The 48,440-nt window shown below is 44.3% G+C and carries 54 protein-coding genes, 1 tRNA gene, 1 pseudogene and 2 riboswitches; of the genes and pseudogenes, 29 read left to right on the top strand and 27 right to left on the bottom strand.

Translation table 11 applies throughout. The features are described 5' to 3' along the window. Window positions 1-368, bottom strand: a 368-nt coding sequence (locus tag ACQCVE_RS18050) for a metallophosphoesterase (RefSeq protein WP_426863575.1), incomplete at its 3' end; no start/stop codon positions are given. A 184-nt stretch (window positions 369-552) separates the two neighbouring features. On the opposite strand from ACQCVE_RS18050, the gene mgtE reads away from it, so the two are divergent. The 3 genes from mgtE to fabI all read left to right on the top strand — a co-directional run bounded on the left by mgtE (window position 553) and on the right by fabI (window position 4,662). Then, the gene (mgtE, locus tag ACQCVE_RS18045; RefSeq protein ID WP_426863574.1) at window positions 553-1,923 is read left to right on the top strand and encodes a magnesium transporter; all 1,371 of its coding nucleotides are present in this window, start codon (window positions 553-555) and stop codon (window positions 1,921-1,923) included. Window positions 1,924-1,937: 14 nt separating this feature from the next. After that, entirely contained in the window at window positions 1,938-3,782 is a 1,845-nt protein-coding gene (locus tag ACQCVE_RS18040; RefSeq protein ID WP_426847017.1) for a monovalent cation:proton antiporter family protein, read from the top strand. 103 nt (window positions 3,783-3,885) lie between these two features. Then, a complete protein-coding gene (gene fabI, locus ACQCVE_RS18035; protein WP_426863573.1) occupies window positions 3,886-4,662 on the top strand; it encodes an enoyl-ACP reductase FabI in 777 nt (258 codons plus the stop codon). 208 nt (window positions 4,663-4,870) lie between these two features. Here the strand turns inward: fabI and ACQCVE_RS18030 are convergent, their stop codons facing one another. Continuing rightward, on the bottom strand, window positions 4,871-5,014 hold the full coding sequence (locus ACQCVE_RS18030; RefSeq protein ID WP_426847019.1) for a hypothetical protein: 144 nt from the start codon (window positions 5,012-5,014) through the stop codon (window positions 4,871-4,873). Beyond that, complete coding sequence (locus tag ACQCVE_RS18025) at window positions 5,007-5,216, bottom strand: helix-turn-helix transcriptional regulator (RefSeq protein ID WP_426847020.1); 210 nt, start codon at window positions 5,214-5,216, stop codon at window positions 5,007-5,009. Before ACQCVE_RS18025 ends, ACQCVE_RS18030 begins: the two co-directional genes overlap by 8 nt. A 160-nt stretch (window positions 5,217-5,376) precedes the next feature. Here ACQCVE_RS18025 and purU point away from each other — a divergent pair, with 160 nt between their 5' ends. Both purU and ACQCVE_RS18015 read left to right on the top strand, forming a co-directional pair. Continuing rightward, window positions 5,377-6,279: a formyltetrahydrofolate deformylase gene (gene purU / locus ACQCVE_RS18020; RefSeq protein WP_426847021.1), complete on the top strand. Its 903-nt coding sequence runs from the start codon at window positions 5,377-5,379 to the stop codon at window positions 6,277-6,279. A gap of 74 nt (window positions 6,280-6,353) precedes the next feature. Next, window positions 6,354-6,848 carry a CotO family spore coat protein gene (locus tag ACQCVE_RS18015; RefSeq protein ID WP_426847022.1) on the top strand — a complete coding sequence of 165 codons (495 nt, stop codon included), beginning with the start codon at window positions 6,354-6,356 and terminating at the stop codon, window positions 6,846-6,848. Window positions 6,849-6,895: 47 nt separating this feature from the next. Here the strand turns inward: ACQCVE_RS18015 and ACQCVE_RS18010 are convergent, their stop codons facing one another. Beyond that, entirely contained in the window at window positions 6,896-7,342 is a 447-nt protein-coding gene (locus ACQCVE_RS18010) for a CotY/CotZ family spore coat protein (RefSeq protein WP_426847023.1), read from the bottom strand. Window positions 7,343-7,558: 216 nt separating this feature from the next. Between ACQCVE_RS18010 and ACQCVE_RS18005 the strand changes: the two genes are divergently transcribed. Both ACQCVE_RS18005 and ACQCVE_RS18000 read left to right on the top strand, forming a co-directional pair. After that, window positions 7,559-7,708, top strand: coding sequence for a hypothetical protein (locus tag ACQCVE_RS18005; protein ID WP_426863572.1), 150 nt, complete (start codon window positions 7,559-7,561; stop codon window positions 7,706-7,708). A gap of 15 nt (window positions 7,709-7,723) precedes the next feature. Beyond that, window positions 7,724-8,002, top strand: coding sequence for a hypothetical protein (locus tag ACQCVE_RS18000; protein WP_426863571.1), 279 nt, complete (start codon window positions 7,724-7,726; stop codon window positions 8,000-8,002). Between the two features lie 677 nt (window positions 8,003-8,679). Here ACQCVE_RS18000 and ACQCVE_RS17995 read toward each other — a convergent pair. From ACQCVE_RS17995 to ACQCVE_RS17975, 5 genes are all read right to left on the bottom strand, one after another. Continuing rightward, window positions 8,680-8,958 (bottom strand): hypothetical protein, encoded by a 279-nt coding sequence (locus ACQCVE_RS17995; protein ID WP_426863570.1) that lies wholly within the window; start codon window positions 8,956-8,958, stop codon window positions 8,680-8,682. Between the two features lie 460 nt (window positions 8,959-9,418). Then, complete coding sequence (locus tag ACQCVE_RS17990; protein ID WP_426847025.1) at window positions 9,419-9,913, bottom strand: CotY/CotZ family spore coat protein; 495 nt, start codon at window positions 9,911-9,913, stop codon at window positions 9,419-9,421. A gap of 163 nt (window positions 9,914-10,076) precedes the next feature. Continuing rightward, entirely contained in the window at window positions 10,077-10,538 is a 462-nt protein-coding gene (locus tag ACQCVE_RS17985; protein WP_426847026.1) for a spore coat protein, read from the bottom strand. Window positions 10,539-10,631: 93 nt separating this feature from the next. Next, window positions 10,632-10,910 carry a spore coat protein gene (locus tag ACQCVE_RS17980; protein ID WP_426847027.1) on the bottom strand — a complete coding sequence of 93 codons (279 nt, stop codon included), beginning with the start codon at window positions 10,908-10,910 and terminating at the stop codon, window positions 10,632-10,634. A 35-nt stretch (window positions 10,911-10,945) separates the two neighbouring features. Next, a complete protein-coding gene (locus ACQCVE_RS17975) occupies window positions 10,946-11,344 on the bottom strand; it encodes a spore coat protein (protein ID WP_426863569.1) in 399 nt (132 codons plus the stop codon). Between the two features lie 142 nt (window positions 11,345-11,486). On the opposite strand from ACQCVE_RS17975, the gene ACQCVE_RS17970 reads away from it, so the two are divergent. The 4 genes from ACQCVE_RS17970 to ACQCVE_RS17955 all read left to right on the top strand — a co-directional run bounded on the left by ACQCVE_RS17970 (window position 11,487) and on the right by ACQCVE_RS17955 (window position 13,635). Continuing rightward, entirely contained in the window at window positions 11,487-11,825 is a 339-nt protein-coding gene (locus ACQCVE_RS17970) for a DUF1360 domain-containing protein (RefSeq protein WP_426863568.1), read from the top strand. A 990-nt stretch (window positions 11,826-12,815) separates the two neighbouring features. Beyond that, window positions 12,816-13,031: a hypothetical protein gene (locus ACQCVE_RS17965; protein ID WP_426847030.1), complete on the top strand. Its 216-nt coding sequence runs from the start codon at window positions 12,816-12,818 to the stop codon at window positions 13,029-13,031. 87 nt (window positions 13,032-13,118) lie between these two features. Further along, window positions 13,119-13,244 (top strand): YjcZ family sporulation protein, encoded by a 126-nt coding sequence (locus ACQCVE_RS17960; protein WP_426847031.1) that lies wholly within the window; start codon window positions 13,119-13,121, stop codon window positions 13,242-13,244. A gap of 136 nt (window positions 13,245-13,380) precedes the next feature. Then, on the top strand, window positions 13,381-13,635 hold the full coding sequence (locus tag ACQCVE_RS17955; RefSeq protein ID WP_426847032.1) for a stage VI sporulation protein F: 255 nt from the start codon (window positions 13,381-13,383) through the stop codon (window positions 13,633-13,635). 42 nt (window positions 13,636-13,677) lie between these two features. Here the strand turns inward: ACQCVE_RS17955 and ACQCVE_RS17950 are convergent, their stop codons facing one another. Then, window positions 13,678-15,066 (bottom strand): M28 family peptidase, encoded by a 1,389-nt coding sequence (locus ACQCVE_RS17950; protein ID WP_426863567.1) that lies wholly within the window; start codon window positions 15,064-15,066, stop codon window positions 13,678-13,680. 487 nt (window positions 15,067-15,553) lie between these two features. Between ACQCVE_RS17950 and ACQCVE_RS17945 the strand changes: the two genes are divergently transcribed. Then, window positions 15,554-16,105: a cysteine hydrolase family protein gene (locus ACQCVE_RS17945; protein WP_426863566.1), complete on the top strand. Its 552-nt coding sequence runs from the start codon at window positions 15,554-15,556 to the stop codon at window positions 16,103-16,105. A gap of 35 nt (window positions 16,106-16,140) precedes the next feature. Here ACQCVE_RS17945 and ACQCVE_RS17940 read toward each other — a convergent pair. Next, window positions 16,141-17,147, bottom strand: a pseudogene (locus ACQCVE_RS17940) (IS1595 family transposase). Window positions 17,148-17,392: 245 nt separating this feature from the next. Between ACQCVE_RS17940 and ACQCVE_RS17935 the strand changes: the two are divergent. Beyond that, entirely contained in the window at window positions 17,393-17,929 is a 537-nt protein-coding gene (locus ACQCVE_RS17935) for a GNAT family N-acetyltransferase (RefSeq protein ID WP_426847035.1), read from the top strand. A 246-nt stretch (window positions 17,930-18,175) separates the two neighbouring features. On the opposite strand, the gene ACQCVE_RS17930 is transcribed toward ACQCVE_RS17935, so the two are convergent. Continuing rightward, window positions 18,176-18,361 (bottom strand): hypothetical protein, encoded by a 186-nt coding sequence (locus tag ACQCVE_RS17930; protein WP_426847036.1) that lies wholly within the window; start codon window positions 18,359-18,361, stop codon window positions 18,176-18,178. A 153-nt stretch (window positions 18,362-18,514) separates the two neighbouring features. Here ACQCVE_RS17930 and ACQCVE_RS17925 point away from each other — a divergent pair, with 153 nt between their 5' ends. Continuing rightward, window positions 18,515-18,799, top strand: a complete 285-nt coding sequence (locus tag ACQCVE_RS17925; protein WP_426847037.1) for a hypothetical protein — start codon at window positions 18,515-18,517, stop codon at window positions 18,797-18,799. Window positions 18,800-18,994: 195 nt separating this feature from the next. Here ACQCVE_RS17925 and ACQCVE_RS17920 read toward each other — a convergent pair whose 3' ends face one another. After that, window positions 18,995-21,250: an ATP-dependent helicase gene (locus ACQCVE_RS17920; protein WP_426863565.1), complete on the bottom strand. Its 2,256-nt coding sequence runs from the start codon at window positions 21,248-21,250 to the stop codon at window positions 18,995-18,997. A gap of 152 nt (window positions 21,251-21,402) precedes the next feature. Between ACQCVE_RS17920 and ACQCVE_RS17915 the strand changes: the two genes are divergently transcribed. Further along, window positions 21,403-21,651: a hypothetical protein gene (locus ACQCVE_RS17915; RefSeq protein WP_426847039.1), complete on the top strand. Its 249-nt coding sequence runs from the start codon at window positions 21,403-21,405 to the stop codon at window positions 21,649-21,651. A gap of 134 nt (window positions 21,652-21,785) precedes the next feature. Here the strand turns inward: ACQCVE_RS17915 and ACQCVE_RS17910 are convergent, their stop codons facing one another. The 4 genes from ACQCVE_RS17910 to ACQCVE_RS17895 form a co-directional block, all read right to left on the bottom strand. Further along, window positions 21,786-22,460: a DUF421 domain-containing protein gene (locus tag ACQCVE_RS17910; protein ID WP_426863564.1), complete on the bottom strand. Its 675-nt coding sequence runs from the start codon at window positions 22,458-22,460 to the stop codon at window positions 21,786-21,788. A 78-nt stretch (window positions 22,461-22,538) separates the two neighbouring features. After that, on the bottom strand, window positions 22,539-22,961 hold the full coding sequence (locus ACQCVE_RS17905) for a GNAT family N-acetyltransferase (RefSeq protein WP_426863563.1): 423 nt from the start codon (window positions 22,959-22,961) through the stop codon (window positions 22,539-22,541). Continuing rightward, window positions 22,961-23,479 (bottom strand): YjcG family protein, encoded by a 519-nt coding sequence (locus ACQCVE_RS17900; protein ID WP_426847042.1) that lies wholly within the window; start codon window positions 23,477-23,479, stop codon window positions 22,961-22,963. The genes ACQCVE_RS17905 and ACQCVE_RS17900 overlap by 1 nt, the downstream gene beginning before the upstream one ends. A 30-nt stretch (window positions 23,480-23,509) precedes the next feature. Further along, entirely contained in the window at window positions 23,510-24,232 is a 723-nt protein-coding gene (locus ACQCVE_RS17895) for an esterase family protein (protein ID WP_426847043.1), read from the bottom strand. 186 nt (window positions 24,233-24,418) lie between these two features. Next, window positions 24,419-24,540: riboswitch (SAM riboswitch) on the top strand. A gap of 86 nt (window positions 24,541-24,626) precedes the next feature. Between ACQCVE_RS17895 and ACQCVE_RS17890 the strand changes: the two genes are divergently transcribed. Both ACQCVE_RS17890 and metC read left to right on the top strand, forming a co-directional pair. Further along, window positions 24,627-25,751, top strand: a complete 1,125-nt coding sequence (locus tag ACQCVE_RS17890) for a methionine biosynthesis PLP-dependent protein (RefSeq protein ID WP_426847044.1) — start codon at window positions 24,627-24,629, stop codon at window positions 25,749-25,751. Between the two features lie 7 nt (window positions 25,752-25,758). Beyond that, a complete protein-coding gene (metC, locus tag ACQCVE_RS17885) occupies window positions 25,759-26,925 on the top strand; it encodes a cystathionine beta-lyase (protein ID WP_426847066.1) in 1,167 nt (388 codons plus the stop codon). 99 nt (window positions 26,926-27,024) lie between these two features. On the opposite strand, the gene ACQCVE_RS17880 is transcribed toward metC, so the two are convergent. The 6 genes from ACQCVE_RS17880 to ACQCVE_RS17855 all read right to left on the bottom strand — a co-directional run bounded on the left by ACQCVE_RS17880 (window position 27,025) and on the right by ACQCVE_RS17855 (window position 30,615). Next, the gene (locus tag ACQCVE_RS17880; protein ID WP_426863576.1) at window positions 27,025-27,150 is read right to left on the bottom strand and encodes a DUF3953 domain-containing protein; all 126 of its coding nucleotides are present in this window, start codon (window positions 27,148-27,150) and stop codon (window positions 27,025-27,027) included. Between the two features lie 136 nt (window positions 27,151-27,286). After that, on the bottom strand, window positions 27,287-27,517 hold the full coding sequence (locus ACQCVE_RS17875; protein WP_426847046.1) for a hypothetical protein: 231 nt from the start codon (window positions 27,515-27,517) through the stop codon (window positions 27,287-27,289). Between the two features lie 140 nt (window positions 27,518-27,657). Beyond that, window positions 27,658-27,867 carry a hypothetical protein gene (locus tag ACQCVE_RS17870; protein ID WP_426847047.1) on the bottom strand — a complete coding sequence of 70 codons (210 nt, stop codon included), beginning with the start codon at window positions 27,865-27,867 and terminating at the stop codon, window positions 27,658-27,660. Window positions 27,868-27,987: 120 nt separating this feature from the next. Next, the gene (locus ACQCVE_RS17865; RefSeq protein ID WP_426863562.1) at window positions 27,988-29,208 is read right to left on the bottom strand and encodes an MFS transporter; all 1,221 of its coding nucleotides are present in this window, start codon (window positions 29,206-29,208) and stop codon (window positions 27,988-27,990) included. A 208-nt stretch (window positions 29,209-29,416) separates the two neighbouring features. Next, entirely contained in the window at window positions 29,417-29,956 is a 540-nt protein-coding gene (locus tag ACQCVE_RS17860) for a hypothetical protein (RefSeq protein ID WP_426847049.1), read from the bottom strand. Between the two features lie 23 nt (window positions 29,957-29,979). Next, window positions 29,980-30,615 (bottom strand): DsbA family oxidoreductase, encoded by a 636-nt coding sequence (locus ACQCVE_RS17855; RefSeq protein WP_426847050.1) that lies wholly within the window; start codon window positions 30,613-30,615, stop codon window positions 29,980-29,982. Window positions 30,616-30,759: 144 nt separating this feature from the next. On the opposite strand from ACQCVE_RS17855, the gene ACQCVE_RS17850 reads away from it, so the two are divergent. Further along, window positions 30,760-30,832, top strand: a tRNA-Val gene (locus tag ACQCVE_RS17850). Between the two features lie 237 nt (window positions 30,833-31,069). Then, complete coding sequence (locus ACQCVE_RS17845) at window positions 31,070-31,510, top strand: hypothetical protein (RefSeq protein WP_426847051.1); 441 nt, start codon at window positions 31,070-31,072, stop codon at window positions 31,508-31,510. Between the two features lie 467 nt (window positions 31,511-31,977). Here the strand turns inward: ACQCVE_RS17845 and ACQCVE_RS17840 are convergent, their stop codons facing one another. Continuing rightward, window positions 31,978-34,332, bottom strand: a complete 2,355-nt coding sequence (locus ACQCVE_RS17840) for a M14 family zinc carboxypeptidase (RefSeq protein WP_426847052.1) — start codon at window positions 34,330-34,332, stop codon at window positions 31,978-31,980. A gap of 80 nt (window positions 34,333-34,412) precedes the next feature. Continuing rightward, window positions 34,413-34,518, bottom strand: a riboswitch (SAM riboswitch). A 214-nt stretch (window positions 34,519-34,732) separates the two neighbouring features. Here ACQCVE_RS17840 and ACQCVE_RS17835 point away from each other — a divergent pair. Then, a complete protein-coding gene (locus tag ACQCVE_RS17835) occupies window positions 34,733-35,665 on the top strand; it encodes a GNAT family N-acetyltransferase (RefSeq protein WP_426863561.1) in 933 nt (310 codons plus the stop codon). A gap of 110 nt (window positions 35,666-35,775) precedes the next feature. Here ACQCVE_RS17835 and ACQCVE_RS17830 read toward each other — a convergent pair whose 3' ends face one another. Beyond that, window positions 35,776-36,702, bottom strand: coding sequence for a LysR family transcriptional regulator (locus tag ACQCVE_RS17830; protein ID WP_426863560.1), 927 nt, complete (start codon window positions 36,700-36,702; stop codon window positions 35,776-35,778). A 158-nt stretch (window positions 36,703-36,860) separates the two neighbouring features. Between ACQCVE_RS17830 and hpaI the strand changes: the two genes are divergently transcribed. From hpaI to ACQCVE_RS17795, 7 genes are read left to right on the top strand one after another with little or no spacing between them, the layout of a single operon-like run. Continuing rightward, window positions 36,861-37,787 (top strand): 2,4-dihydroxyhept-2-ene-1,7-dioic acid aldolase, encoded by a 927-nt coding sequence (gene hpaI / locus ACQCVE_RS17825; protein WP_426847055.1) that lies wholly within the window; start codon window positions 36,861-36,863, stop codon window positions 37,785-37,787. Between the two features lie 20 nt (window positions 37,788-37,807). After that, on the top strand, window positions 37,808-39,331 hold the full coding sequence (gene hpaE, locus ACQCVE_RS17820; protein WP_426863559.1) for a 5-carboxymethyl-2-hydroxymuconate semialdehyde dehydrogenase: 1,524 nt from the start codon (window positions 37,808-37,810) through the stop codon (window positions 39,329-39,331). A gap of 3 nt (window positions 39,332-39,334) precedes the next feature. Further along, window positions 39,335-40,807: a 4-hydroxyphenylacetate 3-monooxygenase, oxygenase component gene (gene hpaB, locus ACQCVE_RS17815; RefSeq protein WP_426847057.1), complete on the top strand. Its 1,473-nt coding sequence runs from the start codon at window positions 39,335-39,337 to the stop codon at window positions 40,805-40,807. Between the two features lie 16 nt (window positions 40,808-40,823). Further along, window positions 40,824-41,810 carry a 3,4-dihydroxyphenylacetate 2,3-dioxygenase gene (gene hpaD / locus ACQCVE_RS17810; protein WP_426847058.1) on the top strand — a complete coding sequence of 329 codons (987 nt, stop codon included), beginning with the start codon at window positions 40,824-40,826 and terminating at the stop codon, window positions 41,808-41,810. Between the two features lie 13 nt (window positions 41,811-41,823). Next, on the top strand, window positions 41,824-42,597 hold the full coding sequence (locus ACQCVE_RS17805) for a fumarylacetoacetate hydrolase family protein (RefSeq protein WP_426863558.1): 774 nt from the start codon (window positions 41,824-41,826) through the stop codon (window positions 42,595-42,597). Beyond that, window positions 42,594-43,349: a fumarylacetoacetate hydrolase family protein gene (locus ACQCVE_RS17800; protein ID WP_426863557.1), complete on the top strand. Its 756-nt coding sequence runs from the start codon at window positions 42,594-42,596 to the stop codon at window positions 43,347-43,349. Before ACQCVE_RS17805 ends, ACQCVE_RS17800 begins: the two co-directional genes overlap by 4 nt. Beyond that, window positions 43,349-43,732: a 5-carboxymethyl-2-hydroxymuconate Delta-isomerase gene (locus tag ACQCVE_RS17795; RefSeq protein ID WP_426863556.1), complete on the top strand. Its 384-nt coding sequence runs from the start codon at window positions 43,349-43,351 to the stop codon at window positions 43,730-43,732. The genes ACQCVE_RS17800 and ACQCVE_RS17795 overlap by 1 nt, the downstream gene beginning before the upstream one ends. Window positions 43,733-43,835: 103 nt before the next feature. Here ACQCVE_RS17795 and ACQCVE_RS17790 read toward each other — a convergent pair whose 3' ends face one another. After that, on the bottom strand, window positions 43,836-44,141 hold the full coding sequence (locus tag ACQCVE_RS17790; RefSeq protein ID WP_426847062.1) for a DUF3243 domain-containing protein: 306 nt from the start codon (window positions 44,139-44,141) through the stop codon (window positions 43,836-43,838). Between the two features lie 465 nt (window positions 44,142-44,606). Here ACQCVE_RS17790 and ACQCVE_RS17785 point away from each other — a divergent pair, with 465 nt between their 5' ends. Further along, window positions 44,607-45,806 carry an MFS transporter gene (locus tag ACQCVE_RS17785; RefSeq protein WP_426863555.1) on the top strand — a complete coding sequence of 400 codons (1,200 nt, stop codon included), beginning with the start codon at window positions 44,607-44,609 and terminating at the stop codon, window positions 45,804-45,806. A gap of 109 nt (window positions 45,807-45,915) precedes the next feature. On the opposite strand, the gene ACQCVE_RS17780 is transcribed toward ACQCVE_RS17785, so the two are convergent. Next, on the bottom strand, window positions 45,916-46,314 hold the full coding sequence (locus ACQCVE_RS17780) for a helix-turn-helix domain-containing protein (protein WP_426847064.1): 399 nt from the start codon (window positions 46,312-46,314) through the stop codon (window positions 45,916-45,918). Window positions 46,315-47,156: 842 nt separating this feature from the next. Here ACQCVE_RS17780 and ACQCVE_RS17775 point away from each other — a divergent pair. Then, window positions 47,157-48,104 carry a GGDEF domain-containing protein gene (locus ACQCVE_RS17775; protein WP_426863554.1) on the top strand — a complete coding sequence of 316 codons (948 nt, stop codon included), beginning with the start codon at window positions 47,157-47,159 and terminating at the stop codon, window positions 48,102-48,104. Window positions 48,105-48,440: the final 336 nt, after the last annotated feature.

Raw genomic sequence — 48,440 nt, 5'->3', positions numbered from 1 at the left:
AAAGAACAAAACATTTCGGATACTTGAAGCACCACAAACCTTACGGTTTTCAGTGGTACTCCGTATCCGACCTCACTTTCATCCCACACCTGAAGGAATGGGCTTTCCCGTTCGGAAAATCTGTAAAGCTTATCACAATGGTTGCAGGGAGAATAAAAGCCAGTTCCGGACTGTACGATGCGTGCCGCCTTTTCAATTACTTTAAGTGAATCGGGCCCCCTATCAATTAAATCACCTACAAAGGATAGTTTTCTTCCATTGGGGTGAACGGGAACACCCTCCTTCTCTATATATCCCAGCTTCTTTATAAGCTCATTTAACTCTCTAAAGCAGCCGTGCACATCTCCGATTACATCGATTTTTACCATCTTCTTCACTCCCGATTAATTTCCAGCGATTATCACAAACTATACCCAAAAGAAGTCCAACTATTCAATAGAGGAGAGTCAGAAAGGTTATGGGTGGAAGAAAAAAAGGGAATGCGGTATTCTAATCACTATGTTATTATGCTATTTTCAAAGTGATTGGAAATAAGAAGGGAGGGAGCTGCGGATGGCTGAACTGAAAAAAATGGACGAGCTTGAAGAAGAGCTTCTGCTGACAGCACTAAGAGAGGATCAGATGGATTCTTTCAGGGATTTGTTTTTTAACCGTCATTCCTATGATCAGGGAAAATGGTTTGTGAAACTTGAACCTGAAGACCGGGCTCTCCTGTACCGATATCTCTCGCCTGAAGAAATGGCTGCGATATTTGAGAACCTGGATGCAGATGAGGAAGAGGTTGAGACGTATCTTTCTGAAATGGATTCCACATATGCAGCCCACATGCTTGCTCAAATGTATGCCGATGATGCTGTTGATGTTTTAAATGAATTGGATCAGGGCCAGGTAGCGGGATATTTGACACTTATGGAGGAGGAAGCCGCAAAAGAAATACGCGAATTGCTTCACTATAAGGAATTTACCGCCGGAAGCATCATGACGACTGAATTCGTTGCGATCCATGCCCATCAAACCGTGAAATCCGCTATGCAAATATTGAAAACGGAAGCTCCTAATGCTGAAACAATCTATTATACCTTTGTAATAGATGAAGACCGGCGCTTAGCTGGTGTCGTCTCACTTCGGGATTTGATTATTGCTGATGATGACACGATGATTTCTGAAATTATGAATGAACGGGTTTATTCGGTTTTAGTTTCGGTGGATCAGGAGGAAGCGGCCAGAAAGATCAGAGATTATAATTTTCTGGCGCTGCCCGTTGTGGATATTCATGATCGGCTGCTTGGTATCATTACGATTGACGATATTGTTGATGTAATCGATGAAGAAGCTTCGGATGATTACTCGAAGCTTGCCGGGATTTCCGATGCAGATTCTTCTGATAAAGGTCCATTCTCAGCCGCCAAAAAGAGACTTCCATGGCTCATCATCTTGCTGTTTCTCGGCATGCTGACAGCAAGCCTTATTGGCAGGTTTGAAAAGACTCTGGATCAGGTTGCCATATTGTCCGTTTTCATTCCTCTCATTGCAGGGATGGCAGGAAATACGGGTACTCAGGCTCTGGCAGTCGCCATCAGACGGATTGCTATTGGGGAAGATGATAAGGAGACATCCTTGAAAATTTTAAGCAGGGAGGCAGGCACCGGGCTGATCGCAGGGACGATTTGCGGAATCTTAGTTACAGGCATTGTATTTGCATGGAAAGGAGACCTCCTGTTAGGGTTGCTTGTCGGGACCGCCATTCTTTGCTCGCTCATTGTAGCAGCAGTCGCCGGGGCTATGGTGCCTCTTATCATGCACCGTTTTAAAATTGATCCGGCCGTGGCGTCAGGCCCATTTATTACAACGATTAACGATATTATCAGTATTCTTATCTATCTTGGGCTGGCTTCCCTATTTATTCAAAATCTTCATTCTTAGACAGGAGGGCGAACATGGAACACGGAGCTTCCGTAACATCATTGGTTATTGTCGTAATTGTTGCCTTTATGACCCCAATTCTCATGCACCGCTTCAAATTGAATTTTTTGCCGGTAGTGGTAGCAGAAATTCTGATGGGTCTCGTCATTGGTAAAAGCGGCTTTGACATTGTAGAACAGGACACATGGCTTCAGACACTTTCTACCCTGGGGTTCATTTTCCTGATGTTCCTCAGCGGACTCGAAATAGACTTTAGCGCGTTTACAAGTGGAAAGAGGAAGGAAAAGCTTCCAAACGGAAAGCCGGTTCCAAATACGTTCCTGGCTTCAAGTATTGTTTTTGCCGGGATATTTATCTTGTCTATCGCGATGTCCCTAGTTTTTGCCTGGACAGGATTAATCAAAAACGCCTTTTTAATGACATTAATTATATCGACCATCTCCTTAGGGGTCGTGGTCCCTGTATTAAAGGAAGCCAATATCATGAAAAGCAACATCGGCCAGATTATCCTGCTCGTTGCCGTCATAGCGGATTTAGTCACCATGATTCTGCTTGCCGTATTTGCCTCTATTTACGGAGAAGGAGGGGGAAGCATCTGGCTGCTGCTCATTCTGTTTGCAGCAGGAGTCGTTCTTTACTTTGTCGGAAACCGGTTCAAAAACCGCACGTTTATTGAATCGATGTCAAAAGGAACCGTTCAAATCGGGACGAGAGCCATTTTTGCGCTGATCATCATATTGGTAGGGATTTCCGAAACGATCGGTGCAGAAAACATTTTAGGAGCGTTCCTTGCCGGAGTGCTCGTTTCCCTTCTTTCACCCAACAAAGAAATGGTACAGAAGCTTGATTCGTTTGGGTACGGCTTTTTAATTCCTATCTTTTTTGTCATGATCGGGGTTGAGCTGGACATTTGGAAACTTTTTGGGGATCCTAAAATCTTTGCGCTGATTCCTCTATTGCTCATTGCTTTGTTTGCATCAAAGCTGATTCCGATTTTATACTTGCGGAAATGGTATGATATGAGAACGGTCCTTTCAGGAGGATTCCTCTTAACAGCTACTCTGTCACTGGTTATTGCCGCAACTACCATTGGGCAAAAGGCTAATGTGATCGATGAACAGATGTCAGGGGCATTGATTCTGGTGGCGGTCATTTCAAGCATCATATCGCCTATCGGTTTCAAAAAGCTTTTTCCTAAGCAAAAACTAAAAGAGCAAAAGCTGAAAGTAGCTCTTATCGGGGCCAACCAAATGACCCTGCCGGTTACAAGGGAGCTTAATCCTGATTATTATCAGACGGTCGTTTATCATACGGTGCAGGATAAAATGGACGAACAGATGGCCAAATCCCTGTTTGAGATTAAAGATTTGAATGATTATTCTCTGGATACTCTGATGAAGTGTGATGTTTTTGATGCTGATATTCTGGTTGTTGCCACAGGAGACGAGGAAAGAAACGCCGATATCGCCATTGCTGCAAAAGGGCAGGAAGTTCCGCGGGTCATTGCAAGCATTGCTTCCGCAGAACTGGGAGAGAAGCTCAAAGAACATGGAGTGGATATTTTTTCTGTGCTGCTGTCTACAAAAGTACTGCTTCAGGCTTTGATTGAATCACCTGACATTGTACGAATTCTTGCTAACAAAGAAACAGGACTGTATCAGATTACTATGAACAATATCAAGTATTCTGGAGTTACCCTCAGAGCGTTTCCTTTTACAGGAGATATCATCTTTGTCCGGATTTTCAGGGGGAAAGACTCAATTGTCCCGCATGGAGACACCCAGCTTCAGGAAGGGGACCGGCTGCTCGTCACAGGGTCGTTTGAGTACGTAAGAGAATTAAGAAGAGAGCTGCAATAGCAGTTTTTAAGACAGGCATCAATGGTGCCTGTCTTTTTTTCTTGGCAGGTGCTATACTTGTAACCAGGTACTAATAACATGTATAAAACAGGAGGCACACTCAATGAACTTTTCTTTAAAAGGCCGGAATATTGTAGTGATGGGAGTTGCCAATAAACGAAGCATCGCCTGGGGAATCGCGCGCTCTCTTCATAATGCAGGCGCAAGGATTATTTTTACATATGCAGGAGAGCGCTTTGAAAAACCTGTAAAGGACCTTGCTGAGACACTGGAACGCGATGACTCTCTTTTTTATCCATGTGATATTACAAATGATGAGCAAATTAAACAATGCTTTACGGAGATTAAGCAGGAAGTCAGTGTCCTTCACGGAATTGCCCACTGTATTGCGTTTGCCAATAAAGAAGACCTTGCAGGCGATTATATGGCGACAACACGGGAAGGCTTCCTTCTTGCGCATAACATCAGCTCTTATTCCCTAACGGCGGTAGCCAAAGAAGCAAAAGGCTTAATGACTGAAGGCGGAAGTATCGTAACACTTACCTACCTTGGCGGAGAGCGCGTTGTTAAGAACTACAATGTGATGGGTGTAGCGAAAGCTTCCCTGGATGCAAGCGTTAAATATCTTGCTGAAGATCTCGGGAAAGAAAACATTCGTGTGAATTCCATTTCAGCTGGTCCAATACGGACTCTTTCTGCAAAAGGAATCAGCGACTTCAACTCCATTCTTAAGGAAATTGAAGAAAAAGCACCCCTTCGCCGTACTACAACTCCAGAAGAAGTCGGCGACACAGCTCTGTTCCTTTTCAGTGACCTGTCCCGGGGAATGACTGGAGAGAATCTGCACGTAGATTCAGGGTATCATATTATCGGCGGATAAAATGAAAAGCTTGAGGCTTCTGTCCTCAAGCTTTTTCTTTATACCCGGCTGGAATAATAGGCAGCAGATATCCCATAGCTTATCAAATGAAGCACGCAGAGGGCAGTAAAAATAAAGAAAGGGAGGGAAATGCCTTCAAATAAGATAATCAATGTCCAGCCAGCAATGATAACAGTAAGCGTTACATTCCAGGAAAAGGCTTTGGCGCTTATACAAGAAATGGATACCGTTCATCATTGCCGCGATGCTTATTTCTCATCTTTATCCCGAATACATAGCCAGCCCTTCCGCAAAGCAATCCAAAAAACAGTCCTGCCAATGCCACCCAATTTTCCGCAAATGCTTCAGCCAATATTCTCATCCCCTTCAAAAATAAATAAATCCTCTATCCTGCATGCAAAGACCTGAGCTAGCTTATGTGCAAGAACTAAGGATGGTTTATACTTGCCTTTTTCCAGCGAAATAACGGTTTGTCTTGAGACATTTACCAGGACGGAGAGCTCCTCCTGCGTCATGCTGATCTCATTTCTTTTCTCACGGATAAGTGTTTTCAACTGAAACCTCCATTTGTGATGTAAAGTTTTATGTAAAGTTTGCTGTACGTAAACTATACTTTACATCAGGGGTGTATTCAAGTGCGCTTTACTTTTTTCTTAAACAAAGATTCTTTATAATAGAGGACAGTTATTTGACATAAGAAAGGCAGAGTGCATCATGCAACCTTTTAACAAATCCAACCTGAAGAAATACCATGAAAAATATGCGAACAGAGGCCGTATTCTGCTTAAATGCGCTGATCGTCCGGGCATTGTTGCAGCCGTTTCAAAATTCCTCTTTGAGCATCATGCGAACATTATTGAATCAAGCCAGTATTCATCCAATCCGGAGGGCGGCACATTTTTTCTCCGAATCGAATTTGAATGCCCTGAGCTTGCAGCGAAACTCTCAGCAATGAATGAATCGTTTGAGCCGATTGCAGATGAATTTCACCTTGAGTGGAAAATTGTCCGCGTCACCGATCTGAAAAAAACCGCCATTTTTGTTTCAAAGGAACCTCATTGCCTCCTGGAAATCATCTGGGCATGGCAAAGCGGTGACATTACCGCGGATCTGTCACTCGTTATCAGCAACCATGACGATTGCCGGGAGATTGTGGAAGCACTTGGAATTCCGTTCTACCACATCCCGGCCACAAAGGAAATCAGGAAAGAAGCAGAAGCAAAGCAAATGCACCTGCTTGATGAATACAATGTGGAACTGATCATATTGGCCCGCTACATGCAAATCCTGACCGAGGACTTTGTAGCCGCTAATCCTAACCGGATCATCAATATTCATCACTCGTTTCTCCCGGCCTTTATTGGTGCCCGGCCTTATGAACGAGCCTACGAGCGCGGTGTAAAATTGATTGGGGCAACCTCTCATTATGTAACGAATGAGCTGGATGAAGGTCCGATTATTGAACAGGACATCGAACGCGTTTCCCATCATGACCATGTTGATGAATTAAAACGGATTGGCCGCTCTATTGAACGGAGCGTTCTCGCCCGTGCAGTTAAATGGCATCTGGAAGACCGCATTTTAGTCGAAGGAAACAAAACCGTCGTCTTTTCCTGATTTCTTCGGGTCATGAATTCCGTAAAAAGCGAATAAACTGTCTTGAACAGTCTATGACCCGGGGGTGGAAAGAATTGTCCGAAAAAAATCAAAAGCAGGCTAAACAGCCGCTCATGTATATTGTCCAGCCTGAAAACATTGCAGCCGAAGCAAATATGCAGCAAGTCGCCGTAAGGAAAAAGATATCAGTCAAGCAAAAGCAAATGAGTGAACCGAAAATTGAAGAAATCGATACACTGGAAGAAACACAAGCTGAAAACAATCAAATTCCAGATCAGCTTGTCCAGGAACAAAGCGAATCCCCAATAGAAACTGAAGCACCTGTCTATGAACGGAAAACAAGGAAGTCACTAAACCAGATGAGCGTGCCAGAAAAAATCAACTTTTTTGCCACATTGCCAAGCAACATCCCGAGAACGCTCTGCCAGGTAGAGCTCTCAGACCAGACATACAGAGGGATTATTCTTGGTGAAACAGACGGAATCGTTCATATAAGAACAAGCGCAAGTTCTCAGCCAGTCAATATTAAAGCAGAAGATATCCAGGCGATCCAGCCAATCGGATTTTAAAAAGAGCTGAATCGGGGACACCCGAATTCAGCTCTTTTTTTTAATAATCAGCTGTTATGTGTGCGGTTAATGAGTCTTGGATTTTGACACCAGATGGAGCAGAAGCAGTTCAAGTCCACTTCAATGCAGGAATCTGTTTTCTCCAATCGAAAAACATCACATGGACTGTCTTTATGAAAATCCAAAACATGTGCTTTTGCATCAAACGCAATCAGTAAACGAAGTGTAGCACAGCATTTTTCCACATGCTCTACACGAAAGAAGATGGTATTAAAGCAATCTCCCGCAGTGAGTCCCCCTACATTCCCAAAAGCTGTGAATGGAGTTCCCATTTTCGTATATAGAATGAATGGAATCGTATCTCCCAACGTATTAACAGGGGAAAGAAGGTTGCTGTAACAGCTGGTAGAACACTGCTCCTCCACTGCATTCTGCAGATCGCTGATGTTTTCAACCGCGTCGCAAACACACCCGAAGTCTTTAGAACGAGTCATTATTATCCCTCCCGAATAAGGATTATTGTCTATACTAGGATAGGCAGGTACAAGACTAAAGGTGCTAGGGCAAGTGCCTATTCAGTTAAATTTATTTATAGCCGGCAGCCAGGGAAGAGAGGCAATCATCCGGCAGGAATGAACGGGGTTTGGAAGAATGCACTCAAGGGCAGGAAATACAGCTCATAGAATGCGGTGAAATTGGGAAGAGGGTAAGTGAAATGGGGGCTTAAAACGGACAGATCATCGGTGCAGGGAGGCAGGCTGAAGTGGTGGCTGGAAATGGGCAGGTCAATGGGGGGAGGGAGGCAGGCTGAAGTGGTGGCTGGAAATGGGCAGGTCAATGGGGGGAGGGAGGCAGGCTGAAGTGGATGGCTGAAAATGGGCAGGTCAATGGGGGCAGGGAGGCAGGCTGGAGTGGTGGCTGGAAATGGGCAGATAAGCGGGGGCAGGGAGGCAGGCTGGAGTGGTGGCTGGAAATGGGCAGGTCAATGGGGGCAGGGAGGCAGGCTGAAGTGGATGGCTGAAAATGGGCAGGTCAATGGGGGGAGGGAGGCTGGAGTGGAGGGCTGGAAATGGGCAGGTCAATGGGGGGAGGGAGGCAGGCTGGAGTGGTGGCTGGAAATGGGCAGATCAGCAGGGCAGGCTGACGAAACTTAGGGGGAAGCGGAGAAGGTGAGGAACGGGAGTTGAGTTGATTTGCCGTTTAAAAGGGCAATGAAAGCCGGACTGTTCAGAAAGGCGCAGGGAGGAAAGGAGCGGGGGCAAAATTGAGGAAGTGGCACTTTTTTGAGGCTGCAAGGGGAAGGAATTGCAAGTCCGGACTGGACGGAAAAGCGTGAGAAGGGGCAATAATGGGGAGTTTGCTCAGGCTGCATGAGTTAGTCGATTTACGTTCCGTGGCTCGGATTACTTAAAACCCCAATTTACCTCACGACTCAATCTTTATAAATTAGATATTCCCAGCAAAAGGTGATGCTCAGAGCAGCTTGTTCGTTTCGTTCGTTTTTTAGAAAATATTTGCATGCTCGCTCTCCTACTCAAGGAGCCATGATTTTTTACTGAATACCTCCGTTTTAGCTGCCAAATCCGCCGTCAGAAGCTATAAATCTTTGGAATGGAATCAGAAGGCAATGGTGAATGGCGCCGATTGCCCGGAAAATAGCTCTGAAGACTTTTAGATTGCCTGCCAAAACGGCAATATCGGGAGAAAATCAAATATATCGGCTATTATTTTCATATATCGGCTATTTTTACAATATATCGACTGAAAAAACATTATATCGACCAAAATAAAAATATATCGGCGATAAAATCAATATATCGATTTTACGAGGTTATTCGACAAATTTTGCTTTAGCCATATTATCCTTTACAAGCAGACCTGTTAACAGCCGGTCATCCCCATCAAAGAGCCGCCCATGTAAAAGGAACCGCCCCCCAGTAAGAGCCGCCCCCATCAAAGAGCCGCCCATGTAAAGGGGAACCGCCTCCATCAAAGAGCCGCCCATGTAAAAGGAACCGCCTCCAGTAAGAGCCGCCCATGTAAAAGGAACCGCCTCCCAGTAAGAGCCGCCCATGTAAAGGGGAACCGCCCCCCAGTAAGAGCCCCTCATGTAATGGGAACCGCCTCCCAGTAAGAGCCCCTCATGTAAAAGGAACCCACCCCCAGTAAGAACCGCCCATGTAAAGGGGGAACCGCCCCCATCAAAGAGCCGCCCATGTAAAAGGAACCGCCTCCCAATAAGAGCCGCCCATGTAAAAGGAACCGCCCCCCAGTAAGAGCCGCCCATGTAAAAGGAACCGCCTCCCAGTAAGAGCCCCTCATGTAAAAGGAACCGCCTCCCAGTAAGAGCCCCTCATGTAAAAGGAAAACACCCCCAGTAAGAACCGCCCATGTAAAGGGGGAACCATCCCCATTAAAGAGCCGCCCATGTAAAAGTACCGTCCCCACCAGCAACCCACCCGCCGCAGCCGGAATCCAATTCAGCGTAACACTTTTCCAACAGCATCGCCCCTTTCCCCTTCATAACGCAAAAAAAAAATAGACTACCATTTAGGCAGTCTACTAAGGTGTTATCCATGGTGGTGCTTTTTCTTGTTCATCGGGGATACACGGTTTACAAGCTCTGGGGATAGACATTGGATTGCGCAGAAGCAATCCAGATCTACTTCGATGCAAAAGTCGGATTTTTCAAGTCCGAAGAAGTCTTCTGCGCACGGGTCGCAAACGCTGATTGTGTCGCCGTCTACATTCACTGGTTTAAGCAGGGAAAGGGTAGCGCAGCAATCTCTTAGGCTTTCGACGCGGAAGAAGATTGTTTCGAAGCAAGTAGCGTCATCCATAAATCCGCCTACATTTCCGAATGCTGAGAATAGTTTTCCTTTTTTATCAAATAACAAGAACGGAATTGTATCACGGCCAGGCATAGCTGATGGGCTAAGCAGGTTGCTGTAGCAGCTGGTAGGGCAGCTTTCCTCGACAGCCTCTTGTTCTGCCAGGATGTTTTCGACCGCTTTGCATACACAGCTATCGAAGTCGTATTTTCCATGGGATTTTCCGCAGCTCATGTTTTCATCTCCTTAATAATTGGTTGATTGACATTAGTCTTTAACAACATATGTGGGGACCTATCCGTTGGTGTGGGTGAACGTCACGAGTATTTGGATGGATGCGGAAAAAGAAGGAAAAAGAAAAAGCAGGCGGGGAGCCTGCTTTTTTTTAGGGGGAGAATTAGAAGATGTCGATGGATACGACAAGAGCAAGAAGGATCTGGATAAGCAATTGCAAGGATACAGCGATGTCTGTGTCTGTTGTTTTTACATTTACGTTGCGGGAGTTTTCGATAACCAATTTTTGTGCGCTTGCTTGAGTGATTGTCGCTTTTTGCAAGAGATCTTGTGTAACCATTTCAGCACGGGCGCTGTCAGCGATTGTTAGATTGATGACTAGGGCGATGGCCACTTGAAGTGCTGCTTGGAGGGATACACCGATTTGTGTTTCAGTTGTTGTAACCTCGATATCACAAGAGTCTTTGATGATGATGGTTTCAGAAGAAAGCTGGTTCGTGTTGCTTACTTGATCGAAGTTCTGATCTACCTCTCCGTTATTATCGCACATTGTGCCAAGTCTGTTGCTGCATTCTGTAGGGTGGGAGCAGCTTCTGTCGTTGGCAACCCAAGAGTAATTTGACATGTTCATTTTCCTCCTTTCATTGTAATACTATTAAATGTTTGGATATCAGCTTTTGTTTAGACAAACATCCTGAGGCAATAACCCATTTTTTGATTACTCGTTGTTTTTCTTGTTTTTAAGCATGTCTCGTAGTGTTGTGTTTTTTGGTGCTTCTGCTTTAGGAGCTTCTTCGTCTTCTTTTTTCTTGGCTTGAGCTTCGATGAATTCGTCTACTTTCGCTTGCAGGTCGAGTACAACGGCTTTTATTTTCTGTTTTTGGTCTTCTGTAAGCTGTTTTTTTGTATCGTCCGTAATGTTGTTTTTGTTAAATACATCGGAAACAAACAGCTGCATGAGGGTTGAAGAAATGTCGTTCAGGTTTTTGCTTGACATGGTAGTCACTCCTTTTGATTATAGTTAAGAAAGGGTTACAGAATGTCGATCTGCAGCAACAGAGCCAGCAGGATTTGAATGAGCAGCTGCAGGGATATCGAGACGTCTGTATCAGTAGCTTTAACCGTTACATTCTCAGAGCCGATAATGATGATGCGCTGTTTCTTTCGTTGCTGAAGGACGGCGCTGGTTAAAATATGCTGGGTCACTTGTTCTGCTCGTGAACTGTCTGCAATCGTCAAATTGATTACAAGGGCGATGGCCGCCTGGATTGCAGCTTGTATGGAAAGAGCGAGCTGAGTGTCGGTGGTTTCGACCGTAATTTCGTTTGAGTCTTTAATGTAGATGCCTTCGTCCGATTGCTGAAACAGCGAGATTGTCTGCTCTGTATCCTGACTCACTGGTTCATCCATGACTGACCGATCATTAGACAAATGATTCACTCCTTTCCCATATATACATAGTTAATGCAGCTCTGATATGTTTGGACTGATGAAAACATACAGTTTTCAGGTGATTTTTTTCATATCTGTTTACTCCGTTCATATTGTAATAGAGGAACGGAAGGTGAAGAAGATGTTTGAAAGCTGGTTAACATTTTGTTTATTTGCGTTAGCTGTTTTTCGTCTGACAAGGCTGATCGTTTTTGACAAAATCATGGAATGGCTGCGGAGACCATTTCATGAAGAATACACTGTGGATGGCGTAATTTATATTGAAATGAAAGGAAAAGGGCTAAGAAGGTGGATTGGGGAACTTTTAAGCTGCTATTGGTGTACCGGGGTGTGGTGTTCAGGGTTCCTTTATGGAAGCTGGCTCTTGTGGCCGGAAGGGACAGAGCCGCTGGTTTGTATATTGGCGCTTGCCGGATTTGCCGGAATGATTGAGTCTGCTATATCAAGATTGCTGGATTAGGTTGATGACTCAGTACAAATTCTTTTCATCAATCATAAAATACCTTATCACCGAACAAGGAAGGTGCTCTGGCAATGAAGCAACCATATTTGAATTCCAATCCTCAGCCTGCTGTACCTGTGCAGCAGGTTTCTAAGCCTGTAAAGAAAAAAGGCTGCGGCTGCGGGAAAAAAAGATAAGTGAAAAAGGGCAGGTGTAAACCTGCTCAGCCTGCAGAGAACCCGATGGTTTTTCTGCAGGCTTTTTTGTAGTTGGATTAACATACAAATATAAGGTAATTTTTTTCATAGGAAAAGTAATTATATTGGAAATACGGGCAATAAAACGAAAGTACGGACAATAAATCTGAAGTACGGACAATAAATCTGGAATACGGACAATAAATCTGGAATACGGACAATAAATCTGGAATACGGACAATAAAACAAATTACGTACCGGAACTGGACCAAAATCTGTGAGGTTTAACACCACAGTGCAGCCTTCAGTCTCAAAAACCGGCCGACCAGGAAACAATGCCTCTGTACGATCTAGCGGATTTTGTCGAAAAGTAATTATATTGGAAATACGGACAATAAAATGAAAGTACGGACAATAAATCTGGAATACGGACAATAAAACGAAAGTACGGACAATAAATCTGGAATACGGACAATAAAAAATTTCCTTACCGCAACGGATCCCAAAATCCGGACCGGTTTAACGTATAATTTCGGCTTTCAGCCTAAAAAAGGCAGACCAGTATACAATGTGACTGCCCAACTTAGCTAATTAGGGCCAATATTTCTTATTCTGAAACGGTTCGATAAGCACCCGCATTTTGTATGCCTCTCGCCGGCAGCAGACTGGCTTCAAACGCTCATTCGATGCTTCCGGTTTAGAATCCATCCGGTTCTCCCTACATGCACTCTCCACTCTGCGGTGGATTGGATCTTTTTTGTGCCCATGTAATTTGCTCTCCATATTCTATATAAAGAGGCGGTGAAGAATATTGGCGAAAAAAAAGCTCAGTAAAGAATTTGAAACGTTTATGGGCGATCGGATGAAGGGGCATGATTCGGTAATGAAAAAAAGCGACTCCTGGCTGAAGGGGAAAGATAAAGAGCTGAATAAGCTTGATGCAGCAGCTGATGGATTTGAGGCAGAAATGGAGAGAGCCGCTCAGGATATGGAGAAATGGATTGTTAAGAAATCCGGGCGAAAATAAAACAGGGGACAAATGTACGAATGTCCATACCCTTTTCAGACAATCTACATATGTTGTAGAGAAGAAGGAAAGGGAGGTGCTTGGCTAATGTCTTATGGATGTTATGGATATGGTGGCGGCTACGGCGGTGGCGGTTACTACGGTTCTACTTTCGTTCTAATCGTAGTATTGTTCATTCTTTTGATCATCGTTGGTGCTTCTTTCTACAACTAATAAACTTGCAGTCTCCTTCAAAGATGTGCAAACAGGAAAGTACGGGTTTAGAGCCCGTACTTTCTCCGTTTAGAAACACATGCACCATTTTTTGGGCACCTTCATAGGATAAATCAACAGTAAGGAGGCAGAAAAAATGGATAATAAATTCTTTAAAAATATTGAAAAGAAAACTGGCGTTAACATGAATGAAATTCTTAATCTTGCCAACTCCCTGCAAAACGCAAACTTCCGTGATGAAAATACAGTTCGCGGTGTTATCCGGAAAGTCGCTCAAATTGCAAACAAAAAAGTGCCAAAAGAAACCGAAGACAAAATCGTCAATTCCATTGTGAACGGAAAAGAAAAACTGGATTTTAATACGATCTCTAAAATGATTAATAAGAAATAAAGAGAAGCCTTTCGTCCCATTTGGATGAAAGGCTTTCCTGATTTAATTGAGCTCCTGCTCCTGAATCATGTCCGGGGACGCTTTCATCTTAGGTCCGCTGAAAACGTTTGGCCATTTAATATCAAGACGTGCCCGTTCGTAGACCGAGGTGCTGATGATTTCTGCTACATCCTGTAGCTTGTCCTTGCTGATTTTATCAATGGAATCCTGCGGAGTGTGATACCACGGCTCAGTTGGATTATGAATGAAGAGAGCTGCCGGAATTCCTGCTTCCGCAAACGGCACATGGTCACTTCGGCCGCCTTGGCCGAATGGAGTTGGCTCTCCATTCAGCTTTTTGCTCTTATCCTGGGCAAGCTCTGTCACTAGATTTGCTTTTCCGTCCAGGGTGAGCATGACAAGATCTCCTGCATCCTTGCTTCCAACCATGTCCAGGTTAAAGTTTGCGATGGTCCTGCTGATTTCCTCATCTGAGAGGCTTTCCACGTAGTGATAAGAACCGATAAGTCCGACTTCCTCGGCTCCAAAGGTAACGAACCGAAGCTCCGTGTCCGTTGGCACATGCTGATAAATACGTGCCATTTCAAGAGTCATCGCTGTACCGGAAGCGTCATCATTGGCACCGGGAGCTCCTTCAACTGAATCATGATGGGCACCGATGACGATTACATCACTTTTTTTATTTTTTGATACAACCGGCTTTTTTGTCGCGATGACGTTATGGGAGGTGCGGGTCTCTACTTTTCCGCCTTCCACATGTAAATGGGCCGTTCCGGCATCGCCGCTGCTGATTTTGGCTGCAAGCGCCTCGCCCTCTGCTTTAGTCAGCGTGACGGCGGGTACATATTTTTCGTTTGCTGCCCCTAGTGTGCCGCTTAATGCACCAGTGGTATTGTTGTAAATGATGACCCCGGATGCTCCTTTTTCTGCAGCATTTAACACTTTCTCGGCAAAACTGATTTCGCCGCGTTTAATCAAAGCGATTTTACCTGTTAAATCCAAGGTTTGAAGCTCATCTTTTTTCCCAAGGCCTGCAAGAACAAGCTCCCCTGATACTTTGCCGCCGACTGTGTATGTAAATGAACCGGGCTTAAAGGTTTCCGATCCTACGGTAAGCTCAATTTTTGTTGGCGCGTCATACCCCTCAAAAGTAAATGGCTGAACCTTGGTTTTGTACCCGTACGATTCAAATTTCTTCTTTACATACTGTACAGCTCCCCATTCAGATTCGGTCCCTGCAACACGAGGTGTTTTAGAAAGCTCTGCAATCGTGCTGTACATGTTCTCTGCATTAATCTTTTTTAAGATTTTTTTCTCGGTTACATTCAGCTCGAATGCCTGCTCTGCAGGTTTAGCATAAGCCGTTTGCGCACCTGCGGCCCCTAGGATGAGAGAAGCGGCAAGGACAGAAGCAAAAATTGGTTTCTTCATTATAAACCCCCTAAAAATGATAGTCTTACAGTTTCATTTTATATTGTTTCGGCAAGCGAAATAAGTGACATAATGACCGAACAATAGTAGTCTGAATTTTCTATTTTTTGATGCATTTTGTAGATTATGGGAGTTTAAGAAGGGGGCTTTGGAAGCACTTTGGAAATAATTGTTTAAATATGTAAGGGGTGATGGGAAACATATACCAGACTCATCGAGGGTAGGAGGGAAGCAGACGGATGCAGCAGGGGCAGGTCTCCTGCGCGGGGAAGCAGAACAGATGATACCCACTCTTACGCTAAACAGGGAGCGGTTTCAGCCTGCAGCATGCAATAACTGTCAGCATCCTTTATCTGTTCGTTTTTTTACGCTGTTTTCGTAAGGTGTTTTTAATTTGTTAAGAATATATAATATATCATATGTTAAAATATAGAAAATAGAATTGACATTAGTTAAGAGACTTTCTTAACGATAGGGGGGTTATGAGATGGGTATAGCTTTACTTGTACTTGATATCCAAAAGGGTTTTATTGGTGATGAAGCTCGGATGCCAGTAGCAAAACATCAAATCGAACCAATGTTAGAAAAAGTTAATAGAATTGTTGAAAAAGCTGACAGTCAAGGTGTCCCTGTTGTGTATATAGGTAATGAATATGAACCTAAACAGTTTATTGTGAATTTTTTAACCAAAAATTCAGCATTAAAAGGAAGTGAAGGTGCTGAATTAGATGATAGATTGCTAATGGTGAATAATTTATATTTTCCTAAAAACAAAGGGAATGCATTGAGTAATTCAGAACTTGTTTCATATTTAATGACTAATGAGATTAAGCATATTGTTATTGTAGGTTTATTTGCAGAGGGTTGTGTAGCCTCAACAGCACTTGACTCAATTCGTAGGAATTTCACTGTAACAGTAGTAAGAGATGCAGTTGCAAGTTCGAATGATATAAAAAGAGAGAAGTCATTAAAGTTTCTAAATAATAGAGGAATTGCCGTTTTGGACTCAACAAAATTAATAGAGTTGTTCCATAAATAACAGGGCTATCTTGTATTTCGGATTTAAAAAGTATTTTATGCACTTCTAAACATATCCACTGTAATGTAATTTGATTTTTGGCAAGCACCAAACAAAAGTTGTCTGCGTTCTTTGTGAGCAACTTTTTTACTTTGGTCAAGGTATCGGAACCAATATAAATAGTTATCCAAATAATTCGTTGCAACACCTTGAAATCTCTCCATAAACTGCTTTAATCGTTTGTGATAAGCATTAACGTGTTGGATATGAAAAATAGATTTCTTCACATAAATTCCTTTTCTCATATTTACCATTTCGTGTTGTAAGCCCTTATCCTTAGCAAACCTTTTGTAGTTTGTAGCTGTATCGCTACATAGCAAAGCAGAGGTGTCGATATATACACCTAACACCTTGTCTATATCCGTCGATTTGATACGCCCTTTTCCTGCCATTTGAGAAATAACTTGTCCATTTCGGTCTTGAGCAACGAGAACGCAGATTTGCTCCTTTGAAATGCCTCTTTTCGTAGCCACACCACCACGCTTACTAGGTTTTCTATGAGTAATAGATTTTTTCCCTTTATCACTTTCCAGAAAAATGTTTCATCCCTCTCTACAATCCCTTTTAAGGTTTGATTTCCTAATGAACGGATAGCTTTTAGAATTTTATGTCGCCAATAAAAAGCCGTAGAAATATGAATTTCCAAGGCTTCTGAAATTTTGGGTAGAGTATAACCCTCAATCATCATTTCAAAGTGTTTGAGCCACTTATGAGGGTATCGAGATCCTGATAATGGAGTATTTGTCATATCGTTAAAGGTCTTACCGCAATCCTTGCAAAGATAACGTTGTCTTGCACGATATTTACCATTCTTCTTGACTGATAGACTCCCACAGTGAAGACACGCCAGACCGCCAGAAAAACGAGTTTCACGAATGTCTTTGAGCATCTTCGCAATATCTTCCCGTTCTTCTGGAAACAAGTCTTGTTTCATTGCTTCAAATAGGGCTAATTGCTCTGATTTTGATGAGTCACTAATATTACGATAAACGTGTCTCCACATATCCGAACACCTCCATAAATGGCAATATATCAGCCTATTTATAGTATGGTCAAATAGCAACAATCTATGTGAAAACAGCCTTTTTTTAAAAGCAAGGCTCTGTTAATGTTGTTGTTGATTTTCCTTTTGAACCAGTGGGCAGTTTAACTAAAGAATCAGGTATTCTTAGAAGGGAGTTGAAGTAGTACTCTGGTAAAAAAAGTGCGGGAATTAAAAATGTAAAACAATTTGAGGAGGAAATTAAAATGAGAATAGAGAGTGAGAGAATTTATTTAAGGCCTCTTTGCGAGTTAGATGCACCTATGATATTAGAAAACACAATGGATAAAGAAATACGTTATATGACTGGAACGAAATCTAATTTTTCACTGGATCAAATTAAGAACCATATTGAAAATGTTAATAATGATTCAAGTCGCTATGATTTCGCTATTTGTTTAAAAGGTACTGACGAAATGATTGGGGATTTATCGATTTTAGAAATAGATGAGGAGAACAAAAAAGCAGGATTCAGAATATCGATGGCTTCTATTTCATTAACAGGTAAAGGATATGGTACTGAAGCTATAAACATTGTTCTAAGAATTGTTTTTGAACAACTCCAATTAAATCGTTTACAGTTAGAAGTATTTAGCCATAATTTGCGTGGAATTAGAGCGTATGAAAAGGCAGGGTTTGTAAAAGAAGGCGTCTTACGTCAATCCTTATACTATAATGATTCGTACTCAGATGAAATTGTTATGTCATTACTTAAATGTGATTTTAAAAGTATGCTATTGTAATAATCCAAGATACAAATGCTAGGTTGATAGCTTTTAATACATAAATAAGGGATCAATCGGTTAGAAGATTGTGAAGTAATATACTTAAACTAACGGTTGCTTTAGGTGAAGAAGACGCCAACAACAAAAATTCATAAATGAGTTCATTTCGGATGAAATATCAACATTAACGTATAACAGAGCCAAAAGCAATAAGGCAAATAAAATGAGCAAAGTGAGAACACTTTGCCCAGGCTTCTCCATCTGCTATATATGTTTGGCGATGGCATATAAAAGATAAATAACAAGAGTTACGGCGAGAGCGATCTTCGAAGCATCCTTAATCCGCTTGTCTGGAAAAGTGATATTCACTAAATAAAAGAAACCAGCGGCCCAAACTCCAGCCTGAAAGAAAGTAAATAAAATATTATAAAGTACAGATAAAAAATCCATCTTCACAACTCCTTTCCGTCTTGTGTTCTATATGTATTTCTAAAATCCGAAATAATGCTTTTCCTATCGGGCAGACGAGCCTGAAATTTTACCGGGCAATCCTGATGGTGGATTCAGCTAATAGAATTGAGGGAAAATTGAGGGGTTCTATTCATGAAATCACTATTCAAGGGGAAGGAGATTGAAGAATGTTCTACTGGCCGTTCTGATTATGCTGCTGCTTTTTCATTCGTTCTTTCCATTTATGGAGTGGTTGATTCTTGCTGCCGTTTTGCCTTCCTACGCTTTGTTGACTGCATTCACTTCGAAAAAATGACTTCTTATGCATACAGGATTGTGGTGATTTTTAGTGCAGGGATATTAAGTATTTGCATGATGAATTTTTTTCTCCCTGAAAATATCCTTTTTTCCCAGCTATTATTGTATTTATCGCTATGATTGTCAGGAGAGTGGCTTTTATCACTTTTGGGGGATGCGACTAAAAGAATGAAAGAGGATGGTTGGTGAGGGACCAATGAAATACCCGGTTTCCGCTGCCGGCCGGCATTTTGCTTTGAAAATAGAAAACCCCCTGCCTTGCATGATGAACTGCAATGCGGGGGTTTCTTCTAAGACAGGTGGTCACCCTGCTTCCTATTGTTCAATTGCCTGAAAAAATCGTGATGGGGCACTTTTTTTTCCGCGCCGCGTTTGAGGAGCAGATAAATAGAGCTCGTATTGGGCGCGGGTCATCGCCACATAAAGCAGCCTGCGCTCTTCTTCAAATGCTGCAAATTCCCCGTTACGTGCAGACTCAAGAGAGAAATCGTGAGGGATGCTGCCGTCCACTGCACCGAGGACATAGACGTATGGAAATTCAAGGCCTTTTGATCGGTGAATCGTCATTAACCGGACACCGTTCGCCTGATTTCGGCCATTTCTTTTAAGATCAGCAGAGAGGGCGGTCATGTGATCCGCATGCTCCAGCAGTTCTTTTATCGTGCTGAACTTTTTGGCTGCAACTTTTAAATCCTGAAGGTCGTCGGAACCTTTCTCGATTTTGTTCCCTTCATTGCCCCGTTTTTTAATGGTGTCTGCGAGCCCCATTTTTTTCTCGATAACAAGAAGTGCATCAAGTGGCGCCATTGTACGGATCCGCTGAAAATAAGGAAGGATGTCCTTGATTTTCTTTTGCTGGAAAGGCTTTATGTCCTTGATATGAATGAGAGCTTCAAGCAGTGTACAATCATTCATTATGGATAATGCTTTTACATCCTGCAAAACCTGTGATTTCAGGAATAGGGCAAAGACGAGGTCTTTCATCGCTTGACCATCATCCGGATTGACCGCCAATCTTAAATAAGCCAGCGGGGTCCGAACCATTTTCCTCTCGTAAAAAGAGCCGGTTTCCTGGTCAATTGCATAGGGAATGCTGGACTCGCTCAGCCGCTCAAATATCGCCCGGCCGCCGGTATGGGTGCGGTAGAGGATGGCAAAATCCTCAGGTCTGCGTCCATTGAGCATTTTCTCCTTCAGATCGTTGACGATGAGGGTTGCTTCCTCCTCTTCATCATAAGGGTAAAAGAACAGCGGTTTGACTCCATTTGTGAAGGTGGCATCCATTCTCTTTTTGTGGCGCTCTCGGTTTTTAGCAATCATTTTGTTGGCTGTTGCGACAATTTCATGGCTTGACCTGTAGTTGGAAGCAAGGTGAATAACCTTCGCTCCCGGAAAATCTTTTGTGAATTGAAGCAGAAAGGCGGGATTGCTTCCACGGAATGCATAGATAGACTGATCATCGTCTCCCACTGCAAAAACGGATTGCCGGCGCTCTGATAATAGTTGAATCATTTCATATTGGACTTGATTGATGTCCTGAAATTCATCAATGAGGATCGAAGCAAATCGTTTTTGATACATTTCACGAATCTCATCGTTGTGTTCCAGCAGCAGCAGGCACTGCAGCAGCATATCATCAAAATCAAACTGGCCATTGGCCTCTTTAAACTCTTCATATCTTTTATATAGAAAGGAAGCTTTTTCCTCCCATTTGTCTGCGCATTTAATGTCAGCAGGTGAAAGCCGGGAGTTTTTCCAAAGTCCTATCTGCTGAAGCGCCTGATCAAAAGGGAACTCTGTTTCATCAAGCTTCAGCTCTCGGCCGGCTTGCTTGACGTATTGCTCGCGCTGCCATTCCTTTAAAAGATGTTTAGAATCCCAGCGGCTCCTGTCGTGGTGAGTAAGAATACGATAAAAGATGCCATGGAAGGTCCCTGTCACCATGCGGTTCACCTGCTGAGGCGAAAGACCATACAGCGAGGACATCCGCTCTTTCATTTCCTTCGCGGCCTTCACAGTAAATGTGATCAGCATAATAGAGGCCGGGTCGGCTCCTTTCTCCTGAATTAAATAAGCAGCCCTTGAGGTCAAAACCCTGGTCTTCCCGCTGCCGGCTCCTGCCAGTACAAGGGTAGAGGCTGCTTCAGAAGTGACCGCTGCATGCTGTGCCTGATTAAGCGTAACGTCATCAAAAAGCGTAATGAGCGGATCTTCCTTTTGAGTGAACGGAGCAATCAATCCTGGAAAATCAGGGTTTCTCCATACCGTGGAAGCATCTGAATCGGATACCGGCTTGTTCTTAGGCATCCGAAACCCTCCAGATGACGTTTCCTGGTGATCTGGTTTTAGAGGCTTCGAAGGAATATATGCGTTTACACAGGCCTCTGAACCGGATTGATCTGTATGGATGAATTCAGGAGGAGAAGAGATCCTGAACTGCAGGATAACCGGACGTCCGCAAACAGGGCATGTCAGGAGACCGGCTTTACTTAAGTTATAAAGCTTTTGAAAATCCCCTCTGGGATACGAAGGGAGTTCTATCAATCTATCAGAAAATTTCGCAAAAAACATTTGGTTTCCTCCCATAAAATCACTTTAGGGCACGTATATTATATGTAAAATAGACAACAACCATCTTAACAGATGGCTAAAAAAAGAAAAAGGTAATGAAGGCGTTTTTTATTAAAATATTGGGGTATGTTTATATAAAGGAGAGTGGGAGAATGAGCTGGGTCGCGCCTATTCAAAATGATCAGTACATACAGTATGCCAATCGCTCTGTGCCTGTAAAAAATGATTATGCTGCACTTAACCGTGTTCAAAAAATCCATCTTCAACGCGATAAAATGGAGGAAGAACGCAAGTTTGAGGAAAACCGGTTTTCAAGATTATTTGAACGCGCCAAACGGTCTTCTGAACGGACATTGCCTTCTGAGCCCGGAAAAGGACTTTCATTTGATATCAGGATATAAACAGCTTCAGGTTAATAAAAGCTTCAGTTATGCTGACCGGTTAATATTTCGGCAGCAGAACCGCCTGATCATTGCCATAAGAGGGGGAGACTGCTCTGAGCGCCAGGAGCAGTCTGTATAGACCGGATAAGGTCTTATTTTTTTTGGACAAACAGCCCATCTCCTTTGCGCCATTCAGCATAAAGGACATGCTGATAGGAGTGAATGTGCTGGACAGATAATTCTGTAGCAAGCCATTCTTCAGTAAGGCCTGCTTCTTCTAAATTATCCCGCTGAACAGCCCCATCCAATATCAGGCTGTAAGGAAGAACAGGCTCAGTCCCATCCATGGAAAAGTCCGACCGGACCGGCATTTCATATTGATGCTTTTTTAAAATGCTCACACTGCCATCCGTTTCTAGAATGGCAAATTCAATCTCTCTTATAGAAAAGGTGCCTTTTGACCGGATCAAATGCTGCAGCTGATTTAAGTCAAGCTTCTCTTTCTTTAACTGATCCTTCAATATGTTTCCGTTCCGTATTACAATGGTTGGACTCCCTTCCATGAGAATCCGGGCTTTGTTAGATTTTTGGGTAAACCACTCTATTATGAAGATCAAAATTCCCCAAATGGCAATGGCAAAGAGGATATCTGCTATCCCGATATCTTCGTCATAAACGGCATTCCCCACCAATTCCCCGAGGACGAGAGCAGAAATAAAATCAAAGGTAGTAATTTGTGTGATCTGTGTTTTCCCAAGGAGCCTTGACATGACAAACAATCCGAAAAATCCCACAACCAGTTCAACTGCTATTTTAAACATATCCATGACAATCACCCTTAGTAGCTTGCACAGCTAACCGGACTTTCACTCAAATAAAAACCGGCAGCGGATTTCCGCTGTCGGTTATGTACGTTTTTTAATCATCGTTACATGTGGAATGCCGGCATCCATGAATGTACCTGAGCGTATTTCATAGCCGAGTTTTTCATAAAATGGTACCGCCTGGGTTTGCGCATTCAGCTTGAATTTTTCAATATTAGGCGCTGCGATGACTTCAAGCTCTTTCATGATTATTTTACCGGCACCTCTCCCGCGATGGGAGGGAAGGATGCAGATGCGCTCGAGTTTCCCATAGCCATCCAACTCCCTTATTCTTCCGGTTCCGACTGGCTGGCTTTCATCGTAAAGCACTACATGAACAGCTGCTTCCTCATGCTCGTCTACTTCTTCTTCTGCCGGCACTTTTTGCTCTTCTACAAATACCTTCATGCGGATAGAAAAGGCATCCTGCATTTCTTTTTCTGTCTGAACGACTTTAGCGTGCATCAAAGATCTCCTTTTTCAAGGATAAACGTCTCGTATACCGTCCAGGCTCCGTTTTCAAGCTGATAAAGAAGATGGAAGCGGTCAATCATTTCAATATGATGATTCTCCTGCATTTTAAGCTGTCCAAGTACATCTGCCATTTCTGCATCCGATAGTTTTTGGCCAATGGTGATATGAGGAACAAATGAATATTCGGGCTCCTCTTCCAAAGCACCGGTATAAAGCTCATTATGAAGGGCTATCAGATTGTCATTCGGTTCCGCTTTTAAGTAAATAACATTATTAACGGGAGAAAAGGAGCTGATTTTTTGAACTTCCAGCTGAACAGGGCTGAATTTTTTAGCGATAGCCCGAAGTTCTTTGGAAATTTCTTTTATATTCTCATCCGATGCTTCAAACGGAGTGCGCAGGGTCAAATGCGGCGGAATGAGCGCATAATGAGGGTCATAGCGTTTTCGGTAAGAATTCGCCAGATCTTGAAGTTTTTTTGCCGGGAATAAGACAATTCCGTATTTCATTCAGGTTCCCTCCATTAGTTGAATAGTAAATTAGAACATGGCCTTCAGCGCATCAGGAAGCAAAGGCTGCCAATGAGTCCATGTGTGGTCTCCATCAAATTCTTCATATGTGTAAGGAAATCCTTTTTTTTCGATCGCTTTTTGCAATTCACGATTCGGTTCGATAAAATTCTGCACCTCTCCGGCAGTGGTTTTTACTTCAGTTTCTCTTATGCCGACCTGATGGTAAATCGTCATTTCCGGTCCTGATGTAAAGGACGAAACGGCCTCAAGCACCTGTGCATCAACATAAGGAGACTGCATAATGATTTTGCCAAAAATGCTCGGATAATCGAGAGCTGTCATGAATCCGATCGTAGCTGCAAGCGAATCACCGATCAGGGCACGGCCCTGACCCACCTGATAGGTCGGAAATTCCCGGTCCAGAAAGGGAACCAGTTCATGAGCGAGAAAACGCTTGTAGGCAGCAAACTTCGCCCCTTCAGGATGGTATTTCTCTCTCCGGTCCTTAACGTTTTTATAAGGAATTCCCACGATAATTAAATTTTCAGCGTTTCCGGTTTCCAGAAGTGATTCATATTGGCGGGCAATCCGCCCAAGCCTGAAGTAATCCTGACCGTCCTGGGCAATCAGGACGCTGTATTTATAGAGCGGTGAAAAGCTTTTGGGCAGGTAGGTGAGTACTGTCAGCTCTTCATCTAATGCCTCTGAAAAAAAAGAAGATTCTTTAACGATTCCAGTTTGCTTCTCCACTTGTAAGTCCTCCAGATGAATGTAATACAAGCTAAAAATTCACTTTTGAATTCGCTTCCACTTATTTTATCACGATTCTGGAAAAAATGCCGTTTTCAAAAGAGCAGAAAAGAATGAATGAAAAGCTTGAAAAAATCATAGATATACGGTAAGGTTATAAAAAATTCATATATTTCCGACGATTTATTCTTATCCAGAGAGGTGGAGGGACTGGCCCTGCGAAACCTCAGCAACCGGTAGACACGCGAACGTGACTGCGTACCAAGGTGCTAAATCCAGCAAGCAACTCGGAGCTTGGGAGATAAGAGGAAGAAATGTTTAAGCGACAAGCCTTCTTCTTATTTCAGGAGAAGGCTTTTTTGTATTCTTTTATTAAAAGAAATGAGGGGATAATATGACAAAACATACAGAAACGATCCTGGCTCAAATAGGCAACCGCAGTGAACAGGCGACAGGCGCCGTCAATCCTCCGATTTACTTAACGACAGCCTATCGCCATGCAGGAATTGGAGAGTCGACGGGCTTTGATTACATACGGACGGGCAACCCGACGAGAGCAATCGCTGAGCATGCTGTTGCGGAGCTTGAAGGAGCAGATCAGGGCTTTGCTTTCAGCTCCGGGATGGGGGCGATTCAGACGATTATGGCTTTGTTTAAAACAGGTGATGATTTAATCGTTTCGTCGGACATCTATGGCGGAACGTACCGGCTTTTTGAGCAGGAATGGCGCAAATATGGATTAACGTTTCAATATGATTCATTTACAAACCTGGAGCATACTGAAGCGAGAATCCTCCCAAATACAAAAGCGATTTTTCTAGAAACGCCAACGAATCCGCTTATGCAGGAAGCGGATATAGCAGCGGTCGCACAAATGGCAAAAAAGCATGGACTGCTGCTGATTGTCGATAACACTTTTTATACACCGGTCATCCAGCAGCCGCTGAAAAGCGGAGCAGATATTGTCATTCACAGCGCAACCAAGTACTTGGGAGGGCATAACGACCTGCTCGCCGGAATTGTGGCAGCGAAAGGCGAAGAGCTCTGCAGGGAGCTTGCGTCCCACCATAATGCAATCGGAGCCGTTTTATCCCCTTTTGATTCCTGGCTCCTGATCAGGGGGTTGAAAACGCTGGCATTAAGAATGAGGCAGCACGAGCTCAATGCTGCAGAAGTGGCGAAATTTTTAGAGGAAAGTCCAGAGGTAACGGATGTCCTTTATCCGGGAAGAGGGGGCATGCTTTCCTTTCGAATCGCTAAAGAGGAGTGGATCAACCCCTTTTTGAAAAATTTGAACATCATCACGTTTGCAGAGAGTCTTGGCGGGGTTGAAAGTTTGATGACGTATCCGGCTACCCAGACGCATATGGATATACCAGAAGAAATACGTACGGCAAACGGTGTCTGTAACCGGCTTCTGCGCTTCTCGGTGGGAATAGAGCACGCAGAAGATATCAAAGCGGATTTGAAGCAGGCATTCGAGGCTGTTAAGGAGGCGGAAAAAATTGAGCAATACTGATTGGTCAATGCAAACGAAGCTGCTGCACAACAGCCATAAAACAGATAAGGAAACGGGAGGAGTCAGCGTTCCCGTTCACCTGTCCTCCACTTTTCATCAGACTGATTTTGATCAGTTCGGGAAATATGATTATGCACGTTCAGGCAACCCGACAAGGGAAGTGCTCGAGAGGGCAATTGCTGATTTGGAAGGCGGTGCAAGAGGATTTGCTTTTTCCTCCGGAATGAGTGCGATCTCGACTGCCTTTCTTTTATTATCAAAAGGGGATCATGTTCTGGTGACTGAAGATGTATACGGAGGCACGTACCGGATGGTAACGGAGGTCCTGAGCAGATTTGGCATTGAATATACATTCGTGGACATGACGGATCTTCACAACGTTGCATCCAAAATCCGTCCAAATACAAAAGTGATCTATTTGGAAACCCCTTCTAATCCGCTTTTAAAAATTACAGATATCCAAGGGATGGTAAAACTTGCAAAAGCGAATGGGTGTCTTACTTTCCTGGACAATACGTTTTTAACCCCTGCACTGCAGCGTCCTCTTCAATTGGGGGTAGACGTTGTCCTTCACAGCGCAACAAAGTTTTTAGCCGGGCACAGTGATGTAGTAGCCGGACTTGCCGCAGTCAAAGATGAAGAATTGGGAAATCAGCTTTACAAGCTGCAGAATTCATTCGGGGCAATTTTAGGTGCACAGGATTCCTGGCTGGTGCTAAGAGGGCTCAAAACCCTTCATGTCAGGCTAAAACAGTCAACCGAATCCGCCCATAAGCTTGCTGCGTTTCTTTCTAAGCACCCTGCAGTAGAGGAAGTATATTATCCAGGCTTATCCTATCATCCGGGCTGGTCGGTGCAGCGTTATCAGGCAGAAGGGCCGGGAGCGGTGCTATCGTTCAAGTTATCGGATGAGGACGCGGTTAGAAAGCTCGTTCATCATGTGCAGCTCCCGGTGTTTGCAGTGAGTCTCGGAGCGGTGGAAACCATCCTCTCCTACCCGGCTAAGATGTCTCATGCGGCTATGCCCAGAGAAGAACGCTATGCAAGAGGAATTACAGACGGCCTGCTGAGAGTCAGTGTAGGCCTGGAAAAAGCAGAGGATTTAATCATGGACTTTAAGGCAGCCCTTGACCAGCTTCCAAAGACGAAGCCGCTGCAGTATGCAAGGTTATAAGTGAGGTTTTTAAGCATCAAATTCAGAAGGGTCTGCTGCAAAAACAATAGCTTGAGAGGGAGGGGATTGGCATAAAGTCGATCCCCTAACTGCTCAGGATCAAAAATAACTGGCTTGGACCAACACCCCAAAAACAAAGAGTGATACGGCAAAAAGCACAACGGCCATTGGGATCCTTTTGCTTTTGTACTCTCTAAGTCCCATCACAATTAAAAGCAGACCCATTAGGAGCATGGAAAGATCCAAAAGGGCAAAATCATCAGATAAGAAAATATATACACTTAGAACCAGGATAAGGAGCGACAGGAGCACCTGGAACATTTTTAATATAGCGGTTCAATCCCTTCTTTTTTTGATGAAATTATCCGATATACACTTGAAACGATGAAAGGATGATAAAGGCAGAAGCACAGAGCTGGATATACCCCAATACTTTTTTCTCCTGATTGATGTCTTCGAATGCCCTTGTAAGGAGAAAGGCTCCCAAAGAGAAAATCATCATCCCTTGAAAAGCAAAATTCTGCGATAGAAGATTATACGCAGCAAGCAGGAGTGTCAGAGCAAAGAAAAACCACTTAAGGATACTGAACACGATTTTATCCCTCCATATTTTTCTAAATTATAGCATGTGAGGGCTTTCCTGCTTAAAGATCCGTTAGCTGGAAGAGGATTTGAAGTCAAAAAAAGTGCCGTTTCTTTTATGAGAAATCGGCACTTTGTGAAGTTTGCACGTTATCGTGATGCTTTTGGGGGCTGGCATACATCGCACTTACGCTGGTTGTTGTTCTTGAATTTGGTAAAGGTTTTTTCAAATTGGCTGCCGCATGCACATTGGAATAGCAGCTTTTGAGAGAAACCATGATATTCCGCAGTCAGAAGCTTGCTTTCAGAATTTTTCCTTACAAATTCGCTGATTGTGCCAATCGTCCATCGTTTGTTCATTCGCATACACCTCTATTATTATTCGAAATGCGAAGATTTTTCTTTGCATCCGTTTGTTTAACATTGAGTGGTTTAGTATAACACGGTGTATGTCTGAATGAAATAGGGAACCATTTGAATTTAGTTTGCCCCTTCTTCTGCAGCATACATTGCTTTTGTGGCCGCAGAGGGCGGCTTCATCACTGCTGCCAGAAGAAGAATGGAAAGAAGAATCATTGCGGAGGCTCCCGAGACGATCACAGCCCTAAGCGGAAACCAGTCCCCGGAAATTCCGATCCCAAGAACACAAACGATTTGAAAAAGGGAAATTAACAATCCAAGTGCACTCCCCACTCGTCCCATTATGTCCGATGGCACGTGGTTTTGATAAAATGTCCAGATTCCGGTGTTTGCAAAAGCCATAGAAAAAGCAAGAATGAAAAAACCTGCGGCAGCCCATAAAAAGGAGGAGGAAAGGGAGTAGATGAAATAGCCTCCCGCAATCAGCATGCCACCCCAGCCAATCAATGCTGATGGCTGCAATCTGTTCACAGCTAATCTATTGATAACGGATCCCGTAAGCAATCCTATACCTGAGATGCTTACAAGCATGCCATAGGCGCTTTCGGAAAGCCCTAATATTTCCTGAGAAAATACGGCTTCCTGAGAGTCGAGAGCGGCTGCCATCATCATGAGTCCGCTGTACAGGAGATAAACAGCCATCACACTGCGCGCTGATTTCATATACCTCATCACCATTCTCCAGTCACTGGCCAAAACAGCTAACGAGAAATTTTTCCCTGGAGGATGTGCCTTCATTTCCAAGCTTGGCAAGAAAAAAAGCAGCAAACCCGATAGGGAAAACGATAAAGCGTTCGCAGCAAAGGCAAGCTCCGGCTTTCCAGCCATAAACAGCAGTCCCGCAAGAGCCGGACCCAATATGAAAGAACCGGACCAGGCAAGACTTTTGTAAGAGTTAAACACTTGCCTGCTTTCAGAAGGGATCAGCTTAACCGCGTAAGCAGACGCTGCCGGATCATAAAACGCATCCGCCATACAAATCACAAATACGAGCGCATAAATAACCGGAAGGGAAGGCGTGGTTAAAAGAAGCAGGACCAGAATCGCCCTGGCAAAGTCAAGTCCGATCATCAGATTTCTTTGAGAATAGCGGTCTATCAGGCTTCCAGCCCAAAACGAGGTCATCATGCCGGCTAGCGGACGAATGATGTACAGCCCGGCAACCGCTGCAGCCGAATCGGTCATTTGATAGACCAGCAAATTTAAAGGAATAAAATAAATCCAGTCACCAAGATTAGAGATTCCGGTGGAGCTTAAGAGAATGGCTGCTTTTCTGTTCATCAGAATCCCCCTAAATCGATATTTTATCCACTTTATACCAAGAGACCTGTGGAGGCAAGGGAAATTGTGAAATTTTAAGGAAAGAAAAAGGGAGAAAGAGCCGATGGGATCCATCAGCTCTTTCTCCTGTTCTTAATCACCCAGAATTCAGGAGGCCACAGGCATGCATTAAAAAGAAAAGGACCTCCGCAAAGAAGTCCGTTTCATTCTATGAGAGTTCCATAAAGTCGATGACGTCTCCGCCATCAAATCCTGCAGCCAATATGACTCCATCCGGAAATAGACCGGCATTGAGCTTAACATATTCCTTCACATAACTAATCACCAAAACTGTGCCAAGGAATAAGCCGGCAGGCAAATGATCCTCTAAAATCTGATAAATCGGTGCAAATACCGGGAGATATTGTTCCACAGATAACGGGGCGTAATCCTTTGAAAAAGCCCAGTCGCCTTCTTCATCCCATTCCTCTGCACCCGTTATGTAAAAGCTTATTGTATCGTCTGTCTCATACAATGCAAAGTGCATTGCCTCGATTTCAGCCGGAGGCTTTTTCTGTTGAAGCAGCTCTGTAAGCCATGTTTCAAACTCACGGTAGCTTGATTCGTAATGTTTTTTCATTTCCTGTATGTGCTCTTTTATGCCAAGCTTCCCTGCGCGATCTAAAGTCCATTGCTTTCCGTCATCCAGTCCGTGAACCTGTTCGATCGCATCATAAATGGCATCCGTAAAGGCTTCCGTCTTTGCCATGATTGATTCACTCCCTCTTTATTTCAGCAGCCTTCTGGTCCGCAGGCATTCCCCGGATTCGCTGCGCCGCCAGCCTGTTCTTCGATAGCCTGTTCGATCGCTTCCTTAGAATGAAGTCCCTGAAGCCTTTGATTTCCGATAATGAAAGTAGGTACCGCTTGGATCTCAGCTGATCGCGCATGATTCAGCGCTTCCTTGTGGTCTTGAACATACGTCCCGCCTGTAATTGCATCCTGAAATGCTGCCTCGTTTAACCCAAGCTCACGAGCGATCCCGGTCAGAATATTCATATCTCCAATATTTAAGCCTTCCTGCCAATAGGCCTTATATACTGCATCTACATAAGCGAGTCCCTCTCCGTGCTCCTTGGCAAACTGGTAGCCTTGATGGGCAAGATGTGTATGCGGAACCGGGTCCAGCTCCATCGGCAGCTCCATCTCAACACCAAAGCGCTTAGCTAGAGGCTGTACCGACTGCTGATAAGCCTGCTGAATGTAATCGCTTTTTGGAGACATCGCTTCCATTGGATATGGACGGAGCTCAAAAGGCATAAACTCCACTTCTGCATCCTTTCCCTCCACAGCCTGCTTGAGCGGGGTATCGCCTATAAAACAGAAAGGGCATACAAAATCAGAAAACACCTGAATTTTAACCGTCATTATTGATTCCTCCTCCCAATTGATAGACCTATTGTAGCAAAAGCAGCGAAGAAACACGATTTAAATGAATAACTTGTTGACAGACAAACGGAGTGGAAATATAATAGAGAAAGTCAGCTGAAAGAGGCTGTCATTACATATTGCGATTCCTTAGCTCAGCTGGGAGAGCGCTACCTTGACAGGGTAGAGGTCGCTGGTTCGAACCCAGTAGGAATCATACGTTGAAAGAGTTGCCTTTTGTGGCAGCTCTTTTTTTATGCAGCTAAACTTAATTCGGCCAATCCATCTATTGAAAAATCAAAGTATACGAAGATCTTCACCGTAATAAGCGTTCAATAAGTAGACAAAACCCTGCTATTTTCTCAATTTTAAATAAATAGGCAAATTTCGTTTATTTTTGTAAAAAAGTGGAGTAGTATTCAGTGTGTACCTACGATACTAAAGGAGGAACAACATGAAAAACAAATTTACAGCATTTATTGCTTCCGGGATGTTGCTTTCAGGATTGGCTCTTCCTTGGTCCGCAAGTGCAAATGAAGTCCAAAAGCCTGTTCAGCCGGCAGTTAAAGGTGTTTATTCAGATGAATGGGTGGATGCCGGGATTGAGAGAAGAAGTACGAAGTTTGAAAAATATTCAGCGGGCGCAGTGATTCAAACGCTTGGATTTGCTTTGAGTGTTCCTACAGCCAGCGTGAGCAACTATTTAGCCGGTCTCGTCAATATGGTCGTCTTAGGTGAATACAAAGTCGTTTACTTAAAGGATCATAAGTCTTTCAGAATGGCAGGGGCGACGCTTCAGGTAAAGCATGAGATTGAAGTATACTCAGACAGCCACTATCAAAATAAAATCGGCGAGTATGAAATGATCACGAATGATACGGGCGGACCTAAATAAATGAACGGGAAGAGACTGGAGTGAACTCCAGTCTCTTGTTCTATTAAATGGAAATGAAAGAGAAAAGTAATCTTGGATGTAGATGCAAAATGAGCAGGATGATTGAGCGGATTGGGAGAGAATATTTTCGGTCTTTTTAGTCATTATTTTAAGCAAGTTTTGTTGCCTGGAAGCCGCTTTGGGTGTGCAAGCCACCCGTAATGGTCCTGAGTTGAGCAATTACATGGTTTCAGTTGGCTTTTTGGCTGGCCAAGGGGGCAATTGAATCATATCGACCGAGATTGTATTTTATCGACCTAATTTCGGCCGATATCGGCCGAAATTATTTTTTATCGGCCGAAATTTTATTAAATCGACCGTACTTAACCACATATCGACTATTCGTCAAATTTCGCGGCGGCCAGGAAAGCCCGGCCTTATTTTCTCCTCAGAAACGAAAAAGAGCATCGGAACCGATGCTCTTTTTCCTATTGATTATGAAAGACGGCATTTGAGATGAGTCTGAACAAATAATCTGTATGGTTTCTAAAGCCAGCTTCTATTCCTATTAGAGTGACCTGCTTATCTTTTTCGTGCACAATAACCGGCTGACCTTTAGCTGCTGAACGGTCTTTCCAGTGGCCGGCCGTGAAAAAGCTGTCTTCATTGGCAAAGGAGGCGGCAATGGTTGTATTTTCAGTGCTGGAAAACCAAACTGGCCCATATACGAAGCCCTCATCATTCTTGCTGTAGCCAGCTGAGAGAGGCGTTGAATGATAATCCACTTTCACAATTCCATTGCTGCTGGAGAAGCCTTTGTTGATTTCCACTGCTGTCAGCCCTGCGGATTTGGCAGCCTCTGCCCCTCCTGCTCCAATCGCAATAAAATGACCGCCTTGCTCCACAAATTGCTTGATTTCTTTATTGAATTTTTTCAGCTCCTCTTCACTTGATAACCCGAATTCTTTATTTGCTTCGCTTAAATTAAAGGAAGTAAGGCTGCTGCTTCCGCTGTATATAAAGGTGTCAAAGTCGTTCAATCCTTGCTTGGCTGCGTCCCTGGGATGAATTTCCGTTACATGAAACCCGAGACGTTCCAGAGCAAGTTTTGTACCTGAATGGGATTGAGCCTTTCCGATTCCGCCATCTTTTAAAATGGCAACTTTATGTTCTTTTACCGGCTCTGCATCTTCAGGAACTGGTTTTGAGCGTAAGGTTAATCCGGAATTCCGTACAGCCTTCCTGAGAACTTTTCCTTTTCCGTCCGCGTAAAAATTCCCATCGGGATCTTTATTAACAGCAATTCCTTGTTTTATGAGTGAATTGACTAGATGGACTGGATGAACAGATGTATTCGGAATAAAGTAGGGACCACTGCCAATCAATTTTCCGCGTGCACTTTTTTCACTCACTTCCTGTGTTTGAACAGATAATTCCTCTTCACTTTTAATCGCATCAAAGCCCCAAAGCTCAGACAGGTTCCAGGCTGCGATATCATACATTGCATCAATATCGTCAGTGATGTCCTCTCCTTCCCATAGGAAAGCGTTGGCAAGACCGGCCTTTGCCTGGTTAAGATCAACAATGTAGGTTCCTTTTTCGTAGCGCTTGCCCTTTGCACGAAACGGTTTTACAGCCTGCTCAACTTCCACATCGTTCTTCATTAGATGCTGCACAGCCTTTAGAACAGCGGTGTTGTCCGTTTTATTTTCCGGGATAATGTAGCTTTCAGGATAGAAGCCTTTTTCATTGTTTGGGTGTTCCCCTTTAACCCCGCGGTCAAAAACTTCCAGCTGGTCATGGAGCATCGCCTGCTTATTTTTCAAAGCAAATTGTAAAGCACCGGTTACGGCATCAACCTGCCATTTCACACCGTCCCAGTCATTTGCCGGTGCTTCCAGTGTATAGCCGAGACCGCCATGGAGCATGGCATAGGCCGGAGTATAAATGGGCGGATACACATCCCAGCCTGATTTTGAATCTCTAAGTGGAATATGAGTTCCCTCCATTGTTTTGTATAGGTCCGTTTTATACCCGGCTTTGCTTCTGACTAGGTTGGATTCCATCGCTTCAGCCTGCTGATTCATCCATTTATAAAGCAAATCATATTCATAATTCGGATTATGAGGCGGTGTACCCGGAAGAATCAGTCCGGGGTGCTTTTCTTCACCGCGCTGTCTTACGTAGCCGTGAAGGTCCAGAAGAACGAGGGGGTTAAGCTCCGCAATTTGCTTGACCACTGCCTTCGTTTCGGGCTGGGATTGGGTAATGAAATCCCGGTTTAAATCAATTCCGTTTCCATTAAAACGGGTAGCGTCCACCCGCCCATCCGGATTGGCATCGACATTGATAACGAGTGTAAAGTTCTTCAGGATGTCTTTTGTTTCCCGGTCATTTTTAAATCCGAATCGTTTAATCAAGCGGAGGGCTGCATCTGTACCGACAAATTCAGTTCCATGGATCGAGGCATGGATCAGAATAGGAGGCTTGATATCCGGGTTCGCTTTCAGGTAGCGCTGTGCTTTCTCGGGATTCTCATTCATCAGTTTCCGTAATCCTTTATATTTCAGCTGACCATGCTTCGATTTAGTATCTGAAATGGTAACGGTGTAGAGGTTTTTCCCGGAAGAAGATTTCCCTGTAATGTCCAATTGGATGCGGCTGCTTTGTTTTTGGAAAGCCTTTAATTTCCCTTCGAGAGCGTCATACGTTGTGTAGTCGTATTTCTCTGAATTGAAAAGGCTGTGTTTTCTTTCTGCCTCCTCAGCCAATGCCGCTGAAGGCAGCAGGCTTCCAATCAAACTCACACTTAGCAATAATGATAAAAAAGGTTTTTTGATCATTTCTGTCCTCCTAAACTTTTTTCAACATAAAAAGCCCCTTTCCAGAAAAGAAAGAGGCTTTGCACACAAAGGAATCCTCTCTCTTATCTGTCAGCTGAATGCTGCAAGAATTAGCACCGTGTTGACGATCATCAACCGGTTGCCGGGCTTCATAGGGCTTGTCCCTCCGCCTGCTCTTGATAAAAGAGTGTTCATATTGAATTAGTTCGAATTATAAAGGTTTCTAGGAAAGGGTCAATACATTTAGGCCAAAATGGTCCTTATGGTTTACAAGGAAATGGTAAAATAGGAAATATGCCCGTAAGAGGGCAGCAGTCAGAAGATTTGTTTTCCTCTGTCGCGAATTCATACGGGCAGCAGAATAGTCATTCGAAAAAAGCCAAAAAAGGAGAGCATGATCTTGAGCGAAGTATCGATTGAAAAAGCAGCTTTAGCAGATTCAGAGATTCTAACCAGCCTGATGAAGGAGACCTTTGACGCGGAGGCCCGAAGATGGCTTGCGGACAGTGACCCTTTCAGAGATTTCAATATCCAGCCACCGGGTTACCGATCGATTCACATGACGGAGTATAGCATTCAGGAACTCTCGTATTATAAAATACTTCATCAGGATAAAATTGCCGGCGGGCTTATCTTAACCATCTCCGGGAACATCTATGGCAGAATTGACCGTATTTTTGTAAGCCCTTCCTTACAGGGGAAAGGCATCGGTTCAAAGGCCCTTCAACTATTGGAAAAGGAGTTTCCACAGGTCACTTCATGGGAGCTGGAAACATCGAGCAGACAGCTGAATAATCATTATTTTTATGAAAAAGCAGGGTTTCAGAAAGTATATGAATCGGAAGACGAGTTTTGCTATGAAAAGCGAATGGACTCTGAAGATCCTTCAGTAAGAGTCCGTAATCAGGACTTGTCCGGCAAGCATTATGAAGATTGCAGAATGGCTGGAAGCAAGTATTATAAGGTGGATTTAGCGAGCAGTTCAATTGGCAACAGCAACGTTATGAATACTCATTTCAGCAATTGCAACATGAGTGGTACAAAATTCCAAAATATAAATTTCAGAAGCAGCCTGCTGGCGGATTTGAATCTCTCAGGCAGCCGGTTCGATCACGTTACGATGGGCGGAGTCCAGTTTAAAGATACGAGCCTTGATGGGAACGAGACACCGCTGACATTTGAAAGGTGTGATTTAGCAGGGGTCCGGATGGCAGGCTGCAGCTTAAAAGGTGCAGAGATTGACCAGTGTGATGTGTCTGATATGAAAATTAACGGGATTTCGGTTCAGGCTCTGTTCGAAGCATATGAAAGAACTGTGAATTCAGGACGATAAACCAAGCCCTATGCGCTTAAGGGCGGAGTGGCCAGTACCGGCTTTGAAATAACTCCCCTGATGGAGTTGAAACCGCTGAACCTGACGTCTCTGATCCCTGATTACAGGGGTCAGAAGCTGTCACCCTTTGATGTGGTGGTGGTCCGCACTGCCTGCTTATCATCCCCGCTCCCCAAAAATGTTTCACGGAACCGTAACGCTTTCTTCGATAAAGACCGATTCTTCAGCCAGATCAGTGCACAATCCGACCGGATTTCCCCGTTGCTTATCGAGACCGCCTTTAAGCCGCTGTCCGGAAAGGAGTGAAGGGTGGATTCTGGCAGAATGGCCGCACCGACACCTTCACGGACAAGCGATAATAGCATGGCAGCATCAGGACATTGGCAGACAATTCGGGGTTCCAGCCCGAGCTGCTGAAATTTGTTCAGGACCAGCTCATATAAACCAATTCCGCTAACACGGTGGAGGAGCATAAGCGGGAGTCCTGCCAGGTCTTCCATAGCAGCGGTTCCGTTCATTTTCCAATGCCCGGGAACAATGGCAACGAAGGGATCTTTGGAAAGAGGGAGAAAGTCAAAATCGTCCAGGTCAAGCGGCAGGCGGACCAGGGCTAATTCGATGGTCCGGCTGCGTAGATCCTCTGCCAGCCTGAAGGAATCTCCTTCGTGAAGGCGGAAAGAAACATTTGGAAAATGCGTGCGAAAAGAGCGGATTCGTTCAGGAATGAAGGAAAAACATGTTTTAACGCACCCGATGGAAAGCAGTCCGGTCAGACCGGCGCCCGCTTCCTTCACTTCAGAAACAGCAGCATCCATTTGAAGCAGAAGCGATTGGGCGCGGTCATAGAGGATGGAGCCGGCATCTGTCAGCTCCATTTTTTTGCCGTTTCGTTCCAGCAGCAGAACGCCAAGCTCTTCTTCAAGGGTTTTAAGCTGATAGCTTAACGGAGGCTGGGCCATGTGCAGTTTCTTGGCAGCGCGGGTGACCTGGCCTTCTTCGGCAATGGTGCAAAAATAACGAAGCTGCTTAACGTCCAATCTCCTCATCCCTTCCATACTTTTTTTGTATAGGATTGCTGGAATTTCGGTATTTTTTCTATATCGTAGCACATGATAGAGTAGAATTGTAAGCGTTTCCATATAAAGTGAAAATTTATGGGTCCGGCTGATCGATCATACAAAAAGGAGAGAGTGCTTTGACTGGATATGAGGAGATTAAAAAGAGATTACGAGGTTCAATCGCTCCTGTTATTACCCCATTCCATAAGGATGGGTCGATTGATCTTACAGCGCTTAAGGATTTAATCCATTGGCATATTGAGAGCGGGAGCCACGGGATTTCGGTTACAGGGACAACGGGCGAACCAAGCTCCCTGACGGCTGAGGAAAGGGTCCGGGTAATGGGAGCTGCAGCAGAAGCAGTAAACGGCCGTGTTCCGTTTGTGCCCGGGACCGGATCCGTCAATCATGAAGAAACCCTTTATTTAACGAAAAAAGCACAGGAACTTGGGGCGGATGCAGCGATGGTTATTGTTCCTTATTATAATAAGCCCTCCCAGCATGCCCTTTATAAACATTTCAAAGCAGTGGCAGAGTCCGTTGAGATTCCCATCATCATTTACAACATTCCTGGCCGAACAGCTGTAAACCTGGAAGTGAAAACGCTGGCCCGTTTAGCGAAAGAAGTTCCGGGCATCATCGGTGTAAAAGAATCCAACAAGGATTTTGAGCATGTGAACCGGGTGCTGCTTGAATGCGGAAGAGATTTTCTGCTTTATTCAGGCATCGAGCTTCTTTGCTACCCGATGCTCGCTATTGGCGGGGCGGGTTACATTAGTGCTACGGCCAACATTGAGCCGCGAAAAGTGGCTGAAGTGTATAATGCCTGGAGTGAAGGGGATTTGAACCGCGCTTTAAGCCTCCATTATGAGCTAATGCCGCTGAACGATGTTTTATTCAAAGATACCAATCCGGCACCGCTCAAGGCAGCGCTTGGAATGATGGATAAAATTACGCCGGTTCTCCGCCTTCCGATGGATTTGCCGTCACAGGAGCTTCAGGATGAAATTCGCAGTGTTCTTAAAAAATACGTTGACCTGCCTGAAGGGGCAAAAGCTCAGTAGAGAAAGGAGGGAAAAGCAGGATGACCATTCAGTCCAAACCAAATGCAGCCGGAGCTGAGCACAAACAGCTCCAGCATGTGAAGCATTACATCAATGGGAAATTCATCAAATCAGAACAGACATTTGAGAACGTTAATCCATATACGAACCAGATCATTAACCATATTGCAGAAGGCAGAAAGCAGGAAATGGATTTAGCTGTTTCGTCCGCTAAGCGAGCTTTTGAAGAGGGGCCGTGGGGCTTTTTGAAGCTGGAAAAGAGGATGGCGTACATGGAGCACATCGCAGCATTAATAGAGGAAGAAATCGAGGAACTTTCCTATCTTGAATCTTTGGATACGGGTCTCCCGATCTCCCAAACTAGAAAAATGGCCTCGCGTGCTGCTGAAAATTTCCGGTTTTACTCAAGAATGGTTCAGACGAAGCTGCATGGGGAGGCCTATACAGCAGATGACCAGTTTCTCAATTATACAGTTTACAAGCCGCTTGGGCCTATTGGGTTAATCACCCCATGGAATGCGCCGTTTATGCTGGAAACATGGAAGATTGCCCCGGCGCTTGCCACTGGAAACACGGTTATTCTTAAACCGGCAGAGCTTTCTCCCCTGACTGCTGGCAAGCTTTCGGAGATCATTCATAAGGCAGAGCTGCCGCCAGGAGTATTTAACGTTGTTCACGGTTTTGGTGAAACCGCTGGCGCAGCGCTTGTGTCCCATCCGGATGTGAAGGCGATTTCCTTTACGGGTGAGACAAAAACAGGCTCTATCATTATTAAAAATGCAGCAGATACACTAAAGAAAACCTCGATGGAGCTTGGAGGAAAGTCTCCGCTGATTGTGTTTGAAGATGCGGATACCGACCGTGCGCTTGATGCAGCAGTGTGGGGGATTTTTTCATTTAATGGTGAGCGGTGTACAGCCAATTCACGCCTGCTCCTGCACAAGGACGTAAAGAGTTCATTCGTAGAGAAGCTAAAAGAACGAATAGAGAACATCGTTATGGGGGATCCCCTGAATTCTGATACTCAGCTTGGTCCTCTTATCGGAGTAGACCACTGCAGGAAAGTGAAGCGCTATATTGAACTGGCGGAAAAGGAAGGCTGTGACGTCGTTCAAGGCACGGTGCCGGAAAATCTAATGGATGGAAACTTTGTTCCGCCAACACTGCTGCTTAATGCGAGGAATGAGATGAGAGTATGCCAGGAGGAAATTTTCGGACCGGTCATGTCGGTCATTGAATTTGAAACCGAGGAAGAAGCAATCCGGCTTGCAAACAGCGTGCCCTATGGCCTCGCCGGATACGTGTGGACAAATGATCTGAAACGGGGACATCGCGTGGCACAGGCTGTAGAAGCAGGAATGCTGTGGATTAATTCGCATAATGTACGTGACCTGCGGATTCCTTTTGGAGGCATGAAAGCAAGCGGGATCGGCAGGGAAGGCGGGCATTATGCTATTTTTGAATTTTATTGTGAGCCAAAGGTTATTCATACAGCGCTCGGGAATCATCACATTCCTCAGTTCGGAAAAAGAAAGGAGCTGTAATCAATGCCGGCTAAAACAGGAAAAGAATATATCGACCGCGTTGACAGTGCCCAGGCAGAAATCTGGATTCATGGAGCGAAAGCCGAGGGAAAGATATCGGAGCATCCTGCATTTAAAGGGGTGATGAAATCTCAGGCCGAGCTGTATGATATGCAGCATGATCCCAATAAAAATGAGTTTATGACTTATGTGTCACCGAAGACAGGAGAGAGGGTCGGGACTTCATTTATGCAGCCCTCAACAAAAGAGGAGCTGTCGGCAAGACGGAGGATGATGCAGGAGTGGGCGAGATATCACGGAGGCATGATGGGGCGCTCACCGGATTATATTAACGCTGGACTAATGGCTTATGGCGCGGCGGCTGAAATGTTCGGAGTACAGGATCCTCTTTATGCGAAAAACATGCTGAATTATTATGAATACGCAAGAGAGAACGATCTTTCGCTGACCCACACGCTTATTCAGCCGCAGGTTAACCGGGGTGTCAGTGCCTCCCGGCTGTCCGATCCGTTTACCGCTGCGAGAATAAAAGAAAAAAAACCGGATGGGGTCTTGATTAAAGGAGCAAGGCTTTTAGCAACTCAAGGCGGCATAACAGATGAAATCATGGTCTTCCCTTCCACCCTGCTAAAGCAGTCGGAGGAAGAAAACCCGTATGCGTATGCCTTCTGCATTCCGAATAACACACCGGGTCTTAAATTTATCTGCCGGGAATCCTTCGATTACGGAAAATCAGATTTTGATCACCCGCTCGGGTCCCGTTTTGAAGAAATGGATACGATTGTTGTCTTTGATGATGTCCTTGTGCCATGGGAACGTGTTTTTTCTCTGGGAGATGTAGCGGTGTGCAACCAAGCATACACAGAAAGCAGCGCTGTTGTTCATATGACACATCAGGTAGCAGCTAAAAATATTGCGAAAACAGAATTTATCCTCGGTATCCTGCAGCTTATGGCAGAAACGATCAATATCGGACAATATCAGCACATCCAGGAGAAGATTTCTGAGGTCATTATTGCACTTGAAACATTAAAGGCTTACTTGACAGCTTCTGAAGCCAATGCAAAGCTTGACCGCTGGGGAACGATGACCCCGGACTTTGCCCCTCTTAACGCTGCCCGGAACTACTTTCCGAAAATGTATCCGCGCTTTACTGAAATCATGCAGCTTATGGGAGCAAGCGGTTTAATGGCCATTCCATCAGAGGCAGATTTTTCTTCAGAGATCCGCCCTGATTTGGATCAATACCTTCAGTCTGCAACCGGGGATGCATACAGCCGCGTAAAGCTTTACCGCCTTGCCTGGGATGTATGCATGAGTTCCTTCGGGTCAAGACAAACCCTGTATGAACGCTTCTTTTTCGGCGATCCGGTGCGGATGGCGAGCGCACTTTACAGCGGATACGAAAAGCAGGAGCATGTAGACCGGGTTAAAGCCTTTTTGGACCGATCTGCTGAACTTATTAAGAATAACTAGAAGAGGGGGGAGGGAAATGACCGATTTTCATATTATCCGTCTGGCCCGCTCGGTGCTGAACGTGAAGGACTTGGAGCGTTCCAGGGAGTTTTACGTCAAAGCATTAGGGTTTGCGGAAACTGAACACACAGGTGAAGCCATCTATTTAAGAGGAATGGAAGAGCATACCCACCATAGTCTGGTTTTGAAAAAATCGGAAAAACACGGAGTGCATGCCCTTGGCTACAAGGTCAGATCAGAAGAGGATCTAGACCGGATTCAGTCCCTTTTTCAGGGTAAGGGACTGAAAACGAAGTGGCTTGAGAGGGGAACTCAGCATGCACTTGGAAGGGCGCTTCACGTCCATGATCTTTCCGGAATGCCTATTGAGTTTTTTTGCGAAATGGACGCCGCTGAGCGAATGCTTCAGCGCTATGATTTATACAGGGGTGCAAGAGTACAGCGCATTGACCATGCGAATTGCTCAGTTCCTGATGTGGAGGCTGCGTCCGGGTTTTATAGAAATGAGCTTGGCTTTTCCTGCTCGGAGTATACCGCCACAGAGGACGGGAGAATCTGGGCAGCCTGGCTTCACCGGAAGCAAACGGTACATGATCAGGCCTTTATGAATGGCGAAGGACCGCGGCTTCATCATATTGGCTTTTGGCTTCCGGATCCAATGGCGATCATTCACTGCTGTGACGTCCTGGCCTCTATGGGGTATGCCGGGAGCATTGAGCGGGGGCCCGGGCGGCACGGTTTATCCAATGCTTTCTTCCTGTATTTGCGTGATCCGGACGGATACCGCATTGAACTTTACAGCGGCGACTATTTAACAAGCGATCCGGATTTCAAACCCATTCGGTGGGATCTGAATGACCCGAGACGGCAGACCTTCTGGGGAACAAAAGCACCGGACAGCTGGTTTAATGAAACATCTCCGTTTCTGGATATAGAAACAGGCGAACCGATCCCGGTATCGGAGCCGGCATTAAAACAGCATAAGCCGGAATTTATGATATAGGAGGGGAGGATAAATGATCAAAGCAGCGATGATGAAAATCCCTGGCTCTTCGTTTTTGCAAGAAGTAAAGGTAAACGATCATGGAGATGTATTTCTGTATGGAAAGGCTGCCGTCACGGACAGGCGCCCGCTGGAATGCCCGATTATCGGAACGGTTTACGGTACGCTCTTAAACTTCAGCGGGGAACTGGAAGCACTGGGGGAGTCTATGTACAAGGCGCCTTACGAACAACCGCCAAAAGCTCCTGTTTTGTATATCAAGCCGGCTAATACCCTTACTGGGCACCTTTGTCCGGTTCCAATCCCAGAAGGTGAACGAGAGCTGCAGACTGGCGGTGCACTGGGCATTGTTATCGGGAGAACAGCTTCCAGAGTGAACGAAGAGGAAGCGCTTGAGTATGTAAAGGGGTATACGGTGGTTAACGATCTGACTATCCCCCATTCAAGTGTGCACCGGCCGGCTATTGTACAAAAATGCCGGGACAGCTTTTGTCCGGCCGGTCCATGGATTATCATGCGCCAGGAGGTGCCGGATCCCGGGGCACTCTCCATTCAAGTTTATGTGAATGAGGAATTGAAGCAGGAAACGGCAATGTCTGGGTTAATCCGTCCTGTTCAGAGCCTGATTGCTGAAGTAACCGAATTTATGACCTTACTTGAAGGTGATGTCCTTCTGGCTGGCGTCCCGGGAAATCCGCCGAGGGTAAAGGAGGGGGATGTTGTGAAAATCAGCATAACCGGCGTAGGAACACTGGAAAACCGTTTCATAAAAGAGGGAGAGCTATGAAAAGAGCGAGAGTAGCGTATGGGGGAAGCATTCACGAGGCTACAGAGAAAAATGGACAAATTATCCTGGGCAGCGGAATGACCGTCAAGGAAGAGGATGTCGTCTGGCTCCCCCCGCTGGAACCGGGCACGATTTTTGCCCTTGGATTGAATTATGCCGATCACGCTAAAGAACTTGCTTTTAAAGCCCCATCAGAGCCGTTGATCTTTCTGAAAGGCCCGAATACCTTAAACGGCCACAGAGGTTTAACAAAACGGCCTGCGAATTCCTCTTATATGCATTATGAATGCGAGCTTGCTGTCGTGATAGGCAAACAGGCGAGGAGAGTTAAGCAAAAGGATGCCTATGATTATGTTAAAGGCTATACAATAGCGAATGATTATGCCGTAAGGGACTATCTGGAAAACTATTACCGCCCCAATTTAAAAGTAAAAAACAGGGATGGCTGCACACCGATTGGCCCGTGGCTGACAGATGCGGAGGACATCCCTGATCCCATGAACCTGACACTGCGCACATTTATCAATGGTAACCTGACTCAGGAGGGAAGCACACGTCATATGGTTTTTACCATTCCCTATTTGATTGAATACTTGAGCGGGTTCATGACCTTGAATGAAAATGACATCATCCTTACCGGAACGCCGGAGGGGCTTGCCAATACTGCCGAAGGAGACGTCGTTATTGCAGAAATCGAGGGATTAGGAAGGCTTGTGAATACCATCGTTTCGGATGGAGAGGGAGGTTTGTGATGCCTCATATTATCGTAGAATATACGAGTAATATAAAGGATTCCGCAAGAATACAAGACCTGCTTAAGAAAATCAATGCCATTTTTTTAAGCAGAAGCGATCTTTTCCCAAAAGGCGGCATCCGTTCAAGAGCAATGGAAATCAGGCATTACTGGATAGCCGATGGCAAAGAAGATGACGCATTTGTCCATATCAGCCTTAAATGGGGGGCCGGAAGAGAGGAAGAAGATAAGCTGGCTGTCTGCGAAGCTTTATTCGGCATGGCTAAACAGCATTTCGCGGAGCTTTTTTCCAGCCGGTATCTCGCTTTGTCGATGGAGGTTAGTGAATTCAGTGAATCAGGAACATATAAATATAACAATATTCATAAGCGCTTTCAATAAAATCGTCTTCTGTCTAAGCACTTGCAGAACATGGATAATAGAAAAAACCGGGAATTCGCTTTCCCGGTTTTTATTACGCAGTATTTTCATTGTATCAAGCTGCTTACTTTACCAGTCTGACAAGCATATGGGCTAAGGCATGCTGCTCTTCCTTGTCTCCCACTTTCCATAGCTCTTTTAACAGATTTTCCTCTGAATTGCGGGGTTCCTCATGCTTGGCTAAATAGTCTGCAACTTTTTCCGCAGCTTTTGCCAGCTGCTCCTCATTCATCCCCAGTTTCTCACCCTTGCTTACTTTATCTGATAGATAGCTTTTAAACTGTTCAAAGTCCTGTAGAATACGATCCCTTTTTTCGGAGTCCATTTGATCAACTTTCTCATCCACATTGTTCACATTTGTGTTAGCCATTTCAAAATCCTCCTTTAATTGGTATAACTTACAATACCCCCTTGGATAAGTTGTAAACGCTGTAACTCTTAACTATACGTTTTGCTGAAGGTATGAATCAGCGAAACCCCGGCGGTCCTCCTTCATCCGCCGGTGAGCTCTCTTAATCCAAGGGCAATTCATTGATTTGGCCATCGGAATAAGGTATTATTATTTGTACATATTGTGGAAGGGTGACTAATTGCCATGAACAGCTAATCCTATTTAAAGAAGTTCCTATAGAGGGCGTTCCTATAGAGGGCGAAAACTTTTCTGAATGGGATAGGTGTGACCATAGATCTTAAGTGGAATGATACAGCTTCGAATGGCGGGGTCTGTACTCTTTTTGCTTTTGCGTGGCCTGCTATCTGGAGCTTGATAGCGGTTTTTTTATGTTCTTTACGGCCGTCATACTTTTAATACTGCATCAGAAAGAGAGGATTCATTATGACAGGTAATCAGCGAAAGCAGCTCATTATTTTGATGATTAACATGTTTATTGCGATTGGAAGTTTTGGGATCATCATTCCCATTCTGCCGGCCTATTTAAAATCAATTGACCAGGGAGGCATGGCGGCTGGTCTGATGATTGCTATTTTTGCAGGCGCGCAGCTTCTTTTCTCGCCGATCGCGGGCCGCTGGGCGGATCAGTACGGACGAAGAAAGATGATTGTGTATGGTCTTGCCGGCTTGACGCTTTCCATGTTTATTTTTTATGCGACCGACTCCATTTGGTTTCTTTACGCTTCTCGCGTTATTGGCGGAATTGGGGCAGCTCTATTAATTCCGGCTATTTTTGCCTACATTGCAGATATTACAACCATTGAGCAGCGGGCAAAAGGAAACAGCTATATTTCAGCATCTATGTCTTTGGGTATTGTGATCGGTCCCGGAGTCGGCGGATTCCTGGCAGAACTGGGACTGAAAATGCCTTTCCTTATTTCTGCCCTCGTTTCCCTGGTGGCTGTTTTATTCTCTGTCCTGGTATTAAAGGAAAGTGAGTCTATCCAGGCTCCTGAAGAAAATCATGTAAGCCCTGATACAGAGTCTATGCTAAGAAAGCTTGCTCTGTCTGTCAGGAAGCCATATTTCGTTCCGTTGGTCATCACTCTCATTATGAGCTTTGGCCTGATGGCCTATGAATCCGTACTGGGCCTTTTTGTAGACGATCAATTCGGGGCATCTCCGCAGGATATTGCATTCATGGTCACATCCACCGGGATTGTCAGTGTGGTTGTCCAGCTGTTTATTGTGAATCGGATTGTGGAGAAGTTCGGTGAAGGTACTGTTCTGAATCTATTCATAGCGCTGGCCGCTGCAGGATTTTTATTTTCTCTGTTTGCGGACGACTACATTCTGTTCTTCGGCATAACCCTAATTATTTTCCTGGCAACTTCTATCCTCAGACCTGTTTTAAATACACTGATTTCGAAAATGGCCGGGAATGAACAGGGATTTGCAATGGGCCTGAATAATTCATACATGAGTATTGGAAATGTACTGGGACCTACGTTTGCAGGCCTATTATATGACGTCCAGATTTTATATCCTTTTATGCTTGGATTTGTACTCCTTATCTTTACACTGTTTATTACCATTGGCTGGCAGAGACAGACCCGCAAGAAATCTGCGCTGGTAAAATCTTAATTGGATCGTAACGAAATGTGTCTAACACCCAAGAATACGCCCGTGTTCTTGGGTTCTTTTATGCAAAAATTCCTCATAGCGATTCGTACAACTACGAGAAGCTACCGGATTATTCAGCCGGCAGCTCATCCAATTGTGACTGCTGTATCTTTTTGTTATGAATGATTGCCCTCAAATTTCTCGTTATATCGAGAATAAATTCCATTTCTTCTTTCGTGATTTTTATTCCATCTATATAAAGGGTAACCTTCTTTAATAGATCAGGGGAATCTAGGTTCATCTCTTGTATTTTGGCATTACCCCTATCTGTTTCCCATTGTTCTTCGTCATCTACAAAATAATTCAAGTCTTTAGAATAGACGGATGCTATTTTTGAAAGAAGGGTAAGTGAAGGCTGATTGATGCCTCGTTCAATCTTGGAAAGATTACTGGGATCATAATTGACTTTGTCAGCCAGATCTTTAAGGGTGTGCCCATTTTTTTTCCTGAGCTCTTTAATTTTTTTCATTACGGGATCCCTGCCTTATAAGTAATGATTTTTTCTCAGAAAACGGATGATACGCACCTTGTCGGCTGAAGCAGATCCTGGACAATGGTGATTGGGCAGCTCACTTCAAGGAACAATTAACCAAAATATATTCAGGAAAAAAAGGGAAAAACACAGAATGGTGTAATTAACCAAAATTCTGAGTCATACTATAGCTTTAGCGTTCATTTTTGGAAATCCATGCAAATTAAATTAACAAAGGCAATGAGATAAGAATGTGCTGCCTTTCATAAAAGAACCACCAGCCACTGAAAACATGTTACATGCTTCTGGGTTTTCTGAAGATTTGTCTAACCGAAGCATGTTCATGGAGAAAAAATGGCTGGGCATTTTTGGTGTGGATAGGGTAAAGCTGCTTAATACATCTAGTTCCAGCTGTTGATTGAGAGGAAAGTTTAAGGCTTCTGCGTAAACAGCGCCCGCTACGGAAATCAACAGACAAGTACTGCGGAGCTCTCGAGATTATATTTAACTCATTATTAAAATTCATGCTGCTTCACCTTTTTGCGCTTGTTCTTTATAATAGGCTTTCAGGTGTTTCTTTTTGTCAGTATTCCTTTGCATTTAATGGACTATCCATCAATTTGTTACAGGCACTTCCTATAGGTAGACGTTTGGAGAAGAACTCCAAACGTCTTTTTTAGATCTAACCATTAAAGCTGGAGCCTGGAAAGTGCCCGGCCGGTTTTCTTCTTCTTCTACTAAGGGTAAAGAATGAAAATACATAATGATCCATTTGAGGTTAGGATTCGTTATTTAACTATAGGTTCTGAACCTTAAGCGAAGAAGGAGTGCAAAAAATTATGAGAACAATCCATATCGGTATGGAAAAAATGGATATGCCTCAAATTGGGGAAACAAAACGTGAACTTTTTCATTCAGTTAAAACGGTGGATTTGGCTGTGTCTATAAAAAACACCTCCACGGAGCTATTCGATCTAATCCTCGTATCAGAGGATATATGGAAGGACGGCCCAGATGAGGTTTTGCCGAAGCTAAAGAATGAACTTTTAAATGATTATGGAGTTCTTTTGCCGATACTGGATGCAGAGGTGTCGAGTAAAGTTGATTTGCTCTATCATGCAGGTGCGGAGGATTACATGGTGCTGCCTGTAACGAAGACAAAAATATTATTCAGTTTGGGCGTTAAGGCGAATCAGGCGGCTGAAAGTAAAAGAGTGGCTGAATTGATGAAGGAGATAATGGACCTTCAGCAGGCCAATGAGCAGCTTAAAAGCATTGCGGATTTAGATGCATTAACCGGGATCTATAACCGCCGTTACTTTCATTCCTACCTTTCATCTAAATGGAAAGAAGCAATCCATCCTCCTCAAAGAAAATTATCGGTCATTATGGCTGATATCGATTCATTTAAATCTTTTAATGATACGTATGGCCATATTAAGGGTGATGAATGTATCAGGGAGGTGGCTAAGAGACTGAAACAATCTGCAAGGAAGATGGGAGGGTTAGCAGCCAGGTATGGAGGGGAAGAGTTTGTCATCATTCTTGAGGACCGGCCTGATAAAGATGTTGAGATTCTGGCAGAAGAAATTCGAAGCACAGTTGAAAATTTAAAAATTAAAATAGATGGCGGGCTGGAGCAGGGAGTGACGATCAGCCTGGGGGCAGCCAGCCTGTTTATTAAAGAGGGCAATTCCTACCTTGACTTAATGAACGAGGCAGACCGAAGACTATATGAGGCAAAAAGCTTTGGTGGAAATCGTGTCCAAACAGCAGAAGCCAGTTAAGTCCAGTGAAAAAGGGATAAAAGTCCTGTTAGTTTCCTTATTCCGTCATTTGATGTCATTCTTTTCTGTTTTTTTAAGGGGAAACATTTCGGAAAGGGTTCAAAACTCCTCCTTAAGGGTAATATTTGCTAAAAGCTATGACCTGATGTGCTTAAATTCTTCAGAAAGCTAATCTTACAGATTTTCCGAACGGGAAAGCCCATTCCTTTAGGTGTGGGATGAAAGTGAGGTCGGATACGGAGTACCACTGAAAACCGTAAGGTTTGTGGTGCTTCAAGTAACCGAAATGTTTTGTTCTTTTTTTATTGTCGCATTGAATCAGTTTTTAAATAAAAC

The organism is Metabacillus sp. 113a, from assembly GCF_050107635.1.
In the GTDB taxonomy this organism is placed as follows: domain Bacteria; phylum Bacillota; class Bacilli; order Bacillales; family Bacillaceae; genus Metabacillus_B.
Note: the sequence above shows the minus strand (reverse complement) of the source record. Positions and strands in the feature narration are given on the sequence as shown.

What these genes read in the sequence shown, in the direction of transcription:
- ACQCVE_RS17920 (WP_426863565.1), bottom strand. Translation starts at nt 21,250, where the DNA reads ATGTTTTTTGCGAAATTTTCTGATAGATTGATAGAACTCCCTTCGTAT.
- ACQCVE_RS17970 (WP_426863568.1), top strand. Translation starts at nt 11,487, where the DNA reads ATGTTTGAAAGCTGGTTAACATTTTGTTTATTTGCGTTAGCTGTTTTT.
- ACQCVE_RS17890 (WP_426847044.1), top strand. Translation starts at nt 24,627, where the DNA reads ATGACAAAACATACAGAAACGATCCTGGCTCAAATAGGCAACCGCAGT.
- ACQCVE_RS17915 (WP_426847039.1), top strand. Translation starts at nt 21,403, where the DNA reads ATGAGCTGGGTCGCGCCTATTCAAAATGATCAGTACATACAGTATGCC.
- ACQCVE_RS17995 (WP_426863570.1), bottom strand. Translation starts at nt 8,958, where the DNA reads ATGAGGGGCTCTTACTGGGGGGCGGTTCCCCTTTACATGGGCGGCTCT.
- ACQCVE_RS17985 (WP_426847026.1), bottom strand. Translation starts at nt 10,538, where the DNA reads ATGTCAAATTACTCTTGGGTTGCCAACGACAGAAGCTGCTCCCACCCT.
- ACQCVE_RS17800 (WP_426863557.1), top strand. Translation starts at nt 42,594, where the DNA reads ATGAAAAGAGCGAGAGTAGCGTATGGGGGAAGCATTCACGAGGCTACA.
- ACQCVE_RS17790 (WP_426847062.1), bottom strand. Translation starts at nt 44,141, where the DNA reads ATGGCTAACACAAATGTGAACAATGTGGATGAGAAAGTTGATCAAATG.
- ACQCVE_RS17930 (WP_426847036.1), bottom strand. Translation starts at nt 18,361, where the DNA reads ATGGATTTTTTATCTGTACTTTATAATATTTTATTTACTTTCTTTCAG.
- ACQCVE_RS17935 (WP_426847035.1), top strand. Translation starts at nt 17,393, where the DNA reads ATGAGAATAGAGAGTGAGAGAATTTATTTAAGGCCTCTTTGCGAGTTA.
- metC (WP_426847066.1), top strand. Translation starts at nt 25,759, where the DNA reads ATGCAAACGAAGCTGCTGCACAACAGCCATAAAACAGATAAGGAAACG.
- hpaE (WP_426863559.1), top strand. Translation starts at nt 37,808, where the DNA reads ATGACCATTCAGTCCAAACCAAATGCAGCCGGAGCTGAGCACAAACAG.
- purU (WP_426847021.1), top strand. Translation starts at nt 5,377, where the DNA reads ATGCAACCTTTTAACAAATCCAACCTGAAGAAATACCATGAAAAATAT.
- ACQCVE_RS17845 (WP_426847051.1), top strand. Translation starts at nt 31,070, where the DNA reads ATGAAAAACAAATTTACAGCATTTATTGCTTCCGGGATGTTGCTTTCA.
- ACQCVE_RS17855 (WP_426847050.1), bottom strand. Translation starts at nt 30,615, where the DNA reads ATGACGGTTAAAATTCAGGTGTTTTCTGATTTTGTATGCCCTTTCTGT.
- hpaB (WP_426847057.1), top strand. Translation starts at nt 39,335, where the DNA reads ATGCCGGCTAAAACAGGAAAAGAATATATCGACCGCGTTGACAGTGCC.
- ACQCVE_RS17860 (WP_426847049.1), bottom strand. Translation starts at nt 29,956, where the DNA reads ATGGCAAAGACGGAAGCCTTTACGGATGCCATTTATGATGCGATCGAA.
- ACQCVE_RS17980 (WP_426847027.1), bottom strand. Translation starts at nt 10,910, where the DNA reads ATGTCAAGCAAAAACCTGAACGACATTTCTTCAACCCTCATGCAGCTG.
- ACQCVE_RS17780 (WP_426847064.1), bottom strand. Translation starts at nt 46,314, where the DNA reads ATGAAAAAAATTAAAGAGCTCAGGAAAAAAAATGGGCACACCCTTAAA.
- hpaD (WP_426847058.1), top strand. Translation starts at nt 40,824, where the DNA reads ATGACCGATTTTCATATTATCCGTCTGGCCCGCTCGGTGCTGAACGTG.
- ACQCVE_RS17910 (WP_426863564.1), bottom strand. Translation starts at nt 22,460, where the DNA reads ATGGATATGTTTAAAATAGCAGTTGAACTGGTTGTGGGATTTTTCGGA.
- ACQCVE_RS17785 (WP_426863555.1), top strand. Translation starts at nt 44,607, where the DNA reads ATGACAGGTAATCAGCGAAAGCAGCTCATTATTTTGATGATTAACATG.
- ACQCVE_RS18040 (WP_426847017.1), top strand. Translation starts at nt 1,938, where the DNA reads ATGGAACACGGAGCTTCCGTAACATCATTGGTTATTGTCGTAATTGTT.
- ACQCVE_RS17775 (WP_426863554.1), top strand. Translation starts at nt 47,157, where the DNA reads ATGAGAACAATCCATATCGGTATGGAAAAAATGGATATGCCTCAAATT.
- ACQCVE_RS17950 (WP_426863567.1), bottom strand. Translation starts at nt 15,066, where the DNA reads ATGAAGAAACCAATTTTTGCTTCTGTCCTTGCCGCTTCTCTCATCCTA.
- ACQCVE_RS17990 (WP_426847025.1), bottom strand. Translation starts at nt 9,913, where the DNA reads ATGAGCTGCGGAAAATCCCATGGAAAATACGACTTCGATAGCTGTGTA.
- ACQCVE_RS17840 (WP_426847052.1), bottom strand. Translation starts at nt 34,332, where the DNA reads ATGATCAAAAAACCTTTTTTATCATTATTGCTAAGTGTGAGTTTGATT.
- ACQCVE_RS17960 (WP_426847031.1), top strand. Translation starts at nt 13,119, where the DNA reads ATGTCTTATGGATGTTATGGATATGGTGGCGGCTACGGCGGTGGCGGT.
- ACQCVE_RS17955 (WP_426847032.1), top strand. Translation starts at nt 13,381, where the DNA reads ATGGATAATAAATTCTTTAAAAATATTGAAAAGAAAACTGGCGTTAAC.
- ACQCVE_RS17925 (WP_426847037.1), top strand. Translation starts at nt 18,515, where the DNA reads ATGAAATCACTATTCAAGGGGAAGGAGATTGAAGAATGTTCTACTGGC.
- ACQCVE_RS17945 (WP_426863566.1), top strand. Translation starts at nt 15,554, where the DNA reads ATGGGTATAGCTTTACTTGTACTTGATATCCAAAAGGGTTTTATTGGT.
- ACQCVE_RS17865 (WP_426863562.1), bottom strand. Translation starts at nt 29,208, where the DNA reads ATGAACAGAAAAGCAGCCATTCTCTTAAGCTCCACCGGAATCTCTAAT.
- ACQCVE_RS17900 (WP_426847042.1), bottom strand. Translation starts at nt 23,479, where the DNA reads ATGAAATACGGAATTGTCTTATTCCCGGCAAAAAAACTTCAAGATCTG.
- ACQCVE_RS17805 (WP_426863558.1), top strand. Translation starts at nt 41,824, where the DNA reads ATGATCAAAGCAGCGATGATGAAAATCCCTGGCTCTTCGTTTTTGCAA.
- ACQCVE_RS17870 (WP_426847047.1), bottom strand. Translation starts at nt 27,867, where the DNA reads ATGAACAAACGATGGACGATTGGCACAATCAGCGAATTTGTAAGGAAA.
- fabI (WP_426863573.1), top strand. Translation starts at nt 3,886, where the DNA reads ATGAACTTTTCTTTAAAAGGCCGGAATATTGTAGTGATGGGAGTTGCC.
- ACQCVE_RS17795 (WP_426863556.1), top strand. Translation starts at nt 43,349, where the DNA reads ATGCCTCATATTATCGTAGAATATACGAGTAATATAAAGGATTCCGCA.
- ACQCVE_RS17880 (WP_426863576.1), bottom strand. Translation starts at nt 27,150, where the DNA reads ATGGGTCTGCTTTTAATTGTGATGGGACTTAGAGAGTACAAAAGCAAA.
- ACQCVE_RS18000 (WP_426863571.1), top strand. Translation starts at nt 7,724, where the DNA reads ATGGGCAGGTCAATGGGGGCAGGGAGGCAGGCTGGAGTGGTGGCTGGA.
- ACQCVE_RS17905 (WP_426863563.1), bottom strand. Translation starts at nt 22,961, where the DNA reads ATGCACGCTAAAGTCGTTCAGACAGAAAAAGAAATGCAGGATGCCTTT.
- mgtE (WP_426863574.1), top strand. Translation starts at nt 553, where the DNA reads ATGGCTGAACTGAAAAAAATGGACGAGCTTGAAGAAGAGCTTCTGCTG.
- ACQCVE_RS18010 (WP_426847023.1), bottom strand. Translation starts at nt 7,342, where the DNA reads ATGACTCGTTCTAAAGACTTCGGGTGTGTTTGCGACGCGGTTGAAAAC.